The sequence below is a fragment of the Streptomyces lucensis JCM 4490 genome, from assembly GCF_014650035.1.
Lineage (GTDB): Bacteria > Actinomycetota > Actinomycetes > Streptomycetales > Streptomycetaceae > Streptomyces > Streptomyces lucensis.
Genome location: NZ_BMUE01000005.1, coordinates 112,716 through 169,165, shown reverse-complemented (window position 1 = coordinate 169,165; position 56,450 = coordinate 112,716). Strand labels below are relative to the sequence as shown.

The following is a 56,450-nucleotide window of genomic DNA, read 5'->3' as shown; positions in this document are numbered from 1 at the left end:
CCTTGCGGTAGTCGAAGACGACCGGACGGCGGTCGCGGCAGGCCAGCATCAGCGGCTCGAAGGCGGCCTCGTGCACGGGGATGCGCGGCTCCAGGGCGCCGTGCGCCTCGTACGGGTCGACGTCCTCGGGCAGACCGGCGGCGCGCAGCTTCTGCAGGGCGCCGCTGGCGGCGCCGGCCAGCCGGGCCTGCTGCCAGACCTTGGCCGCCAGGCCCAGGGCGGCGGCCTCCTCGGCGTCCAGCGTGATGGGCGGCAGACGGTTGCTGTCCCGGCGCGCGAGGTACCCGACCTCGCCGTCGAGGTTCTCGACGGTCTCGATGACCAGCCCCAGCTCGCGCAGGTCGTCCTTGTCCCGCTCGAACATGCGGTTGAACGAGTCGTCGCTGCCCGCCGTGCCCTTCTCCGGCCTGGCGGCCTCGACGTAGGCCTCGATGGAATCGCGCAGCTCACGCTTGCTGAGCGGCCGCCGGGTCCCCAGCAGGCACAGCGCGAGGTTCATCAGCCGTTCGGCCTTGGCAATGGCCATCGACGCCCTTCGCCTCCCCTATGGTGCTTACGACCGATGACCGTACCGCCCCGCGGTGGCGAGGCAAAAGCCGAGGGCCCATGCCCGGACAGGCATGGGCCCCAGGTGGTCGAGACCGGTCGTGCGACGATCAGACCCCGAGGAGGTCGACCACGAAGATGAGGGTCTCACCGGGCTTGATCGCCGGGGTCGGGCTCTGGTCGCCGTAGGCGAGGTGCGCCGGGATGGTCAGCTGACGGCGGCCGCCCACCTTCATGCCCTGCACGCCCAGGTCCCAGCCCTGGATGACACGGCCCGCGCCCAGCGGGAAGCGGAACGGGGTGCCCCGGTTCCAGCTGGCGTCGAACTCCTCACCGGTGCTGAACGCGACGCCCACGTAGTGGACGGTGACGGTCTGGCCCGCCTGCGCGACCGGGCCGTCGCCCTCCCAGATGTCCTTGATCTCCAGGTCCGCCGGGGGCTCGCCGCCCGGGAAGTCGATCTCGGGCTTCTCGATGCTCACGTCAAAAGCTCCTGCTTGTGTACGACACGAAACGCGGACAGTCTTTCATCCCCACCGCTCCCCCGCCCGCCACGGGCGCGCCGCGCGTCACATCGCGGCGAGGATGTCCACGGTGAACACCAGCGTGGAGTCCTTCTTGACGACCCCGCCGCTCGGCGGGTTGTCGCCGTAGCCCAGCTCCGGGGGCACGACGACCAGCACCCGGCTGCCGACCTTCTTGCCGGTCAGACCCTGTGCCAGGCCCTTGACCGTCTGCTGCATCTGCTGGAGCGCGATCTCGCTCAGCCGCCCGGAGCCGTACGTCTGCCGGTAGGTCTTGCCGCTCTCCCAGACCACGCACTGGAACTGGCACAGCAGCGTCTGGTCGGCCTTGACCTCCTCGCCGTCGCCCTCCAGGACGTAGACCGACGTGAGCTTCCGGGGCGGCGCCGCCTTCTTGTCGACGGTGACCTTGGGCAGCTTGCCGTCGGTGTTGGTGTCCACCGTCGGCAGGGCGTGCTCGCCCTGCGCGACCTTCTGCGCCACCGGCTTGCCCTTGGCGGAGCTCTTGGAGTTGAACGAGTCGATCAGATCGATGACGAACACCAGGGTGTCGGTGCCCTTGATGCCGGCCCGCGGCTCGCCCGACTCGCCGTAGCCCCACTTCGGCGGCACGGCGATCTCGATGCGGCTGCCGGTCTTCTTCCCGGTCAGCGCGTACCGCCAGCCGTCGATGATCGTGCCCTGGGCGAGCTGCAGGAGCAGCGGGCGCTTGCGGTCGTAGGAGTTGTCGAAGACATGGCCGGTGTCCCAGATCTGGCCCAGGTAGTGCGCCTGGATGAACTCGTTCTCCGCGACCGTGCGCCCGCTGCCCGCGATCAGCGTCTTCACCGCGAGGTTCTTCGACGGCTCCCCCGTGCCCTTGGCGACCTTCGGCTTCTCGCCGAACTTCGTGCCGTCCGTGACCGTCGGCAGCGGCCCGTCCACGATCTTCGGCGGAGGCACGCTCGACGCCGAGGGCGACGGCGAGCCACTGGCCTTGCCCGAGTCGGACTTGTCGTCACCGCATCCGGCGAGCGTGACGAGTCCTGCGGGAAGAGCGGCGAGGAGGAGCGAGCGTCGGCGCACGGAAGGCCTCGTAATCGGTCGATCTTGCGGATGGCGTGCGCGCAACTCTACGACGTGAGACGGGCGCCGTACGAGGAACGTACGGCGCCCGCGTTGCGTTCCGGCGACCGCGTGCCGTGACGCACGGCTCACCCGGTTTCCGCTACATTCCGGCGATCAGCTTCTCCACCCGGTCGTCCACCGAACGGAACGGGTCCTTGCACAACACGGTGCGCTGCGCCTGGTCGTTGAGCTTCAGGTGCACCCAGTCGACCGTGAAGTCCCTGCGCTGCTCCTGCGCCCGCCGGATGAAGTCGCCGCGCAGCCGGGCCCGAGTGGTCTGCGGCGGGACCGACTTGCCCTCGAAGATCTTCAGGTCGTTGCAGATCCGGGTGGCCTGCCCCTTCTTCTCCAGCAGGTAGTACAGGCCACGACGGCGGTGGATGTCGTGGTAGGCGAGGTCTATCTGGGCGACCCGCGGGTGCGACATCGTCATGTTGTGCTTGGCCCGGTACCGCTCGATGAGCTTGTACTTCATGACCCAGTCGATCTCGGTGGCGATCCGGTCCAGCTCCTCGGCCTCGATCGCGTCGAGCGTCCGGCCCCACAGCTCCAGGACCTGCGCCACCGTGCCGGTACGGATGCCGCGGCGGTCGCAGAAGTCCACGGCCTTGTCGAAGTACTCGCGCTGCACCTCCAGCGCCGAGGCCTCCCGGCCGCTGGCCAGCCGCACCTTGCGCCGGCCGGTGATGTCGTGGCTGACCTCGCGGATCGCCCGGATCGGGTTCTCCAGCGTGAGGTCCCGCATCACGGTGCCCGCCTCGATCATGCGCAGCACCAGGTCGGTGGCGCCGACCTTCAGCAGCATCGTCGTCTCGGACATGTTCGAGTCACCGACGATGACGTGCAGCCGGCGGTAGCGCTCGGCGTCCGCGTGCGGCTCGTCGCGTGTGTTGATGATCGGCCGGGAACGGGTCGTCGCCGAGGAGACCCCCTCCCAGATGTGCTCCGCGCGCTGGCTGACGCAGTACACCGCGCCGCGCGGCGTCTGCAGCACCTTGCCCGCGCCGCACAGCAACTGCCTCGTCACCAGGAAGGGGATGAGGATGTCCGCGAGCCGGGAGAACTCCCCGTGCCGCGCCACCAGATAGTTCTCGTGGCAGCCGTAGGAGTTGCCCGCCGAGTCGGTGTTGTTCTTGAAGAGGTAGACGTCGCCCGCGATTCCCTCCTCGTGCAGGCGTCGTTCCGCGTCCACCAGGAGTCCTTCGAGAATGCGCTCGCCGGCTTTGTCGTGGGTGACCAGCTCGGTCACGTTGTCACATTCGGGTGTCGCGTATTCCGGATGTGAGCCCACGTCGAGATAGAGCCGGGCGCCGTTTCGCAGAAAGACATTGCTGCTGCGGCCCCATGACACGACACGGCGGAAGAGGTACCGCGCCACCTCGTCAGGAGACAGGCGGCGCTGTCCCCTGAACGTGCACGTGACGCCGTACTCGTTCTCCAGCCCGAAAATGCGGCGGTCCATGAGGGAACATTACGCCCGATCACCCGAGCTGAAACGGGGTTCGGCAGCACGATTTGGATCATTTTCCGATGAAGCCGCAACCACCGCGCCCCGCGCGGTGGCTGACAGGACCCGCCCCGTACCCAGCAGGACCAGCAACGACACCGCCCCCGCCGCACCCGGCAGCGCGAACCCCCACAGCGTCCCGCCGGCCTGCACGACCGGCCCCGCCAGGCCCGTTCCGGCCGAGGCGCCCACGGTGAACGTCGTCACGAGCCAGGAGAACGCCTCGGTGACCGTCCCGGCCGGCGCGTGCCGGTCCACGATGATGAACGCGCAGGCGATGCAGGGTGCCAGGAACACCCCGGACACCACGCTGAGCAGCACCATGGCCACCACGCCCGGCACCAGCATCAGCGGCAGGTAACACGCCGCCAGAAGCGCCACCAGCACGCGCAGTCGCCGCTCGGGCGCTCCCGCCCACACGCGCGCCCCGTAGACCGTGCCGCCGGCCAGCGCGCCGAGCCCGAGCCCGGCCATCAGCCAGCCGTAGACCGCGTCCCCGCCGTGACCGTCCGCGTACGAGACGGAGGCGACCGTGATGGAACCGAGCGCGATGCCGACGAACAGGAACGCGGCCAGCAGCGCCAGCAGCCCCGTCGAGCGCAGGGCGCCGAGCCAGTGCGCCTCGCGCGGGGCCGAGCGCCAGGCGCGCGAGGGCGGCGAGACCACCACGGACAGCGCGCCCAGCACGCCCAGCAGGTTCAGCGCGAGCAGGGCGGCGCGCTCGTCCCACAGCGACACACACAGGGTCACCAGCAGCGGGCCGGCCGTGAACATGATCTCCTGCGCGACCGCGTCCAGCGCGTACGCCGTGTGCACCTGCTCCTCGCGGCGCAGCACGGACGGCCACAGGGCCCGCAGACCGCCCTCCAGCGGCGGGGCGAAGAGACCGGACACCGCGACGGCCGCGTAGGCCGCCGGCAGCGGGTCGGTGCCGCGGACGGCGAAGACCGCCATGGCGAGCGCCGCCAGGACCGCGGCGGGCAGCTGGACGCGCGGCTGGCCGTACAGGTCCACGAGGCGGCCCAGCACCGGCTGGCCGACGGCGTTGGCGACGCCGTACACGGCCGCCAGCACGCCCGCGAGGCTGTAGCTCCCGCCTTCGGCGCGCACGAACAGCACGAGGGCGATCGCGGCGGTGGCGTTGGGCAGCCGGCCCACCAGCGTGCCGGTGAGGAGCCTGAGCGCGTGCGGCGCCCGCAGGATCTCCAGGTATCCCGTCGCCATGTCCTGCCTTCCAGTGGCCCGGCCGATCCGTCACGGCAGCCCGACGTGTTACGTATAACTTGCTCTTCCATACGTACCATGTGCGCTGTTCGCACGTCCAGACGACCGTAGAGGAGCGCGCCCCCGGTGGCACGCAGCAGCACGCGCCCGACCAGCCGTGACGTCGCCCAGGCGGCCGGCGTCTCCCAGGCCGCCGTCTCGCTCGTGCTCGGCGGGAAATGGCGCGGCCGGGTGTCCGAGGCCACCGCCGAGCGGGTCCGCGGGGCCGCCCGGGACCTCGGCTACCGGCCCAACCTTGCCGCCCGCAACCTCCGCCTGGGCCGCACCCGCACCGTCCTCCTGGTCGTACCCGCCCTGACCACCGAGTTCTTCGCCGGCGTCTACACGGGCGCCGCCCGCGTGGCCGCCGAACACGGCTTCGGCGTCGTCCTCTACCCCTCCCCCGAGGGGATCGGCCCGGCCCGCGACCCCTTCGCCTCCGCGCAGGCCGCCCTCGACGGCGTCATCGCCTCCTCCATGGCCGCCGGCGCCCTCACCGCCATCCGCGGCGACCAGCTCCCCCTGGTCATGCTCGACAGCGACCCCGAGGGCAGCCTCGGCGCCGCCACCGTCAACCTCGACATCGCCGACGGCGTCCGCCAGGTCACCGGGCACCTCCTCGGCCTCGGCCACCGCCACTTCCTGCACCTCGCCGCCGACGTCCCCTCCTGGACCTTCGAGATGCGCGCACGGGAACTGAGAGCCCGGGTCACCGCCGAGCCCGGCACCCGGATCCGCACCGCCCGGGCGCCCATCTCCATCGAGGGGGCCCGCACCGCCACCGAGGCCGCCCTCACCGCGCCGGGCCCCCGCCCGACCGCCGTCGTCTGCGACGACGACAAGCTCGCCGCCGGCGCCTACAAGGCCCTGCGCCGCCTCGGCCTGCGCGTCCCCGACGACGTCTCCGTCACGGGCCTCGACGACCTCGCCCTCGCCACCGCCATCGACCCGGAACTGACGACCGTACGACTCGACGCCGAACGCTTCGGGGAACGCGGCATGCACGCCCTCCTCGCCGTCCTGGACGGGCGTGAGCCGGACCGCGCGGACATCCCCGTCGAACTGGTCGTGCGGGGCTCCACGGCGCCGCCGCCGACGGCCTGAACGCCGTGTGCCCCGGCCGGGGACACCGGCCGGGGCACACGGGGGGGGGGACCAGGGGCCCGCCCCTACTCCTCCTCGGACGTCTCCGCCTCCGAGGCCGCACCGTCCGCCTCCAGCAGACGGCCCAGCTGACGGCCGACGATCCGCTTGAACTTGCGCTTCTGCGGCCGCGTACGGTCCAGCACCGCCACCTCCAGGCGCTCGGCGGGAATCGTCCGCTCGCTGCCGTTGGTGTCACGGGACAGCGCCTGCACGGCCAGCCCGAGCGCCTCCGCCAGGGTCATGCCGTCGCGGTGGCGCTGGTCCAGGAACCCGCTGATCTGCTCGGCGTTGCCGCCCACCGCGACCGAGCCGTGCTCGTCCACGATGGAACCGTCGTGCGGCAGCCGGTAGATCTGGTCACCCTCCGGGGTCACCCCCACCTCGGCCACCACCAGCTCCACCTCGTACGGCTTCTCGGCCGCCGATGAGAAGATGGTGCCCAGCGTCTGCGCGTACACGTTCGCCAGACCGCGGGCGGTCACGTCGTCACGGTCGTAGGTGTAGCCGCGCAGGTCGGCGTAGCGCACACCGCCGATCCGCAGGTTCTCGTACTCGTTGTACTTGCCGGCGGCCGCGAAGCCGATCCGGTCGTAGATCTCGCTGAACTTGTGCAGCGCGCGGGACGGGTTCTCGCCGACGAACACGATGCCGTCGGCGTACTGCAGGACGACCAGGCTGCGGCCCCGGGCGATGCCCTTGCGGGCGTACTCCGCCCGGTCGGCCATGGCCTGCTGAGGTGAGACATAGAACGGCGTCGACACCGGTTATCCGTCCCTTTCTGTCATGGTCACTGGATCACCTTGGAAACAACCGGACCGCGCTCAGAGCAGCGCGGCCTTCGGGCCGTCCGGCTCCTCCAGCCGCCGCTGGAGCACCGACCGGGACAGCTCGGACGCCTCGTCCTCCGTCAGCCGGCGGAATCCGTCCTCGGTGATCACGGTGATGATCGGGTAGATCCGGCGGGCGACATCGGGACCACCGGTCGCCGAGTCGTCGTCGGCCGCGTCGTAGAGAGCCTGGACCACCAGCGTGGTGGCCTGCTCCTCGGTGAGATCGCCACGGAACAGCTTCTTCATGGCGCCCCGCGCGAAGATCGAGCCGGAGCCCGTCGCCGCGAAGTTCTGCTCCTCGGAGCGGCCGCCCGTGACGTCGTAGGAGAAGATGCGCCCCTTCTCGCGGTCCAGGTCGTAACCGGCGAAGAGCGGCACCACGGCAAGCCCCTGCATGGCCATGCCGAGGTTGGACCGGATCATCGTCGACAGCCGGTTCGCCTTGCCCTCCAGCGACAGCTGGGCGCCCTCGACCTTCTCGAAGTGCTCCAGCTCCAGCTGGAAGAGCTTGACCATCTCCACGGCCAGACCGGCCGTACCGGCGATGCCCACCGCGGAGTACTCGTCCGCCGGGAACACCTTCTCGATGTCCCGCTGGGCGATGACGTTGCCCATGGTCGCCCGGCGGTCACCGGCGAGCACCACGCCGCCGGGGAAGGTGACGGCCACGATCGTCGTGCCGTGCGGCGCCTCGATCACGCCCTGCGTGGGCGGCAGCTGCCGCTTGCCGGGCAGCAGCTCGGGCTGGTGCTCCGACAGGAAGTCCATGAAGGAGGAGGATCCTGGCGTCAGGAAGGCAGCTGGTAGACGCCCGGTGCCACGAGTATTGGCTTCCACGAGTTTCCTTCCAGGTAGGCGGCGGCCCGGCGGACGGCGTCGGGATCGTCTCCCAACTTGCCGATGGCCGAATTGCAGTTGAAGCACAGTACGCCACGGACCCTACCCGCCCTGGGGCGGTGATCCACATCTGTGGCCGGGACCGTTCAAGCCCTTGCGTAAGCTGCCCGCGGCTCGGACTCCCCGCACCGCGAGCAGCGCTTCGCGTACGCCCCGGCCGCCGGCCGCAGCCCCCGGAGCCGTGGAGCGGAGGCTACTGGCCACCCTTCTGAACGAATGAGCGAACGAAGTCCTCTGCGTTGGCCTCGAGTACGTCGTCGATCTCGTCGAGGACGTCGTCCACGTCGTCGCTGAGCTTCTCGTGCCGTTCCTTGAGGTCCTCCGCGGCCTGCGCGTCCTGCGCCTGCTCCTCGACCTCCTCGGTGGAACGCGTCGCCTTCGCCTGGCCGCCGCCGGTGTCCTTGGTCGCCATAACACTCACCCCGCTCAGTTCGCCTGCCGATCGGTGATGATCAGACCCTACAAGCCGGGTCCGACATCGACCCCGCAGTTTCCACAACGTGCGGGGGCCATCTCGATGATTCCCGGACGGTGGGTTTTCCACCCTGTCCGCCCGGGGCGGTACGGGTACCCGCTGATCGCGCTCAGTTTCCCGAAAGGACCCTGACCAGGTCTTCCGCGGTACGGCAGCGGTCCAGCAGCTCCTTGACGTGATTTCGCGTTCCGCGTAGCGGTTCCAGGGTTGGCACGCGCTGCAGCGAGTCCCGGCCGGGGAGGTCGAAGATGACCGAGTCCCAGCTGGCCGCGGCGACGTCGTCCGCGTACTGCTCCAGGCAGCGGCCGCGGAAATAGGCGCGCGTGTCCTCCGGGGGCTTGGTGCGGGCCCTGTCGACCTCGGACTCGTCCAGCAGCCGTTTGATCCGTCCACGGGCCACCAGGCGGTTGTACAGGCCCTTCTCGGCGCGCACGTCGGCGTACTGGAGGTCCACGAGGTGCAGCCTGGCAGCGTCCCAGTCGAGGCCGTCACGGCGGCGGTAGCCCTCCATGAGCTCGCGCTTGGCGACCCAGTCGAGTTCGCCGGCCAGGCTCATGGGGTCGTTCTCCAGCCGGGTGAGGGTGTCCTCCCAGCGGCTGAGGACGTCCTTGGTCTGGTCGTCGGCGTCGGCGCCGTAGCGCTCCTCGACGTACTTGCGGGCCAGCTCGAAGTACTCCATCTGCAGCTGGACCGCGGTGAGCGTGCGGCCGCTGCGGAGGGTGACCAGGCGCTTGAGGCCGGGGTCGTGGGAGACCTGGTGAAGGGTGCGCACGGGCTGGTCGACGGCCAGGTCGACCGCGATGAAGCCGTCCTCGATCATGGACAGGACCAGGGCGGTCGTGCCCAGTTTGAGGTATGTCGAAATCTCGGAGAGGTTCGCGTCGCCGATGATGACGTGCAGGCGGCGGTACTTCTCGGCGTCGGCGTGGGGTTCGTCGCGGGTGTTGATGATGGGCCGCTTCAGCGTGGTCTCCAGGCCGACCTCGACCTCGAAGTAGTCGGCCCGCTGGCTGAGCTGGAAACCGTGCTCGTGGCCGTCCTGGCCGATGCCGACGCGGCCGGCGCCGGCGAAGACCTGGCGGGAGACGAAGAAGGGCGTGAGGTGGCGCACGATGTCCGAGAAGGGGGTCTCCCGCTTCATCAGGTAGTTCTCGTGCGTGCCGTAGGAGGCGCCCTTGTTGTCGGTGTTGTTCTTGTAGAGGTGGATGGGCTGGGCGCCGGGGAGCTGCGCGGCCCGCTCGGCGGCCTCGGCCATGATGCGTTCGCCGGCCTTGTCCCACAGGACCGCGTCGCGCGGATTGGTCACCTCGGGAGCGCTGTATTCGGGGTGGGCGTGGTCCACGTAGAGACGCGCACCGTTGGTGAGGATCACGTTGGCGAGGCCGATGTCCTCGTCGGTGAGCTGGCTGGAGTCGGCGGCCTCCCGGGCGAGGTCGAAGCCTCGCGCGTCGCGCAGCGGGTTCTCCTCCTCGAAGTCCCAGCGGGCCCGGCGGGCCCGGTGCATCGCCGCCGCGTAGGCGTTGACGATCTGGGACGAGGTGAGCATGGCATTGGCGTTGGGGTGGCCGGGGACGGAGATCCCGTACTCCGTCTCGATGCCCATTACTCGCCGTACGGTCATGCGGCCCTCCTTGCCCGGCGGCACCCTCGGTGGTGGGCGCCGCTCGCGTACCGCTGGCGCTCCGGTGCGTGTGCGGTGCCCGTCCCCGCACTGCGCGACTCGGCGGTAGGAACGAGCCTAGAACGCCTTTGCGCTGGTGGGGAGATCATTTGCGTCATTGCCTGCTCCGGTCGTGGCCTGAAAAACGCAGGCGGCTGCGGGTACCCGCCGAGGGCACCCGCAGCCGCCCTGCTTTTACAGGTACTGACCGGTGTTCGCCACCGTGTCGATGGAGCGTCCGGTGTCCGCGCCCTGCTTTCCGGTGATGAGGGTACGGATGTAAACGATCCGTTCGCCCTTCTTTCCGGAGATCCGGGCCCAGTCGTCGGGGTTGGTGGTGTTGGGCAGGTCCTCGTTCTCCTTGAACTCGTCCACGCAGGCCTGGAGCAGGTGGGAGACGCGGAGGCCCTTCTGGCTCTTTTCCAGGAAGTCCTTGATCGCCATTTTCTTGGCGCGGCCGACGATGTTCTCGATCATCGCGCCGGAGTTGAAGTCCTTGAAATAGAGGACTTCCTTGTCGCCGTTGGCGTAGGTGACTTCCAGGAAGCGGTTCTCCTCGGATTCGGCGTACATCTGCTCGACCGCCGTCTGGATCATGCTCTGGACGGTGGTGGCCCGGTCGCCCTCGTGCTCGCCGAGGTCGTCCGAGTGCAGCGGGAGGCGCTCGGTGAGGTACTTGCCGAAGATGTCCTTGGCCGCTTCCGCGTCCGGGCGCTCGATCTTGATCTTCACGTCGAGCCGGCCGGGGCGCAGGATGGCGGGGTCGATCATGTCCTCGCGGTTGGAGGCGCCGATCACGACCACGTTCTGCAGGCCCTCGACGCCGTCGATCTCGGCGAGCAGCTGGGGGACGATGGTGTTCTCCACGTCCGAGCTGACGCCGGAGCCGCGGGTACGGAAGAGGGACTCCATCTCGTCGAAGAAGACGATCACCGGGGTGCCCTCGGAGGCCTTCTCACGAGCACGCTGGAAGACGAGGCGGATCTGCCGCTCGGTCTCGCCGACGTACTTGTTGAGCAGCTCGGGACCCTTGATGTTGAGGAAGAAGCTCTTGCCGGAGGCCTGTCCGGTGACCTCGGCGACCTTCTTGGCGAGCGAGTTGGCGACGGCCTTGGCGATGAGCGTCTTGCCGCAGCCGGGCGGCCCGTAGAGCAGGACGCCCTTGGGCGGGCGCAGCTCGTGCTCCTTGAAGAGGTCGGGGTAGAGGTACGGCAGCTCGACGGCGTCGCGGATGGCCTCGATCTGGTTGCCGAGGCCGCCGATCTGCTCGTAGCCGATGTCGGGGACCTCTTCGAGGACGAGTTCCTCGACCTCGCTCTTGGGCACGACCTCGTAGACGTAGCCGGAGCGGGGTTCGAGCAGCAGGGCGTCGCCGGCGCGGATGGTGACGTCCAGCAGCGGCTCGGCGAGCCGTACCACCCGCTCCTCGTCGGTGTGCCCGAGCACGAGGGCGCGCTCGCCGTCCTCGAGGATCTCCTTGAGGGTGACGATGTCGCCGACGCGCTCGAACTCCATGGCGTCGACCACGTTGAGTGCTTCGTTGAGCATGACCTCCTGGCCGCGCCTCAGGTCGTCGAGGTCGACACTGGGGCTGACGTTCACCCGGAGCTTGCGGCCGCCGGTGAAGATGTCGGCGGTGCCGTCCTCGTTGGCCTGCAGGAAGACTCCGAAGCCGGCCGGTGGCTGGGCGAGCCGGTCGACCTCCTCCTTGAGGGCCACGATCTGGTCGCGGGCCTCGCGGAGGGTGCTGGCCAGTCGTTCGTTCTGGGCGGACACGCCGGCCAGGTTGGTCTGCAGCTCGACGATCCGCTCTTCGAGAATCCTCGTGTGTCGCGGAGAGTCGGCGAGCTTGCGTCGCAGGACGGCGATCTCCTGCTCAAGGTAGGCGATCTGCCCGGCCGGGTCGTCGGACCCTCGTCCCGGGCGGATGCCGCGGTTCATGTCGTCGTCGTGGGCTGCCACGGTCCTCACCTCCTCCAAGGGGAGCTGGACGCTTCCAGACCCTACCTGGGTGGGTGTCGATTGAAACCCCTAGATCACCAAGACTGTCAAGGTGTGTCGTCGGTCACCCGGTGCGCTCTCCCTCGCACGGAGGGGATACCCACTGAACGTGATTCGGAAGCCGCTTGTTCCAGGCCCGCGACGGTCAAGACCCTTCGTATGTGGCCGGAGTTGTCTGTTCCGGGGCGGTCGTCCGGTTAACGGGCAGGGGTGTGTGCGCTCGCACGTTCCTCACGCAGAGCGACGGTCCAGGCGGTCGGCGTCACGGACGGGGCGGCTGGAAGTGGCCGTCCCGGTGGCCGGGGCTCCCTTCCCCGGTCGAGCGCTCGTACCCGCGGGGGCGGGATGGTAACCCGTTTCCGGCCGAACAAGGCGGGAACCGGGGCGGAGGTAGGGTCGGGGTGTTCAACAGCCGCTGGAACGGACCGGGCTGGCGTGCGCGCCGGCACCTCCGTCCGGCGAACCGACGGCAGGAGAGGTGACCGTGCAGCAGGAGGCCGTGGGCGGGGAGGCGCTGGAGGTCTGGATAGACCAGGACCTGTGTACCGGCGACGGGATCTGTGCCCAGTACGCCCCCGAGGTGTTCGAGCTGGACATCGACGGGCTGGCCTATGTGAAGGGCGCGGACGGCGAGCTGCTGGATGCCGCGGGGGCCACGACGCCGGTGCCGCTGCCGTTGCTGGCGGACGTGGTGGACTCGGCGAAGGAGTGTCCCGGCGAGTGCATCCACGTGCGCCGGGTCCTGGACGGGGCCGAGGTGTACGGGCCGGACGCGGAGTGAGTCCGGTTCAGACGCTGTGGGACCCGGCCGGTGCGGAGCGGATGAACGCGTTGCCGTTCCACCGCCACTCGGCCGGGGTCTTCACGTCGGGGCAGCAACTGGGCACGGAGTCGGTGGAGTAGCCGAGCAGGGTGGCGCTGACCTTGCCCGAGCGGACGGCGAAGCCGGTGACGGTGTGCCGGTTCTTGGGGTCGACGAGGGTGGCGACCACGCGGGGCCTGCCGCCGGCGGCGCGGGTGAGGACGTAGAGGCCGTCGGGCGGGGTGCCCATGGGGGCGTCGCAGTGCACCACGGCGACGGTCTCCGGTCGGCCGTCGCCGTCGAGGTCGCCGGTGGCCTTCTTGGTGACGACGGCCTTCACCGGACCGCACTGCAGCGGGAAGTGCACGCCGGCCGTGCCGGGCGGCTGGACCGCCGCGGGTGCGGACTGGGTACGGGTGCCGGTGGTGGACTGGGCGGCCGTTGCCGATCCGGGCTGTACGACGGAGGAGAGGGCCACGACGCCGGCGACGGCGGTGGCGGTGGCGACCCAGTGGATGGGCCGGGTCTGAGCGTGGGCGAGCTCCGGAACGGCGGATTGCTGCACTAGGAGTGTCTCCTGTGAGGGCTGTGCCGGTGGGGTGGCCAGCATGGTGCCACACGTCACAGTGCGGGGGAACGGCGGGGTCCTGGTTTTCCGCGGCGGCGCGCCCGCGGGCGCGCCGTGCCGCTCGGGCTCGTGAGCCGCGGATTCCCGGTCTGCTGTCAACGCGCGAGCGCCGTGGCCGAGTTCCCGAAGGTGGTCGGGAACTCGGCCACGGCGCTCTCGCGTTGTACGCGTGCGGGGCCGGGCCGGTCAGCGGCCGGCGCCGCCGTCGGCGTTCGGTCCGGCGTAGTCCTCGCCGTAGGCGCCCTTGGCGGGACGGCGGCGGCGCATGGGCGGCTCTACGCCGTCGGCGAGGCGGCGGGCGGTGAGCAGGAAGCCGGTGTGGCCGATCATCCGGTGGTCCGGGCGGACGGCCAGGCCCTCGATGTGCCAGTTGCGGATCATGGTCTCCCAGGCGGTCGGCTCGTTGAAGCAGCCGATCTCCCGGATGGACTCCACGGTCCGGGCGAGCTGGGTGGTGGTGGCGACGTAGCAGCACAGGATACCGCCCGGGACCAGCGCCTTGGAGACGGCCTCCAGGCATTCCCAGGGGGCGAGCATGTCGAGGATGACGCGGTCGACGTCGGTGTCGGACAGGTTGTCCTGGAGGTCGCCGACGGTGAGCCGCCAGGCGGGGTGCGGGCCGCCGAAGTAGCGCTCCACGTTCTGCCGGGCGATGTCGGCGAAGTCCTCGCGGCGCTCGTAGGAGTGCAGCATGCCCTGGTCGCCGATGGCGCGCAGCAGGAAGCTGCTGAGCGAGCCGGAGCCGACGCCGGCCTCGACGACGCGGGCGCCGGGGAAGATGTCGGCGAAGGCGAGGATCTGCCCCGCGTCCTTGGGGTAGACGACGGCTGCCCCGCGGGGCATGGACAGGACGTAGTCGGGGAGCAGGGGGCGCAGCGCGAGGTAGGCGACGTTGCCGGTGGTGCGGACAACGCTGCCCTCGGGAGCGCCGATCAGTTCGTCGTGCGGGAAGGAGCCCTTGTGGGTGTGGAAGTTCTTCCCGGCTTCGAGCGTGAACGTGTAGTGGCGGCCCTTGGGGTCGGTCAGCTGAACCTGGTCCCCGACCTTGAAGGGCCCGCGCCTGCGGGCGGCACCGGTCGGTTCGGACATGTGACCAGCCTACCGGCGTTTGACGGGACCGCCGACCACGTCCGGCGGCGGCCGGACCCGTCCCGGGCGCCCGGCCGCGGTGCCGGGCCCGTCCTAGGCGGTGGGGCGGGCCATGGCCTTCACGAAGGCCCGTTCGACGTCCGCGGCGGACAGGACGCCGTAGATCTCCCCGGTGTCCTCGACGACGAGGTATTCGGTGGCGGGGGTGGCGCGCAGGGTGTCCAGCAGTTCCTCCCCCGCGAGTTCGGCGGAGACGCGCATGCCTTCGGTCAGCTCCTGGGCGAGGCCGCTGACGGCCACCCAGGGGCGGCGGTGCTCGGGTACGCCGACGATCGCGGCCTCGCGGACGAGGGAGAGGGGGTGCCCGTCGGCGTCGACGACGACCAGGGCGCGGGCGCCGGCGGCGTTGGCGCGGCGCAGGGCCTCGGAGAGGGGGGTGTCGGTCTCGACGGGGACGGCTCGCCGGGTGAGGGTGCGGGCCCGCAGTTCGGGGAGGTGTTCGCGCAGGCGGGCCATGCGCAGACTGTTGCCGGCGCCGGTCCAGATGATGGCGGCGAGGATGGCGGCGAGCAGGGCGTCGGTGACGGTGTCCATGCCCCCGGTGTCCTCGCCGCTCCCGCCGAGGGCGCCGGACTGGTTGAGCAGGGGCAGGCCGATCAGGACGCTCACGGCGAGGGCGCGGCCGACCCAGGCGGCGGCGACGGTGCCGGTCATCGGCTTGCCGGAGATCTTCCAGACGACGGCACGGAGCATGCGGCCGCCGTCGAGGGGCAGGCCGGGCAGGAGGTTGAAGATCGCGACGATGAGGTTGGAGACCATGAGGCCGGCGAGCAGCACGCCCGGGACGGTGCCGGGGTCGACGGGTTTCATGGCGAGGTAGAAGGCGCCGGCCAGGACGAGTGACAGCAGGGGGCCGACGAAGGCGAGCACGAATTCGCGCCCCGGGGTCTCGGCCTCCTTCTCGATCTCGGAGACGCCGCCGAAGAACTGCAGCTGGATGCGGCGGACCGGGAGCTTGAAGCGGATCGCGGCGACCGTGTGGGCCAGTTCGTGGACCAGGACGGAGGCGTAGAAGGCGACGGCGAAGAAGAGGGAGACCAGGTAGCGGGCGGCGCCGAGTTCGGGCAGCACGCGGTCGAGCTGGCCGCCGAACACCCAGGTGATCAGGGCTGCGACGAGGAACCAGCTGGGTGCCACGTAGACGGGGACGCCGAAGGGGCGGCCCATGAGGATGCCTCCGCCGGGTTCCTTGGGGCGGGGCTGGGGCGGCTCACCCTTGGCGATGCCGGAGTGGGCGAGGGTGCGGTGCTCGGGCCGGCCGGGGTGCGGGTGGGGGGCTTGTCCTTCGGTCTCCGGGACGCCCGCCGCGCCCGCGGTGCCGGCGGTGTCGGGCTCCGGTCGCGCCGGAGCGGCCGGGCGCTGTTCGTCGTGCTCCGGGGTCCGGTCCGCGCGGGCCGGGTCCCGAGCGGGGGGTGGCGGCGCGTCGGGACGCGCGTCACCGGGTCCGGGCTGGTCGGTGGGTCCGGTCGCCGGGGCCGTAGGACCTGCGGGGTGCTCGGCCGGCTCCTCGTTGCCGGACCGCGGCTGCCCGCTGCCGCCGCTCACGTCCACGGTGTCCCCTCGTTCGAAGCGTCCCTCCGCGCCTGCCGGGCGGAAGGGTCTCTGGTCGATGGTATGCGGCCTGGACGGCACGCTGCCCCCGGCACCCCTTGTGTTTGCCCGCTGTGGCGCGGTCGACGCGGGCGGGACGGGGTGACTGTCGGTGGCGGGCCGTAAGGTCTGGGGCATGGACAGCAGCATGGAGGAGGCGGGCTCCCTGCCGGGCGGCGCGGACGCCCCGCGGGACGCGGCCGAGCCGACGGGCCCCACCGTCCCGGCACAGCCCGGGCCGGCGTCGGCGGCGGCGTCCGGCGGGGCCGCCGTTACGGCCGAGGGCGTGGCGGCGGGCGCCGATGCCGGCGGCGCCGGGCGTGCGGCCGCCGCGCCCACGTCACTGTCCCCGTCGCGGGCCAGTGACTTCATGCAGTGCCCGTTGCTGTACCGCTTCCGGGTGATCGACCGGCTGCCCGAGAAGCCGAGCGAGGCCGCGACCCGCGGGACCCTGGTGCACGCGGTGCTGGAGCGGCTGTTCGACGCGCCGGCCGGGGAGCGGACCGCACCGCGCGCCAGGGCGCTGGTCCCGGGGCAGTGGGACCGGTTGCGGCAGACCCGGCCGGAGGTGACCGAGCTGTTCGCCGACGACCCGGGCGGTGAGCGGCTGGCCGGCTGGCTGCAGGAGGCCGAGCGGCTGGTGGAGCGCTGGTTCACGCTGGAGGACCCGACGCGGCTGGAGCCGGCCGAGCGGGAGCTTTTCGTGGAGGCCGAGCTGGATTCCGGGCTGCGGCTGCGCGGGATCATCGACAGGGTGGACGTGGCGCCGACCGGTGAGGTGCGGATCGTCGACTACAAGACGGGCAAGGCGCCCCGGCCGGAGTACGCCGAGGGCGCGCTGTTCCAGATGAAGTTCTACGCCCTGGTGGTGTGGCGGCTGAAGCGGGTGGTGCCGCGGCGGCTGCAGCTGGTCTATCTCGGCAGCGGGGACGTGCTGACCTACGATCCCGTCCTCGCCGACCTGGAGCGGGTGGAGCGCAAGCTGCTGGCGCTGTGGCAGGCGATCCGGGAGGCGACGGAGAGCGGCGACTGGCGGCCGCGGCCGACGAAGCTGTGCGGCTGGTGCGACCACCGGGCGCACTGCCCGGAGTTCGGCGGCACTCCCCCGCCCTATCCGCTGAGCGTGAGGGCGGCCGGTTCCGGTGACGGCGCCCAGGGCAGAATGGGGCCGGACTAGCGAAGGAGTGTCACGTGGCCATCCGCGTCCTACTGGTCGACGACCAGCCGCTGCTGCGTACCGGTTTCCGGATGATCCTGGAGGCCGAGCAGGATCTCGCGGTCGTCGGCGAGGCCGGTGACGGCCTGCAGGCCCTCGACCAGGTCCGTGCGCTGCAGCCGGACGTCGTGCTGATGGACATCCGCATGCCCCGCATGGACGGCGTGGAGGCGACCCGGCAGATCACCGGTCCGGGCCGGGACGGCCCGGCGAAGGTGCTGGTGCTGACCACGTTCGACCTGGACGAGTACGTGGTGGAGGCGCTGCGGGCCGGTGCCAGTGGCTTCCTGCTCAAGGACGCGCCCGCCAACGAGCTGGTGCAGGCGATCCGGGTCGTCGCGGGCGGGGAGGCCATGCTGGCGCCGAGCATCACGCGCCGCCTGCTGGACAAGTACGCCACGCACCTGCCGTCGGGTGAGGAGCCCGTGCCGCACACCCTGCACACCCTCACGGACCGGGAGGTGGAGGTGCTGAAGCTGGTGGCGCGGGGGCTGTCCAACGCCGAGATCGCGGCCGACCTGTTCGTCAGTGAGACGACCGTGAAGACCCATGTGGGGCACGTGCTCACCAAGTTGGGTCTGCGCGACCGGGTGCAGGCCGCGGTGTACGCGTACGAGAGCGGCCTGGTGCGTCCCGGCGCGCAGTAGCGGGTACGGCGAAGGGCGCCCCTGCCGTTCGGTCAGGGGCGCCCTTCGCGTCGTCCGGCCGTCAGCCCTTGCTGAGTTCCCAGAACCGGAACACGGTCGAGGCGTCCAGGCAGTACTCGAGGCCGTAGACGCCGTCCCGGGCGACGGCGTACTGCTTGGCCTGCCACACCGGCAGGACGGGCAGTTCGGCGGCGACGATGTCCTGGAGCTTGCCGAAGTCCTTGTCGGTGGCGGCGCGGTCGCTCTGCGCGGCCGTGTCGGGGATCAGCGTTCCGGTGATGGTGCGGTTGCTGTAGTTGTTGCTGAGCACGTTGCCCTTGCCGAAGAAGGGCGCCGTGAAGTTGTCGGCGTCCGGGTAGTCGGGCACCCAGCCCTTGACGTAGACGCCGTACTTGCCCTTGGCGATGTCCTTCTCGTACTGGTCGAAGGCGACGGACTTGACGTCGGCGTCGAACAGCCCGCTGGCGTTGAGCTGCCCGGCGATGGCCTTCAGCTCCTCGTCGGTGGCGGGGCCGTAACGGGACGGCGTGGACCACAGGGTGAGCTTGACCTTGCCGGTGATGCCGTCGGCGCGCAGCGCGGCGGCGGCCTTGGCGCGATTGGGGCGGGCGCCGTAGGTGTCGAAGAAGGCGGTGTTGTGGCCCGCGATGCCCGCCGGGATGATCGAGTACAGCGGGGTGGCGGTGCCCTGGTAGATGTCCCTGATGAGGGCGTCGCGGTCGATGAGGTGGGCCATGGCCTTGCGGACGCCGAGCTTGCCCGCGACCGGGTCCTTCACGTTGAAGACCAGGTGCTGGACCTCGGCGCTGTTGCCGTCGACGACGTCGACGCCCTTGCTGCCGTCCTGCTTGTCGAGGTCGGCGATGTCCGCGGCGGTCAGGCCCCGGTAGGCGATGTCGACGTCGCCGTCGAGGAGGGCCTGCTTCAGGGCGGTGCGGTCGCCGTGGAAGAACTTCACGGTGACGCCGGAGTTGCTGACCTCGGCGGTGCCCTTGTAGTTGCCGTTGACGGAGAAGACCGCCTGGTCCTTGTCGAAGGAGTCCAGCGTGTAGGGGCCGGAGCCCACGGCCTTGTGGTCGGTACGCAGGCCGTCGGCGTCGTACTGCCGGTGGTCGACGATGGAGCCGGCGCCGGAGGCTATCTTGCTGGGGAAGGTGGCGTCCGGGACCTTGAGGTGGAAGACGACCGTCCTGGCGTCCGGGGTCTCGACCCTGCCCAGCATGGGGAACATGATGGCGGGGCCCGCGGGATCGTCGATCTTCATGGTGCGGTCGAACGAGAACTTGACGTCCTCGGAGGTGAGGTCGTCACCGTTGCTGAACTTCAGGCCGTCCTTCAGCCGGCACTTGTACACCATGGCCCGGGTGTCGGTGAAGGTGCACTGCTCAGCCAGTTCGGGTTCCGGTTCGGCCGCGCCCTTGGGGAAGCTGAGCAGCGACTGGAAGACGTTGTTGAACAACACCCAGGAGCCGGGGTCGTAGCCGGACGCCGGGTCCGTGGCGAGGACGTCGTCGGACATCCCCATCACCACGGCTGAGCCGGTACCCCCGGAATCGCCGGTCTCCGAGCCGCAGCCGGTCAACAGGCCGGAGGCCAGCCCCACCACGACGGGCAGGACTGGCCACTGGTTGCGCATGTTCACTTGCTTGTGCCTTGTCGTCGGTTCGTCGTCCCGGGGCCACCGTCCTGGTCCCGGATGTCCGGGGCGGGCCGTCCCCGGCCCCGGACGGAGGAGAGACGTCAGCCGCTCGCACCGCGGCTGAGCTCCCACAGCTGGAGGCTCGAGGAGGAGTTGAGGGCATAGGCGACGCCCTTGACGTCGGTGCGGGCTGCGACGTACTGCTTGCCCTGCCACAGCGGAAGGACGGGGACGTCGTCGGCGACGATGTCCTGGATGTCCGTCAGGGTGTTGGAGGCGCCGAGCCGGTCGGCCTCGCGGCGGGACTCCGGGATCAGGTCGCGCTGCACCATGCCGTTGGAGTACGGCGAGCCGAGGAAGTTGTCCTTGTCGAGGAAGGGCGCGAGGAAGTTGTCGGCGTCGGGGAAGTCCGGGAACCAGCCCATGCCGTAGACGTCGTACTCGCCCTTCTTCTCGGCGGGCCGGAAGGTGTCCCAGGGGTGGCCCTTGATGGAGACGTCGAACAGGCCGCTGTTGTTCAGCTGACGCTGCAGGATCTCGAACTCCTGCTTGGTGGCCGAACCGTAGTGGTCGGTGGTGTAGTGCAGGGTCAGCTTCACCGGGGTGGTGATGCCGGCCTTGGCGAGCAGGCTCTTCGCCTTCGCGGCGCTGGGGTTGCCGTACTTGTTGAAGAACGAGTTGGAGTGGCCGGTGATGGTGGCGGGGACGAGCGAGTACAGCGGCTCGGCCTGGGTGCCGTAGACCTTGGAGACGAGTTCGCCGCGGTTGACGACCTGGGCCATGGCCTGGCGTACGGCCTTGGACTTCACGCTGGGCGCCTCGGTGTCGAAGGCCAGGTAGCGGATCTCGAGGCCCGGCATGTCGACCAGGTCGACGTCGCCGTCGCTGACGGCGTCCAGCTTCTTGATCTGCGCGGGCGTCATGGTGCGGGTCATGACGTCGATGTCACCCTTGTCGATCGCGGTGCCCATGGCGTCCGCGTCCTCGAAGGAGCGCAGTTCGACCTGGTCGTTGTTCACCGTCACGTAGCCCTTGTAGGAGGGGTTCTTCGTGAAGGTGGCGCTGACGATCGCGTTGTCCTCGACGTCGGCGTCGAAGGTGTAGGGGCCGGAGCCGTCGACGTCGAAGCCGTCGCGGAGCTTGTCCTTCTCGTAGTCCTTCGGGTTGACGATGCCCGCGACCGGGGTGGACAGCTTGTACGGGAAGGTGGCGTCGGCCGTCTTGAGGTGGAAGATGACCTCGTGCTCGCCCTGCGTCTCGATCGTGTCGATGGTGTTCAGCAGGGCGGAGACGCCGCTGTCGGAGTCGATGCGCAGCGCACGCTCGATGGAGTACTTGACGTCCGACGCGGTCACCGGGTCGCCGCTCGCGAACTGCAGGCCGGAGCGCAGCTTGCAGGCGTAGCGCTCGTTGCCGCTGTCGGTGAAGGTGCAGCTCTCGGCGGCGTCCGGGACGGGGTCGCCCTCACCCTTGGGCTGGCTCATCAGGGTCTGCACGGTCTGGCGCAGGATGTTCCAGGTGCCGACGTCGTAGGCGTAGGCCGGGTCGAGGGGGGCGGGGGCGTCCGTGGTTGCGGTGAACCGGTCGGTGGTGCCGACGACGATGGCGTCGCCGCCGTGGCTCCCGCTCTCGGTCGTGCCGCAGGCGGCGAGGACCGGGGTGAGCAGGCCGGCGACCGCCGGCAGCACCAGAGTCTTGCGGTTCATGCGGGTGTTTCTCCAGAGCTGTTCGTGTCCGTGTACCCGGCATGCATGGGTGGTGCGGCGGATCACGGGGGTGTGCGGCGATGTTCTCGCGATGAGATTAGTCCGCGGGCGCACGGGGGTTCGCGGCCGCGTGAGTTGAGATCCCATCACGCAGTGGAACCGGGTGCGGACACACCGAAAACCCGACAGCGGCAGGATTAGTGCAGCATCCCACCAATCGGGACACAAGCACCTGCCGATTCCGGACCACCGGGCCGGATCAGCACAGCCTGCCAACGTTGTCGAGAGCGCCTGGAGTGGGGAACCTCACACACGCAACTGTGTGGGCAGTCAGTGGAATTCGGCCGCCGCCCGACTCCGTTATTCCGCTCGGACGTACTTCCCTGGAATTCTGGCCAACGTGGCCAATGGTCTTCGCACGCTGGGTGAAGGGCTAGCGCATATCCGTCATCAGGTCCCGCAGAAATGGCAGATCCACCTCTTCCAGGGAGGTGACCACGGTGCGTCCCACGGCCGGGGTGATCGGGGCGACGGAGGGTACGGCGACCACCCGGCAGCCCGCTGCCTCGGCGGCGGCGACGCCGGTCGCGGTGTCCTCGACGACGGCGCACCTGGCCGGGTCCGCGCCGAGCCGTGCGGCGGCGAACAGGTAGGGGTCGGGGAAGGGCTTGGTGCGTGAGATCTCGTCGCCGGCGACGGACAGCTGGAAGTGGTGGGCGCCGAGCACGGCCAGCACGCGGTCGATGATGCGCCGGTGGGACGCGGAGACCAGGGCCGTGGGGATCGCGTGCTCGTGGAGTTCGGCGAGCAGCCGGGCGGCGCCCGGCATCAGCGGCAGGGCGTGGCCGATGCGGTCCTCGAAGCCCTCGTTGAGCAGCACGGCGAGTTCGGCGAGGGTGATGTCGGCGCCGGTGGCCTCGATGAGGAAGCCGGCGCTGCGGGTCATGGGGCCGCCGACCACGACGTGCCGCCAGGACTCGTCCAGGGGGTGGCCGAGGGAGGCGAAGACCTCCACCTCGACGTCCCACCAGAAGCCCTCGGTGTCGACCAGGGTGCCGTCCATGTCGAGGAGCACCGCCTGCAGGGCGGACCCTTCGGCCGTACGGGTTCCGAGCGCGGGGACCGTGCTGGTCATCCTGGCGCACCTCCTTGAGGGACGACCAGGCCGGTTCCGCGCGGGGAACCGGCCTGCAGTGGACCGACCAGTGTACGACTTCGCCGTCCGAAACGCCTGGCCGTACCGGCGCCCAGCCATCTGACGCGCCCCTGGGGGCGCGCCCCCAGGGGCGCGGGGAACCGCGCGACCGGCCCACCACCCACCCGCACCCGCGACACCCGCCGCATACGCGCCCCGGCCACCCCGGAAAACCGTCGCACGCAGCGCACAGCACGACACACCCCCAGGGGCGCGGGGAACTGCGCGACCAGCCCACCACCCACCCGCCCCGCGAAACCCGCGACCCGACGCCGCGTGGGCGCCCCGCCGACCCCCCGGGAGGGCTCAGCGGGCGTTGAAGTACTTGGCCTCCGGGTGGTGGATCACGATGGCGTCCGTGGACTGCTCGGGGTGCAGCTGGAACTCCTCGGACAGCTGGACGCCGATCCGGTCGGGCCTCAGCAGCTCGGCGATCTTGGCGCGGTCCTCCAGGTCGGGGCAGGCGCCGTAGCCGAGGGAGAAGCGGGCGCCCCGGTACTTGAGGGCGAACATGTCCTCGATGGCGGCCGGGTCCTCGCCGGCGAAGCCCAGTTCGGCGCGGACGCGGGCGTGCCAGTACTCGGCGAGGGCCTCGGCCAGCTGGACGGACAGACCGTGCAGTTCGAGGTAGTCGCGGTAGGCGTTGGCCTCGAAGAGCTTGGCGGTCTCCGCGCCGATGCGGGAGCCGACGGTGACGACCTGGAGGCCGACGACGTCCGTCTCGCCCGACTCCTCCGGACGGAAGAAGTCGGCGAGGCAAAGGCGGCGGCCGCGGCGCTGGCGCGGGAAGGTGAAGCGGGTGCGCTCGTTGCCCCGCTCGTCCAGGATGATGAGGTCGTCGTCCTTGGACACGCAGGGGAAGTAGCCGTAGACGACAGCCGCTTCGAGCAGGTTCTCGGTCTGGAGCCGGTCGAGGAGGCCGCGCAGCCGGGGGCGGCCCTCGGTCTCGGCCAGTTCCTCGTACGTCGGCCCCTCGCCGGTGCGGGCCTGCTTGAGCCCCCACTGGCCCTTGAACAGCGCGCCCTCGTCCAGCCAGCTCGCGTACTCCTTGAGCTGGATGCCCTTGATGACGCGGGTGTCCCAGAAGGGCGGGGTGGGCACGGGGTTGTCGGTGGCGACGTCGGAGCGGACGTGGCCCTCCTGCGGGCGCTCCTCGATCTCGACGGCGGCGGCGCGCACCCGGCGCTGCCTGAGTTCGGGCAGCTTGGCGCCGGGCACGCCCCGCTTGACGCCGATGAGGGCGTCCATCAGGCGCAGGCCCTCGAAGGCGTCGCGGGCGTAGCGGACCTCGCCCTGGTAGATCTCGTGCAGGTCCTGCTCGACGTAGGCGCGGGTCAGGGCGGCGCCGCCGAGGATGACCGGGAAGCGGGCGGCGAGGTTGCGCTGGTTCAGCTCCTCCAGGTTCTCCTTCATGATCACCGTGGACTTCACCAGCAGCCCGGACATGCCGATGACGTCGGCCCGGTGCTCCTCGGCGGCGTCCAGGATCGCGGAGACCGGCTGCTTGATACCGAGGTTGACGACGTTGTAGCCGTTGTTGGACAGGATGATGTCGACGAGGTTCTTGCCGATGTCGTGCACGTCGCCGCGCACGGTGGCCAGCACGATGGTGCCCTTGCCCTCGGAGTCCGACTTCTCCATGTGCGGTTCGAGGTGGGCCACCGCCGCCTTCATGACCTCGGCGGACTGCAGGACGAACGGCAGCTGCATCTGGCCGGAGCCGAACAGGTCGCCGACGACCTTCATGCCGTCCAGCAGGGTCTCGTTGACGATGTCGAGTGCCGGGCGGTCCTGAAGCGCCTCGTCCAGGTCCGCCTCCAGGCCGTTGCGCTCGCCGTCGATGATGCGGCGCTTGAGGCGCTCCTCCAGCGGCAGCGCGGCCAGCTCCTCGGCCTTGCCGGCCTTCAGGGACTTCGCCGTGGCGCCCTCGAAGAGCCGCATGAGCTTCTGCAGGGGGTCGTAGCCCTCGGAACGGCGGTCGTGGATCAGGTCGAGGGCCGTGGCGACCTCTTCCTCGCTGAAGCGGGCGATCGGCAGGATCTTCGAGGCGTGCACGATCGCCGAGTCCAGGCCCGCCTTGACGCACTCGTCGAGGAAGACGGAGTTCAGCAGGATGCGGGCGGCCGGGTTCAGGCCGAAGGAGATGTTGGACAGGCCCAGGGTGGTCTGCACGGCCGGGTGCCGCTTCTTCAGCTCGCGGATCGCCTCGATGGTGGCGATGCCGTCCTTGCGGGACTCCTCCTGGCCGGTACAGATGGTGAAGGTCAGGGTGTCGATGAGGATGTCCTCCTCGTGGATGCCCCAGTTCCCGGTGAGGTCGGCGATCAGCCGCTCGGCGATCTCGACCTTCTTCTCGGGTGTGCGGGCCTGGCCCTCCTCGTCGATGGTCAGCGCGATCAGGGCGGCGCCGTGCTCCCTGGCGAGCCGGGTGACCTTGGCGAACCGGGAGTCCGGGCCGTCGCCGTCCTCGTAGTTCACGGAGTTGATCACCGCGCGGCCGCCGAGCTTCTCCAGGCCGGCCCGGATGACGTCGACCTCGGTGGAGTCGAGCACGATCGGGAGGGTGGAGGCGGTGGCGAAGCGGCCGGCCAGTTCCTCCATGTCGGCGACGCCGTCGCGGCCGACGTAGTCGACGCAGAGGTCGAGCATGTGCGCGCCCTCGCGGATCTGGTCCCGGGCCATCTCCACGCAGTCGTCCCAGCGGCCCTCCAGCATGGCCTCGCGGAACTTCTTGGAGCCGTTGGCGTTGGTGCGTTCACCGATGGCCAGGTAGGCGGTGTCCTGGCGGAAGGGGACCGACTGGTAGAGGGAGGCGGCGCCCGCCTCGGGCTGCGGGCGGCGCTCGGGCGGGGTGAGGCCGTGGACCCGCTCGACGACCTGGCGCAGGTGCTCGGGGGTGGTGCCGCAGCAGCCGCCGATCAGGGAGAGGCCGTAGTCCCGGACGAAGTTCTCCTGGGCGTCGGCCAAACCCTCGGGGCCGAGCGGGAAGTGCGCGCCGTCCTTGGTGAGGACGGGCAGGCCCGCGTTGGGCATGCACAGCAGCGGGATGCGGGAGTGCCGGGTGAGGTAGCGCAGGTGCTCGCTCATCTCGGCCGGGCCGGTCGAGCAGTTCAGGCCGATCATGTCGATGCCGAGCGGTTCCAGCGCGGTGAGCGCGGCGCCGATCTCGGAGCCGAGCAGCATGGTGCCGGTGGTCTCGAACGCCATGGACACCAGCAGCGGGACGTCGGCGCCGAGCGCCTCCATGGCCCGGCGGGCGCCGAGCACGGACGCCTTGGTCTGCAGCAGGTCCTGCGTGGTCTCCACGATCAGCGCGTCCGCGCCGCCCGCGAGCAGGCCCTCGGCGTTGGCCTGGAAGCCGTCACGGAGGGTGGGGTAGGGCACGTGGCCGAGGGTGGGCAGCTTGGTGCCGGGGCCGATGGAGCCGAGGACCCAGCGGGGCCGGCCGTCGGAGGCGGTGAACCCGTCGGCCACCTCGCGGGCGATGCGGGCGCCGGCCTCGGACAGCTCGTGCACGCGGTCGGCGATGTCGTACTCGGCCATGGCCGAGTGGTTGGCCCCGAAGGTGTTCGTCTCGACGCAGTCGACGCCCACGGCGAAGTACGCCTCGTGGACGGAGCGGACGATGTCGGGGCGGGTGAGGTTGAGGATCTCGTTGCAGCCCTCTAGGTTCTCGAAGTCCTCGAGGGTCGGCTCCTGGGCCTGGAGCATGGTGCCCATGGCTCCGTCGGCGACGACCACACGGGTGGCGAGCGCCTCTCGGAGCGCGGACGCGCGGGTCCGGCTGTCGGCGGAAGGGGACGTTGGCGACGAGGCCATGAAGGGGCTCCCTGGGATGCGACGGCTGTCGGCTATGCGGTTTCCCCGGACCAGGTGGGGAGGCCGCACGGCGTCAGGGTAACCGGGAGTCCGCCCGGATGGGCACCGGCGTCCACGAGGCGGACGCCGCCGCCCGCACGCCGTGCCGCGCTCCCGTGTGACACAACTGGTGTCGTCCGACTATTGGCGGGGAGTCGACAACGACCGGTAGTGTTCGACATTGCCGAACAGTGTCTAGTGGGCTGTTCGCCAGTGGTCGAAGAAGACGGAGGCAGTACGGCGATGGCACGGAACATCCAGTCGCTCGAACGGGCGGCGGCGATGCTGCGGCTGCTCGCGGGCGGCGAGCGACGGCTCGGCCTCTCGGACATCGCCTCCTCCCTGGGCCTCGCCAAGGGCACCGCCCACGGCATCCTGCGCACCCTCCAGCAGGAGGGGTTCGTCGAACAGGACGACGCCTCGGGGCGCTACCAGCTGGGCGCGGAGCTGCTGCGGCTCGGCACCACGTACCTGGACGTGCACGAACTGCGGGCACGGGCCCTGGTGTGGACCGACGACCTGGCCCGTTCCAGCGGCGAGAGCGTGTACCTGGGCGTCCTGCACCAGCAGGGCGTCCTGATCGTGCACCACGTCTTCCGGCCGGACGACAGCCGGCAGGTCCTGGAGATAGGGGCCATGCAGCCCCTGCACTCCACGGCGCTCGGCAAGGTGCTGTCGGCCTACGACCCGGTGGCGCACAGCGAGGCCATGGAGGCCGACAGGAAGCCCTTCACGGACCGCACCGTGTGCGAGCCGGAGGACTTCGAGCACCTTCTCGACGTCACGCGCGCGCGTGGGTACGCGGCGGACGTGGAGGAGACCTGGGAGGGCGTGGCCTCCGTCGCCGCCCCCATCCACGACCGGCGCCGCATGCCCGTGGGCGCGGTCGGCATCACGGGCGCGGTGGAGCGGCTGTGCCGCGACGGTGAACTGCGCCCCGAACTGATCGCCGCGGTGCGGGACTGCGCCCGCGCGGTGTCCCGGGACCTGGGCGCCGGGCGGTTCTGAACGGGCGGGCAATCCGCCTCTGACCAGCGGTGATTCACCGGTTGACGACCGGGACGCGAGCGGCGTTCCGGTTCTCGCCATACCCTGAAATGGACATATCGGGCGAGAGGATACGTCCATGGAGGTAAGAGCGATAAGCGTCGGCGATCAATAACGATCCTGTTTTCGATAACAGAACCCTTGACGCATGCGTAACGCCGCAGCAAGACTCCCGTCCATCGGTCGGCATTGTCGAACACCTACCGGCAATACGCGTTAGAGTGTGACAACGCCAAGGGCCAGCTCATCGCTCTCACCCCCGAGGGCGCCAGACCCCCGGAGGGACCCGGGGTTCGGCTACCCCTGGACGAAGGACAAAGGAGTCGCGGGTGTCCAGCTCCGACATCTTCATCGGCGAGACCATCGGTACCGCCATACTCATCCTGCTCGGCGGCGGCGTCTGCGCCGCTGTGACCCTGAAGGCCTCCAAGGCCCGTAACGCCGGCTGGCTGGCCATCACCTTCGGGTGGGGCTTCGCCGTGCTGACGGCCGTCTACACCTCGGCGCCGCTGTCCGGCGCCCACCTGAACCCGGCCGTGACGCTCGCGCTCGCGATCAAGGACAAGGACTTCAGCAACCTGCCCACCTACATCGGCGGCCAGCTCCTGGGCGCCATGATCGGCGCCACGCTGGTCTGGGTGGCCTACTACGGCCAGTTCCACGCGCACCTCACCGACAAGGAGATCGTCGGCGGCCCGGGTGCGCAGGCCACCACGGCCAAGGCCGTCGAGGCACAGGAGCAGGGCGCCGGCCCGGTCCTGGGCGTCTTCTCCACCGGTCCGGAGATCCGGAACGCTGTGCAGAACCTCGCGACGGAGATCATCGGCACCATCGTGCTGGTGCTCGCCGTCCTCACGCAGGGCCTGAACGACAAGGGCAACGGCCTGGGCCCCCTGGGCGCCCTGATCACCGCGCTCGTGGTCGTCTCCATCGGCCTCTCCCTCGGCGGCCCCACGGGCTACGCGATCAACCCGGCCCGTGACCTGGGCCCGCGCATCGTGCACGCCCTGCTGCCCCTGCCCAACAAGGGCGGTTCCGACTGGAGCTACGCCTGGATCCCGGTGGTCGGTCCGCTGATCGGCGCCGCGATCGCCGCAGGCATCTACAACGTCGCCTTCGCTTAAGAAGCAGCCTTCGCGCACCGAGTCTTCGAGCACGCGCCGTAAGCACAGCCCCATCACCACGGAATCCTTCAGGAGCACACAGTGACCGACGCCCACACCACAGGCCCGTTCATCGCGGCCATCGACCAGGGCACCACTTCCTCGCGCTGCATCGTCTTCGACCGCGACGGCCGGATCGTCGCCGTCGACCAGAAGGAGCACGAGCAGATCTTCCCGAAGCCGGGCTGGGTCGAGCACAACGCCAACGAGATCTGGACCAACGTCCAGGAGGTCGTCGCGGGAGCCGTCGCGAAGGCCGGCATCACCCGGGACGACATCAAGGCCATCGGCATCACCAACCAGCGCGAGACCACCGTGCTGTGGGACAAGAACACCGGTGAGCCCGTCTACAACGCCATCGTCTGGCAGGACACCCGCACCGACGCCCTGTGCCGGGAACTGGGCCGCAACGTCGGCCAGGACCGGTTCCGCCGCGAGACCGGTCTGCCGCTGGCCTCGTACTTCGCCGGTCCGAAGGCCCGCTGGCTGCTCGACAACGTCGACGGCCTCCAGGAGCGCGCCGAGGCGGGCGACATCCTCTTCGGCACCATGGACACCTGGGTCATCTGGAACCTGACCGGCGGTGTCAACGGCGGCAAGCACTACACCGACGTCACCAACGCCTCCCGCACCCTTCTCATGAACCTGCACACGATGCAGTGGGACGACAAGATCGCCGAGTCCATCGGCGTCCCGCTGGCGATGCTGCCCGAGATCCGCTCCTCCGCCGAGGTCTACGGCGAGATCCAGGGCGGCAAGCTCGGCGAGCTGCTCGGCGGCATCCCGGTGGCCTCCGCGCTCGGCGACCAGCAGGCGGCCCTGTTCGGCCAGTGCTGCTTCTCCGAGGGCGAGACCAAGTCCACCTACGGCACCGGCACCTTCATGGTGATGAACACCGGTGACAAGATCATCAACTCCTACGCCGGTCTGCTGACCACGGTCGGTTACAAGATCGGCGACCAGCCGACGGTCTTCGCCCTCGAGGGCTCGATCGCCGTCACCGGCTCCCTGGTCCAGTGGATGCGCGACCAGATGGGCCTGATCTCCACCGCCGCCGAGATCGAGACGCTCGCGCTCTCGGTCGAGGACAACGGCGGCGCCTACTTCGTGCCGGCCTTCTCCGGTCTGTTCGCCCCGCACTGGCGTTCCGACGCCCGCGGTGTGATCGCCGGCCTGACCCGGTACGTGACCAAGGCGCACCTGGCCCGTGCCGTCCTGGAGGCCACCGCCTGGCAGACGCGGGAGATCGCCGACGCCATGGTCAAGGACTCCGGCGACGAGCTGGTGACCCTCAAGGTCGACGGCGGCATGACCGCGAACAACCTGCTGATGCAGACGCTCTCCGACGTCCTCGACGCACCCGTGGTGCGCCCGATGGTCGCCGAGACGACCTGCCTCGGCGCCGCCTACGCCGCCGGCCTCGCCGTCGGCTTCTGGTCCAGCACCGACGAACTGCGCGCCAACTGGCGCCGGGCCGCCGAGTGGACCCCCCGCATGGACGCGGAGACCCGCGACCGTGAGTACAAGAACTGGCTCAAGGCCGTCGAGCGGACCATGGGCTGGCTCGACGACGAGAGCTGAGCGGATTCCCAACCGGCTCAGACAGCTCTGACGAGGAGTAAGTACCCGAAATGACCAGTCAGTCCACCCTGCAGACCGTGCCTGCCCTCGGGACGCACCCGGCCTCCGGCTCCACCCCGAGCCGGGCCGAGACCAGGGAGCAGCTCTCCAAGGCGTCGTACGACCTTCTTGTGATCGGCGGCGGCATCCTGGGCATCTCCACCGCCTGGCACGCCGCGCAGTCCGGGCTCAGGGTGGCGCTGGTCGACGCCGGCGACTTCGCCGGCGCCACCTCCTCCGCCTCCTCCAAGCTGCTCCACGGCGGTCTGCGCTACCTGCAGACCGGCGCGGTGAAGCTGGTGGCGGAGAACCACTTCGAGCGCCGTGCGGTCTCCCGTCAGGTGGCCCCCCACCTGGCGAACCCGCTCACCTTCTACCTCCCCGTGTACAAGGGCGGGCCGCACGGCGCGGCGAAGCTCGGCGCGGGCGTCTTCGCCTACTCCGCGCTCTCCGCGTTCGGTGACGGCGTGGGCCACCTGCTCTCCCCCGCCAAGGCGGCGCAGGACGTGCCCGAGCTGCGCACCGAGAACCTCAAGGCCGTGGCCGTGTACGGCGACGACCAGATGAACGACGCGCGCATGGCGCTGATGACGGTCCGCGCGGCCGTCGAGGCGGGCGCGGTCGTCCTCAACCACGCCGAGGTCTCCGGCCTGCGTTTCACCAAGGGCCGGGTCACCGGCGCCGAACTGCGCGACCGGCTCTCCGGCGAGGAGTTCGGGGTCAACGCCCGCCTGGTGCTGAACGCCACCGGTCCCTGGGTCGACCACCTGCGCCGCATGGAGGACCCGGACGCCGCGCCGTCCATCCGCCTGTCGAAGGGCGCGCACCTGGTCCTGAAGCGCACCTCCCCGTGGAAGGCGGCGCTCGCGACCCCGATCGACAAGTACCGCATCACCTTCGCCCTCCCCTGGGAGGACATGCTGCTGCTCGGCACCACCGACGAGGAGTTCGAGGGCGACCCGGCGGACGTGTCCGTCAACGACAACGACATAGCCCAGATACTGGACGAGGCCGCGTTCTCCGTCCGGGACCAGCAGCTCAAGCGGGAACTGATCACCTACGCGTTCGCCGGCCTGCGCGTGCTGCCCGGCGGCCCCGGCGACACCGCCAAGGCCAAGCGCGAGACCGTCGTCACCGAGGGCAAGGGCGGCATGCTGTCCGTCGCGGGCGGCAAGTGGACCACGTTCCGGCACATCGGCCGTACGGTGATGCAGAAGCTGGAGTCGCTGCCGGGCCACCCGCTCGGTGACGACTTCGAGCCGATCTCCTCGCTGCCGAAGAAGCTGCCGCTGCCGGGCATCGCCAACCCGCGCGCGGTCGCCCACCGTCTGCTGACCGACCGCCCGGCGCCCGGCCCGCGGATGGCCGCCGACACCGCCAGGCACCTGGCCACGCACTACGGCTCGCTGGCGTTCGACATCGCCCGTCTGGCGAACGAGGACGCGGCCCTGGCCGAGCGGGTCCACCCCGACGCCCCGGAGATCTGGGCGCAGGTGGTCTGGGCACGTGACCACGAGTGGGCCGAGACGACGGACGACGTGCTGCGCCGCCGGACGACGCTGACCATCCGGGGCCTGGCCACGGACGAGGTCCGCGCCAAGGTGCAGGACCTGCTCGACAAGAAGTAGCCCGCGCGGCGGCCGGCCTCCCCTGACCAGGACCGGCACCGCCGACGCGCCGGACCCCGCCGCACCGGGTCCGGACCCCGGGAGGGGCGGTTCCACTCCGGTGGAGCCGCCCCTTCCGCCTGTCGGGGGCCGGACCGGGGACGGGCGCCCGGGACTTCCGGCGGGCCCGGGGGTGTTCCGGGCCGGCCGGCGGGGCAGTGATCCGGGCATCCCCGTCCCAGGGGGCTGCGGGCCCACCCGCCGGACGCCGTAAGGTTGGTGGGTCAAGCGAGGGCACGTCGGAAGGAGGCACTGGGTGATCGAGCTGGAGGGGGTTCCCGAGCTGATCGACCCAGTCATGGTGGCCGCGTTCGAGGGCTGGAACGATGCCGGTGACGCCGCCTCCACGGCGGTCGCGCACCTGGAACGCGAGTTCAAGGGCGAGGTCTTCGCGGCGCTGGACGCCGAGGACTACTACGACTTCCAGGTCAACCGCCCCACGGTGTTCATGGACGGCGGGGTGCGCAAGATCACCTGGCCGACGACGAGGCTGTCGGTGGTCCGGGTCGGCGGTGACAAGCCGCGCGACCTCGTGCTGGTCCGCGGGATCGAACCGTCCATGCGCTGGCGGTCGTTCTGCAACGAGCTGCTCGGCTTCGCGCACGAGCTGGGCGTGGAGCTGGTGGTCGTCCTGGGCGCCCTGCTCGGGGACACCCCGCACACGCGTCCGGTGCCGGTCAGCGGGGTCACGTCCGACCGTGACCTGGCCGGCCGGATGGACCTGGAGGAGACCAAGTACGAGGGCCCGACGGGCATCGTCGGCGTTCTGCAGGAGGCGTGCACCCATGCCGGGGTCCCGGCGGTGTCGCTGTGGGCGGCCGTGCCGCACTACGTATCGCAGCCGCCCAACCCGAAGGCCACCCTGGCGCTGCTGAACCGCCTGGAGGATCTGCTGGACCTGCGCATCCCGCAGGGCGAGCTGCCCGAGGACGCGCGGGCCTGGCAGGTGGGCGTGGACCAGCTGGCCGCCGAGGACAGCGAGGTCGCCGAGTACGTCCAGACGCTGGAGGAGGCCCGGGACACCGCCGAGCTGCCGGAGGCTTCGGGCGAGGCGATCGCCCGCGAGTTCGAGCGGTACCTGCGGCGCCGGGACGTCGGCCCGCCGGGCGGGCACGCCACGGCGGACGGCGGGGACGGCGGCCCCTACCGCCGGGACGCCCCGGGCGGCAGGTCGCGGCCGAAGCCGCCCAAGCCGGACGCCTCCGGCGGTCCGGAGGGCGACGACGGCGAGGGCACCCCGGAGGACTGAGGGTCCCTCGCGGCACGGAAGAAGGGGCGGTTCCCGCAGCGGGGACCGCCCCTTCGGTCTGTCCTGGAGAGCTACGCCCGGCGGCGCTAGAGAGCCACGCCCAGCAGCGCGTCCACGGCCCGCGTGACCAGGCCCGGCGCGGCGGTGTCCGTGCCACCCTCCGCGTCCTGGCGCGCCGCCCAGCGGTCGACGGCGGCGAGTGCGGCCGGCGCGTCCAGGTCGTTCGCCAGCGCCTCGCGGATCTCCTCCACGAGCGTGTCCGCGGACGGCCCGTCGGGCCGGGAGACGGCCGCGCGCCAGCGGCCGAGCCGGGCGACGGCGTCCTGAAGGACCTGGTCGGTCCACTCCCAGTCGGCACGGTAGTGGTGGGCGAGCAGCGTCAGGCGGACGGCGGCGGGGTCGACGCCGTCGCGGCGCAGCCGCGAGACGAAGACCAGGTTGCCCTTGGACTTGGACATCTTCTCGCCGTGCAGGGCGACCATGCCCGCGTGCACGTACGCCTTGGCCATGGGGAACTCGCCGGTGAGCACCTGGGCGTGCGAGGCGCCCATCTCGTGGTGCGGGAAGGCCAGGTCGGAGCCGCCGCCCTGGACGTCGAAGCCCATGCCGAGGTGGTCCAGGGCGATGGCCACGCACTCGATGTGCCAGCCGGGCCGGCCCCGGCCGAGGGTGCCGCCGTCCCAGCTGGGCTCGCCCTCGCGGGCCGCCATCCACAGCATCGGGTCCAGCGGGTTCTTCTTGCCCGGGCGGTCCGGGTCGCCGCCGCGCTCGGCGGACAGCAGCCGCATGGCGGCCGCGTCGAGGTTCGAGACCTGACCGAAGTGCGGGTCGGCCTCGACCGAGAAGTAGACGTCGCCCTCCAGCTCGTAGGCGGCGCCGAGTTCGCGCAGTCGTTCCACGAGCGGGACGATGCCGGGTATCGCCTCGACGGCGCCTATGTAGTGCCGGGGCGGGAGCATCCGCAGGGCGGTCATGTCCTCGCGGAAGAGGGCCGTCTCCTTCTCGGCGAGGGCGACCCAGTCGACGCCGTCCCGCTCCGCGCGCTCCAGCAGCGGGTCGTCGACGTCGGTGACGTTCTGGACGTAGTGGACCTGCCGCTTGGTGTCGAGCCACACGCGCTGAACGAGGTCGAACGCGTTGTAGGTCGCCGCGTGACCCATGTGGGTCGCGTCGTACGGCGTGATGCCGCAGACGTAGATACGGGCGACGGGACCGGGGTCGAGGGTGACGAGGCCGCCGGTCGCGGTGTCGTGGATCCTCAGGTCGCGGCCCTGACCAGGCAGGGCGGGGACCTCGGAAGCGGGCCAGGCATGCATGTACATGAGCCTAACCCGGCCACGGGCCGCCCGGACGAACGGGATCGCGCCCGTGGCCGGTAAGGCGTTCTTGTGTTTCCGGCCGCTGTGTGCTCACGCGGGCGGCGCGCTCACACCGGCGGCCAGGGGATGGCGGGCCACCGGCCGCCCGGCTCCGGGTGCAGGCCGGATGCGAGCAGCGCGTCGACCCGCGCGCGCGTGGCGTCGATCTCGGCCGCCGTGAGGAGCGCGGTCAGCCGTTCCCCCAGAGCTCCGCCGAGGGCTTCGCGCAGCCCTTCGAGGACGTCGAGGGCCTCGGGCGTGAGCGGTTCCCCGGCCCAACCCCACAGCAGTGTGCGCAGCTTGTCGTCGACGTTGAAGGTGACGCCGTGGTCGATGCCGTAGAGCCGCCCGCCGGCGGTGGGCAGCAGGTGGCCGCCCTTGCGGTCGGCGTTGTTGATCACCGCGTCGAGCACGGCCAGCCGGCGCAGCCGCTCGTCGTCGGCGTGCACGAGGAGCGCGGTGCGCCCCTCGCCGACCTCGGCGAACCCGATGGCCTTCCAGCCCGGCCCCGGCTCCTCGCCGTCCACCAGGGCGAGCAGCTCCGCCTCGGCCCCGGCGTCGATCCACAGCTGGCACATGCCCTCGCCGTAGGGCCCGTCACGGAGCACGGTCGGCGGGACGAGCCCCCAGCCGGCGGCCTCGGAGACCTCGTAGGCGGCCACCTCCCGGCCCGCGAGGGTGCCGTCGGGGAAATCCCACAGGGGACGCTCGCCGGCGACCGGCTTGTACACGCAGGCGGCTTCCCGGCCGTCGTGGGCGACCGTGCAGAACAGCGCCGCGTTGGACGCCTCGCGGATCCGGCCGCGCACGCTCAGCTCGCCCCGGGCGAGCAGTTCGGCGGCGGCCGCGTCGGCCGTCGCGTCGGCGGCCGTCAGGCCCCGCGGCGGTATCCGTTCTGGCGCGGACATACGTGTCCTTCCGGATCGAGCGGGAGGCTGCACAGCGGGCACGGCGGCCGCCCGGCGTTGACGACGTCGAGGGCGCGCTTGGCGAAGGCCCGGGCCTGCGCGCCGGTCAGCCGGACCCGCAGCATCGGGGGCCCGTTCTCCTCGTCCTGGAGCAGCCGCTCCTCGGCCTCGGCGAGGTCCTCCTCGGTGTCGGCGTCCAGCTCGACGAGGGCCTGGGCCTCGACGATCATGCGCTCGTCCTCGCCGTCCCAGGCCAGGGCCATGGTGCCGACCCGGAACTCCTCCTCGATGGGTGTCTGGAGCGGGCCGGTGTCGGAAACCTCCGAGGGCGTCATGGCGGGGACGGCGGCACTGCCGCCACTGCGCCGTACGACCTCGTCGAGCAGCTCGTCCATGCGCTCGGCGAGCGCGGCGACCTGGGTCTTCTCCAGGACCACGCTGGTCACCCGGGGGCCTGCGGTGGCCTGGAGGAAGAACGTACGGCGCCCGGGCAGTCCGACCGTGCCGGCCACGAAGCGGTCCGGCTGGTCGTAGAGGAACACCTGACGGGACACGTCCTGTCTCCATTGGATTCGAGAGTTTCAGCGGTACGGGCCATGCGGACACGTCGACTGGTGGACCGCTTCACCCTACTGCGGGCGGCGATCACGGTGCGCCCGCACCACCCCCGACCGGTGCGTCGCCCTCGCCCGGGTCCTCGCGCGGGGCGAGCGAGGCGAAGTCCCCGGTGTCGCCGAGGCGGACGACGAACGGCCGCAGGCGCGTGTAACGGATGGCGGTGATGGAACACGGTTCGACGGCGATCCGCTGGAAGAGGTCGAGATGCAGCCCGAGGGCGTCCGCGACGAGGGACTTGATGATGTCACCGTGGGAGCACATGAGGTAGACGGCGTCGGCGCCGTGCTCGCGCTCCACGCGCGCGTTCCACTCGCGTACGGCCTCGGCGGCGCGGGTCTGCATGGCCCGCATGGACTCGCCGCCCGGGAAGGCGGCGGCCGACGGGTGGGCCTGGACGATCTCCATCAACGGCTCGTCCTTCAGTTCGGCGAGCTTGCGGCCCGTCCAGTCGCCGTAGTCGCACTCGCCGATCCGGTCGTCGGTGTGGACGCGCAGCTCCGGGCGGGCCTCCAGCAGCGGGCGCACGGTCTCCTGGCAGCGCTGGAGCGGGCTGACGACGGCCTCGCACAGGGGCAGTCCCGCGAGCCGGCCGGGCAGCGCGGCGGCCTGCGCGGCGCCGCGCTCGTCGAGGGCGACGCCCGGTGTCCGCCCGGCGAGCAGGCCGGAGGTGTTGGCTGTGGAACGTCCGTGCCTTACGAGGATGAGCGTGGGCATGCGGCAAGGGTAGGTGCTCACCGGCGTGCGGCGGTGGGCGGGCGGAAGGGAGGATGCTCCGCGTGATCGTGGACTGCGCCATCTACCGGCACGGGCTCCGTACCGAGGGCCCGGAGGACCTGTCCGACGCGCTCGACGAGGCCCGGGCGGCGGGCGGCTTCGCGTGGATCGGGCTGCACGAGCCCTCGGAGCGGGAGTTCGACCTGGTCACCAGGGAGTTCGGGCTGCATCCGCTGGCCGTGGAGGACGCGCTCAAGGCACATCAGCGGCCCAAGCTGGAGGTGTACGACGACTCGCTGTTCCTGGTGCTCAAGCCGGTGGTGTACGAGCCGGCCGGCGACACCGTCTCGACCGGCGAGATCATGATCTTCATCGGGGACTGCTTCGTGGTGACCGTCCGCCACGGCGAGGGCTCGCCGCTGGCGTCGGTGCGGCGCCGGCTGGAGCAGGAGCCCGAGATGCTGGACAAGGGTCCGACCTCGGTGCTGTACGCGATCTCCGACGCGGTCGTCGACCACTACCTGGAGGTGGCGACGGAGCTGCAGACCGATCTGGAGGAGCTGGAGGCGGAGGTGTTCCAGCCGGACACCGGCGGCTCGCGCAACACCGCGTCGCGCATCTACACCTTCAAGCGCCAGGTGCTGGAGTTCCGCCGGGCCACCGGGCCGCTGACGCTGCCGATGACGCGGCTGGCCGGCCCAGGCGCGCTCGGCGGCGGGGTGCCGTTCGTCGACGACAAGGCGCGACCCTTCTTCCGCGACGTGAGCGACCACCTCGCGCGCGTGAACGAGTCCGTGGAGGCCCTGGACCGGCTGGTGTCGGACATCCTGTCGGCCCACCTCGCGCAGATGAGCGTGCGGCAGAACGACGACATGCGGAAGATCTCCGCGTGGGCGGCGATGGCGGCGGTCCCCACGATGCTCGCGGGGATCTACGGCATGAACTTCGACCACATGCCGGAGCTGCACTGGCTGTGGTCGTACCCGGCGGTGATCGCGGCGATGGCGGTTCTGGAAGTACTGCTCTACCGCCTGTTCAAGCGGCGCGGCTGGATGTGACCGCCTAGACGAACTCGGGGGCCGTCGTGGCGGGTCCGCCGAGGGCGTTGCGGCGTGCGGGCATGCTGAGGCTGACCATGCGGCGCCAGCCGGCGAGGCGTTCACCGGCGTACACGGCGTGGATGCCGGCGGCGAGCAGTGCCGATCTGGCCTTCGGCCAGCCGAGGATGCGGCCCATGCGGGCCGTCACCGCCAGGCTGACGTCCCGGTGGACGCGGATCTCGGCGAGCGCGCACGCGCGCAGGGTGCGCTGGATCAGCCGGCCGTGCCCGGCGGCGGCGAGGCGGAGCAGCTCCTCGTGGGTGTAGGCGAGGTGGTTGTCCTCGTCGTCCGAGATCCGGCGGACGGCCCTGCCGAGTTCGGGGTGGCCGGCGAAGTGCCTGAGGAGCAGCCGCATCTGCTCGGCGGCACGCTGTTCGGTGACCCTGCTGTGCGCGAGGTAGACGATGATGTCGTGCTCGGTGAGCGGTTCGTCGCGGCGGAGCCTGTCGTGGGCGAGGCCGATGCCGAGGCGTTCCAGGAGCATGGTGTAGTCGGTCTCCGGCGGGACGGGGACCGGGGTGAGCCCGCGCTTCCGCAGCAGCGCGGTGAAGATGCGGCCGTGCTTGTCCTCGTCCGCTCCGTGGCGGGCGATCTTGGGCGCGAGCGCGCGTTCGCCCGGCGGCACCAGCGCGGCGATGCGTGCGTTCTCCCAACCGCCCTGGGACTCCCCGGCGGCGGCGATGGAGCAGAAGAGCCGGAAGGCCTCGTCGTCGTCGATGATCTCCTGGAACAGACTCCTGGCCGAAAGCATGGCGGACACCTCTCTGCTCGACCCCGCGCAGAACGAGTCAAATGCGGGCACAAGGGAGCCGCAACAAGGGTGTCGGCCGATTCGGCCGGAAGAAGGAGCACCGGGGTCGTAACCGCGCGGCACCGGGCGCGTTGTTCCCGGTGACGGCCGTGGCGGGGAAGACCCCCGAGCCCCCACCACGGCCGCGGAAACGTCCTCCTGGAATGCGCTTACGCCTAGGCGAGCCCGGCGCGCTCCAGTGCCTCGGTGCCCGCCCGCAGGGAGGCGATCCGCTCGTCGAGCGTGAAGCCGGCGGGGGCGAGGCTGAGGGTGGTGACCCCGGCGGCGGCGTAGGCCTTCATCCGGTCGGCGATGCGGTCGACGGATCCCAGCAGCGCGGTCTTGTCGATGAGGTCCTGCGGGACCGCGGCGGCGGCGCCCTGCTTGTCCCCGGACAGGTACTTCTGCTGGATCTCGGCGGCCTCCTTCGCGTATCCCATGCGCTGCGCGAGCTGGTTGTAGAAGTTCTGCTTGGCGCTGCCCATCCCGCCGACGTACAGCGCGGTGTAGGGGCGGAAGGTGTCCGCGAGGCGGGCCACGTCCTTGTCCTCGCCGACGGCGAGCGGCAGGGTCGGGCACACGTCGAAGCCGTCGAGGGTCTTGCCGGCCTTCTCCCGGCCCGCGCGCAGGTACTTGAGGGTGGTGTCCTCCAGGTGTTCGGCGGCCGGGAAGATCAGCAGGGCGCCGTCGGCGATCTCGCCGGTCTGCTCGAGGTTCCTGGGGCCGATCGCGGCGATGTACAGCGGGATGTGCTCGCGCTGGGGGTGCACGGTGAGCTTGATCGGCTTGCCCGGGCCGCCGGGCAGCGGCAGCGTCCAGTGCTCGCCCTCGTACGTCAGCCGCTCCCGGGTCATCGCGCGGCGCACGATCTCCACGTACTCGCGGGTGCGGGCCAGCGGCTTGTCGAACTTGACGCCGTACCAGCCCTCGGAGACCTGCGGACCGGAGACGCCGAGGCCGAGCCGGAAGCGGCCGCCGGACAGCGAGTCCAGCGTGGCCGCGGTCATCGCGGTCATCGCGGGCTGGCGGGCCGGGATCTGGAAGATGGCCGAGCCGACGTCGATGCGCTCGGTCTGCGCCGCGACCCAGCTGAGCACCGTGGCCGCGTCGGAGCCGTACGCCTCGGCGGCCCAGCACACGGAGTAGCCCAGCCGGTCGGCCTCCTGGGCCACGGCCAGATTGTCCCCGTCCATTCCGGCACCCCAGTAGCCGAGGTTGATCCCGAGCTGCATGCGCGATTCCCCTTACCGATGAGTAACGTCCGTTGGCGGTGACCTTAGCGCGGGGCGGCGCGGGGCGGCAGACGCCGTTGTCCACAGGCAACCCACCGCACCTGGTCCGGCCAGTAATCTCGCCCGCATGGAGCAGAGGCATCTCGGCCGTACCGGCCTGCGCGTGTCCAGGATCGGACTCGGCACCCTCACCTGGGGCCGGGACACCGACGAGCACGACGCCGCGGACATGCTGAAGGCGTTCTGGGAGGCCGGCGGAACCCTCGTCGACACCGCGGACGTGTACGGCGACGGAGGGGCGGAGTACCTGCTCGGGCAGCTCGTCGAGGGCCTGGTGCCGCGCCGGGACCTGGTCATCTCCACGAAGGCGGGCAGCGTGCCCGACCCCGACCGCCGCTTCGACGGCTCCCGCGGCCATCTGCTCGCCGCGCTCGACGCGTCCCTGGCCCGGCTGGGCACGGACTACGTCGACCTGTGGCAGATCCACGCCTACGATCCCGGAACCCCGCTGGAGGAGTCGCTCCAGGCCCTCGACCTGGCGGTGAGCAGCGGACGTGCCCGCTACGCGGGCGTCTCCAACTTCTGCGGCTGGCAGCTCGCGAAGGCGGCGACCTGGCAGCTCGCCGCCCCGGGTTCCCGCACCCGGCTGGCCGGCACGCAGATGGAGTACTCGCTGCTCCAGCGGGGCGTGGAGCGCGAGGTGCTGCCCGCCGCGCTCGACCTCGGGGTCGGCCTGCTGCCCTCCTCCCCGCTCGGCCGGGGCGTGCTGACCGGCAAGTACCGGCACGCCACTCCCGCCGACTCGCGCGGTGCCTCCGAGCACCTGGCACCGTTCGTCGAGCCCTACCTGGACGACACGGCGACGCGCATCGTGGACGCGGTGACGACGGCCGCCGACGGGCTCGCGGTCACCCCGCTCCAGGTGGCCCTCGCCTGGGTCCGGGACCGGCCGGGCGTGGCCGCGCCGATCGTCGGCGCGCGCACCGCGCAGCAGCTCACGGCGGCGTTGTCAGTGGAGGCCCTTAGTCTTCCTGACGAGATCTGCCGGGCGCTCGACGACGTGTCGGCGCCGGTGCACCGCTATCCCGATCACGACTGGAGCACGCTGTGAGCACGGAGCCGGAGACCACGGAGGAAGCCGGGCCGGGGACGCCGGACACCCCGGAGGCCGCGGGAGCACGGCCGTCCGGCGAAGAAGGCCGTGCGGGCGACGACGGCACGGCGCGGGCGGCGCGGGGCGCCGAGGACGGCGGCGGTGCGGCGCAGGCCGCCGAGGAGTCGGGGGGCGCGCACGGCGGCGGTACGGCACGGGAGGCGGCGGCCGGGACCGGGGATGCCGAGGACACGGGCGGTGACGGCGGTCCGGCAAGCGCTGCCGCGAAGACCGTGGGCGACGACGACGGCGACGACGGTGACGGTGACGGTGCGGCGCGGGGCGCTGCGGCGGGCGAGGGGGATGCGGCCGGTCCGTCCGAGGCGGAGGCCGAGCTGGCCGCGCAGCGGGTCGAGCGGGAGCGGATCGAACGCCGCAAGGCCGAGCGGAAGGGCCCGATCGCGAGCGGTGCCAAGCTCAGCGGCACGGCCGCCGACCTGCTGGCCGCGGTACGGGCCGTGGAGAGCGGTGCTAAGCCGGCGGCGACGGTCTTCGCCGAGCCCGCGCCGGCCCCGCGCCGCCCGGCCCCGGAGCCCGCACGGCGCCCGCGGCCGGTCCAGGCCCCCGCCGGGCCCGGCGGACCCGCGGCGCACACCGTGGAGGCGGTGCGTCGGGTGCTGGTCGAGGGCGGCGCGCCCGAGGCCCTGGCCCTCCAGGTGGCCGTGTCCCTGGGCGAGGGCGCCGACAGCGCGCTCAGGGACGATCCGTGGCAGTTGCTCCGGGTCGGCGGCGTGCGGCCCGAACAGGCCGACGGCTTCGCGCGGGCGCTGCTCGGCGCCGCCTGCGGGCCGGACGACGAGCGGCGGGGCCGGGCCATGACGGTCCGGCTGCTGGAGCAGGCCGCCGTGGCGGGGCACACCGCGCTCGAACTGCCGGCGCTCACCGCGGCACTGGGGCGGCAGGGCGTGCCCGACCCGGACGCGGCGGTGCAGAGCGCGCTCGCGGAGGGCGAGGCCCTGGTGTTCCAGGACGCGCTGGACGAGACCGGCGCCCCTGCCGCCCGGGAGGCCGCCGAGAACACCGGGGACACAGGGGACACCGGGGACACCGGGGACACCGGGGACACCGAGGAGGACGGGGACGCCGAGCGGCCGGTCCGGGTCCTGGTGGGCCTGGAGCGGTACGCGCTCGCGGAGGAGAGCCTCGCCGACGGCCTGGCCCGGCTGGTGAGCTCGCTGTCCGAAGGGGCCGGGCAGGCCTGGGAGGCGGCCGCGCGGGAGCTGTCGGGCGGTGCTGCCGAGCTGGCCCGGGCGGTCGCCGGGCACGGCCTGGTGCTGCACACCGGCGGGGAGGCGGCCCGCGCCGAACCGGCCGCGCTGCTCGCCGCCGCGCGCGCCGCCGGGCTGCGCGCCTTCGCCGCCTGCCACACGCCCGACGGACGGCACCGCCTCGCGGCACTGCTCGGCGGCGGGCAGCCGGCGGAGACCGCGGAGCACGGTGTGGGCACGGTCGCCGGTCTCCTGTCCGGCGCCGAGGGCCCCGGGCGGGACGCGGACGGGGCCCTGGACCTCGATCTGCTGATCGTGCTGGACGCGCCCCAGCTGGACGTGGAGAGCGCCGCGATGCTGGCCGAGTCGCTTCCCGACGGAGCCCGGCTGGTGTTCAGCGGTGACCCGGCGGTGCTGTGGTCGGCCGGGCCGGGCCGCGTCTTCGCGGACCTCCTCGCCGCCCGCGTCTGCCCCCGGACCGCTTCCCGCGTGCCCGATCCAGGGCCGATCGGCGAGCTGGTCTCCGGTGTCGCCGTCGGTGAGCTGAACCAGGTGGACGCACCGGGCAAGGAGATCGTCATCGTCCCGGTGCGGGATGCGGGCGAGGCCGTGCACCGCACGGCGCAGCTGGTCGCGGACTCGGTGCCGCGGGCGATCGGCATCCCGGCCGAGCAGACCGTGGTGATCACCCCGGGTCACGGCGGTGCCGCGGGCACCCGCGCCCTGAACGCCACCCTGAAGGAGCGCCTCAACCCCGGCCCCGGCCGCTTCGGCGGCTTCGACCCCGGAGACCGGATCGCCTACTCCCCCGCGCCCGGCCGGTCGGTGCCGGGGACGGTGGTGCGGGCCGACGCGGACGGCTTGCACCTGACCTGCGCCGGCGTTCCCGTCGTCGTGCCGCAGGAGCGGGTGGAGGGCTGTGTGCGGCACGGCTGGGCGCTGACCGCGCACCAGGCGGTGGGCGCCCGCTGGCCCGCGGCGGTCGTGGTGCTGCCCGGCGACGCCCCGCAGGCGCTCAGCAGGCCCTGGGTGTACACCGCGTTCGGGCGGGCGGAACGGCACCTGTCCGTGGTCCACGGGGTGGAGCAGGCGCTGCCGAGGGCGGTCGCCGAGATCGCGGCCAAGCCCCGCACGACACGGCTGCAGACGCTGCTGCGGGCCCAGGTGGCCACGGCGGCCGGCTGACGGTAGCGGTGCCGTGCCGCCCCCGGGCCTACGGCACCGCTCCCCGCCTCACTTCTCGCTGTTCAGCGGCTCCAGGTCCTCGTCATCGGCCTCGTCGGCGGCCTCGTCGTCTTCCTCGACGAATTCGAGGTCGTCCTCCTCGTCGGGCCCGTCGAGCCCACCGGGCTCGTCGGCGTCGTCCTCGTCGAACATCGCGCTGACGTCGAAGCGGCACACCACCTGCTGCGGATCGGCGTGCTCGAACGGCGCCTCCAGCCACTCCCCGGGCTCGGAGGCCTCGTCCGACGCGGTGACCCAGAGCGTGGAGTCGCCCTCCTCCAGGCCGAACTCCTTGTGCCGGGAGGCGATCTCGTCCGGTTCGAACTCGCCGAAGAGGATGCCGAGCGCCCCGGGGACCGTCTCGGCGGCGCCGTCGCCCGCGCCCGAGACGTCCTCGTACTCCGCCGTCTCGACCCGCTGGGCCTGGGCCCGCAGGCGCTGGGGTTCCGCCACGGTGTAGTCGCGGCGGATCAGCACGCTGACCGCGTGCGGCTCCTCGGGTCCCGCGTACGGCGGCAGCGTGTCCTCCGCACCGGGGATCTCGAAGGGCGTGACCTCGTCGTAGCGGTCGTAGAGCAGCTCGTCGTACGCCTCGGCGGCCGCGGCCAGCTGGTTGAACGCCTCGTAGACGGCCTGGTCGTCCTCCCCCGTCCTGCGTTCTACCGCCGCCAGGTGACGGTCGAGCGCGGTCTTGACCGCCTCGGCGGCGGCGCGTACCTCGGCAGCGGTGGGCTGCGCAGCATCAGACATAGTGCAGACGCTATCCGTACCGGGCACCAGCCCGCACAATAGATGCGATGCCGGAATACGAATTTGTCGACGTGTACGTGCCTCGCGGGGTGTCCCGCAAGGAGGCGACGCGTCTGCTGACGGACCATGCCGAGTACGGACACTGGGAGTTGGACCGACTGAGCCTGCTGCGCGACGGCAGCCGCAGGGTGCGGTTGCGCCGGCGGATCATCCGCCAGGTGCGTGCCACGTGGTGACGCGGGCCGTGTGAACGGAACGGGCCCCGCCGGCATGGCAGGGCCCGTTCCGTTGCCGCCGGGCGGTGGCGCCGTTACGCCGCGGCCCGCGCCTTGCGGTAGAGGACGGCGCCGGCGAGGAGCGCGCCCGCGCCGGCCGGCAGCACGAGTCCCAGCGGCACGTCGCTGCCCGTGTGGGCGAGCTCGCCGGCGGCGACGGGCCGGGCCGGGCCGCCGTCGTGTGCCGTGACCCGGGTGGAGCCGTGGGTCGAGTCGTGGGTCGCGGGGCCGCCCTTGGCGGGCGGGGTACCGGTCCCGGGATGACCCGGAGTGCCCGGGTGACCGGGAGTGCCCGGGTGACCGGGAGTGCCCGGGTGACCCGGCTGTCCTGGATGCCCCGGTTCACCCGGCGGGTTGCCGTGTCCGTCGCCCGGCGGCCGGCCGTGGTGACCGCCGCCGTTGGCGCAGTCGTCGCCCACGGCGGCGTTCCCGGCGCCGATGACGTTCACGCTGTTGCCGCAGACGTTCACCGGGACGTCGACCGGCACCTGCACCGTGTTGCCGGAGCCGACGCCCGGCGAGCCGCCGGTGTGGCCGCCCGCGTGCGAGCCGCCGGAACCGGTGTGGCCGCCCGTGCCGCCGTGCCCCCCGGAACCTCCGTCGTCATTGGCGCACTTGTTGCCGGCCGCCGGGTTGAGCAGACCGACGACGTTCACGGTGTTGCCGCAGACGTTCACCGGGACGTGCACCGGCGCCTGCACCGTGTTGCCGGACAGTACGCCGGGCGAGCCGGCGGCGGCGCCGTGAGCGCCGGCGTCCGCGTGGGCGTAGCCGCTCGCGGCGGCGATCACGCCGGTGGCCGCGGCCATGGTCAACAGACCCTTGCGGGTTCCTTGTCGCATGCTGAGTTCCCCCCTGCCTTCGTGGCCGGCCCCGGAGCGCATGGCGCGCACTCCGGGGCCGGCGGCTCGTATGAGAAGCCCCCCTCAGGGAGCCGGCGTCACTTGTTGACGCAGCTGTTGCCGAAGGTGGGGTTCAGGAGCCCGATCACGTTGACCGTGTTGCCGCACACGTTCACCGGCACGTGCACGGGCACCTGGACGACGTTGCCGGAAGCCACACCCGGGGAGTGCACGGCGGCACCCTGGGCACCCGAGTCGGCGACGGCGAGGCCCGCTCCCGCGAGAACCAGCCCACCGGTGGCAGCCGCAGCAGCGACGACCTTCTTGATCATTCTTCCTCCTTGTTGGCAAAGCGATCACAACTAGCTGATCGCATCACCTGTAACGAGGAGGAACTGATGTAGCTACGAGCTTATGGTCGCATTCACCCTTCTCAGTCGATCTCGCACGATTGCCCGATTACCCGTGGGCGGGGCGCGTCACGACGCGTCGATGAAGCGGTCGAGCACCCGCACGCCGAACCGCAGCCCGTCGACCGGCACCCGCTCGTCGACCCCGTGGAACATGCCGGCGAAGTCCAGCTCCGGCGGCAGCCTGAGCGGCGCGAAGCCGAAGCCGCGGATGCCGAGGTCGTCGAAGGACTTGGCGTCGGTGCCGCCGGAGAGCATGTAGGGGACGGCCTTGGCGGTGGGGTCCTCGGCCAGCAGCGCCGACTGCATGGCCGCCACCAGCGCCCCGTCGAAGCCGGTCTCCAGCGCCTTGTCTGAATGCACGTCCTCGCGGCGGACGTTCGGTCCGAGCAGCCGGTCGAGGTCGCTCAGGAACTCCTCCTCGTGCCCCGGCAGGAACCGTCCGTCGATGTGCGCGGTGGCCTCACCGGGGATGACGTTCACCTTGTAGCCCGCGGTCAGCTGGGTGGGGTTGGCGGTGTTGCGCAGGGTCGCGCCGATCAGTTTGGCGATGCCGCCGAGCTTGGCGAGGGTGGTCTCCATGTCCTCCGCGTCCAGCTCGACGCCGAGCGCGTCGCCCAGTTCGTCGAGGAAGGCCCGGGTGGTCTTGGTGACCCGCACCGGGAACGTGTGCCGCCCGACCCGGGCGACGGCCTCCGAGAGCTCGGTGATGGCGTTGTCGCGGTGGATCATCGACCCGTGCCCGGCGGTGCCGGCCACGGTCAGCTTCATCCAGTGCATGCCCTTCTCGGCCGTCTGGATCAGGTAGAGCCGCCGGTGCTCGTTGACGGTGAAGGAGAAGCCGCCGACCTCGCTGATCGCCTCGGTGACGCCCTCGAACAGCTCGGGATGGTTGTCGACGAGGTGGCGGGCGCCGTACGTGCCGCCCGCCTCCTCGTCGGCGAGGAAGGCGACCACGATGTCCCGCGGGGGCCGCCGTCCGCTGCGCAGCCGGTCGCGCACCACCGCGAGGGTCATGGCGTCCATGTCCTTCATGTCGACGGCTCCGCGCCCCCACACGCACCCGTCGGCGACCTCGCCGGAGAAGGGGTGGTGGGTCCAGTCGACCGCGTTGGCGGGCACGACGTCGAGGTGGCCGTGGATCAGCAGCGCGGGCCGGGACGGGTCCTCCCCCTCGATGCGGGCCACCGTCGAGGCCCGGCCCGGGTGCGACTCGAAGATCTTCGGCTCCAGCCCGACCTCGGCCAGCTTCCCGGCGACCCACTCGGCGGCCTTGCGCTCACCGGGCCCGGAGTGGTCGCCGTAGTTGCTGGTGTCGAACCGGATCAGCTCGCGGCAGAGGTCCACGACCTCGTCCTCGCCGGTGACGCTCCTGGCCGTGTCCGTCTCGCTCACGCTGCTTCCTCCCGCTCGCACTGCTGGTGGTGTTCCTCATCCTCTCTCCGGCCCGGCCCCGTGCCCAAGAGCGGTCCCGGCCCGTCACCGGCCGTTCACGCGACACCGACCCGGGGACAGGGGCTGATCAGGACACCGCCGAAAGCCTGGTAATGTTTCCTTCGTCGCCGCGAGGAGAGCCCGCCAGGGGAGACCCCGCACGACAGACACCTTGTCCGGGTGGCGGAATGGCAGACGCGCTAGCTTGAGGTGCTAGTGCCCTTTATCGGGCGTGGGGGTTCAAGTCCCCCCTCGGACACCAGTGAGGCCCCCGCTCCTGCGGGGGCCTTTCGCGTGCCCGGGGACGCGCACCCCGGCGGTCCGGACGGGATCCGGGCCGTCAGCGCGGTGCGCCCGGGCGCAGGGGCCGGGCCGTGAGGGTGCCGTCCGCGCTCTGCTCGACGCGGGTGCCCAGGTCCCGGCCGCAGCGGTCGAGGGCGGTGCGCAGCCACGCGGTGTCCTCGGCCGACGCGTGCTCCAGCCGCATCCGGCGCGCCCGCAGGGGCACCATCCGCAGGCCGGTCAGCCGGCCGGTGCCGGGTTCGACGGACACCAGGTACAGCAGGCGCAGGTCGTCCCGGTAGCGCTCGTGGCCGCCGATGCCCTCGTAGTCGTCGACGAGGTCACCGCAGCCGTACAGGACGAGTCTCTCCCGGTACACCTCCAGCGGTCGCGGGTGGTGGGAGGAGTGGCCGTGGACGATGTCCACGCCGGCGTCGACCAGCGCGTGCGCGAAGCGGACCTGGGCGCGGGAGACGCCGTATCCCCAGTTGGAGCCCCAGTGGACGGAGGCGACCGCGATGTCACCGGGCCGTCGGGCCGACCGCAGCAGGCCGCCGAGGGCGGCCGCGGCCTCGGCGGTCGGGGCGTCGACCAGGGCCACCCCCGGCCGCTCGGCGGTGGCGGCCCAGGTCTCGGGGATTCCGCTGGAGGGCATGCCGAAGGAGAGGACCAGGACCCGTCCGCCACTGCGCAGCGGGACGGTGGCCGGCCGCCAGGCCGCCGCCTCGGTCCGGCCCGCCCCGGCGGTGCGCAGCCCGGCCCCCGCCAGGGAGTCGAGCGTCTCCTCGAGGGCGAGCGGCCCGAAGTCGAGGACGTGGTTGTTGGCGAGGGCGCAGACGTCGGGGCGGGCCGCGGCGAGGCAGGGCAGGTTGGCCGGATGCATGCGGTAGTGGACGGCTTTGCCGGGCGCGAAGTCCCCGTCCCCCGTGACGGCGGTCTCCAGGTTGACCACCCGCACGTCGGGCGCGGCGCGGTCCAGCACCGGCAGCGCCTCGCCCCAGGGCCAGACGGGGTCCACCGGGCGGGGCACCGGGCCGGCCGCCGCCTCCGCGAGGGCGACGTAGTCCCGGGCGTCGCGCACGTAGTCCTCCCGCAGGCCCGGGTCGCCGGGGTGCGCCAGGATCTGGTCCACGCCCCGGCCGAGCATGACGTCGCCGGCGAGGAACAGCGTGACGGGCCCCTCGCTCATGGTCCTTCGCCTACACGTGCGCGGGTGCCATGTGGTCGGTGAACCAGTCGCGGGCGAGTTCGGTGACCTGCTCCAGCGTGCCGGGCTCCTCGAACAGGTGCGTGGCGCCCGGGACGACCTCCAGGCGGTGCTCGCAGTGCAGCCGGGCGGCCGCCTCGCGGTTCAGGTCGAGGACCAGCGGGTCGGCGCCGCCGACGATGAGCAGCGTGGGCGCGGTCACGTCGGGCAGCCGTGGTCCGGCGAGATCGGGGCGGCCGCCGCGGGAGACGACCGCCGCGGGGCGTGCCGAGGGTTCGGCCGCGGCCCACAGTGCGGCGGCCGCGCCGGTGCTGGCGCCGAAGTAGCCGACGGCGAGCCCCTCGGTGTCGGGCTGCTCGCGCAGCCAGTCGGTGACGCCGGACAGCCGTGCGGCCAGCAGGCCGATGTCGAAGACGTTGGCGCGGTCCCCTTCCTCCTCCTCGGTGAGCAGGTCGAAGAGCAGGGTGCCGAGCCCGGACCGGTTGAGCCCTTCGGCCACGAACCGGTTGCGCGGGCTGTGCCGCCCGCTGCCGCTGCCGTGGGCGAAGGCGACGACCCCGGTCGCTCCGGCGGGAAGGGTGAGCCGCCCGTGCAGCCGTACGGCCCCGGCGCTCATCGAGACCTCGCGGTCCTCGGCGCCGGTGCCCGCGGTGTGCGCGTGGCGCCCGGCCGCCTGCCGCAGGCAGGCGGTGACCTCCTCGTCCTCGGTCTGGGTGAAGTCGCCGTAGAACTGGCCGATGGCGAAGAAGTCGGCGGGGGTGTCCAGGCAGACCAGTTCGTCGGCGTCACCGCCCAGTCGCCGTTCGAAGTCCCGGGGTGCCACGGGGACCGCCAGCACGATGCGCGCCGCACCGCGCGCCCGGGCGATCCGGCAGGCCGCTCGCGCGGTGGACCCGGTGGCCACCCCGTCGTCGACCACCACGGCGGTCCGGCCCGCCACGCCGACGGGCGCGTGCTCGCCGCGGTAGCGTGCGGCGCGCCGCCGGAGCACCTCGCGTTCGTGGGCCTCGACCCGGTCGAGGTCGGCCTGGCCGGCGCCCGTCGCGCGCACGACCTCCTGGTTGATCACCCGTACGCCGTCCTCGCCGATCGCGCCCATTCCCAGTTCCGGCCGGCCGGGTGCGCCCAGCTTGCGCACCATGCACACGTCCAGCGGCGCGTCCAGGGCCTCGGCGACCCGCGCGGCGACCGGCACCCCGCCCCGGGGCAGTCCGAGGACCACGACGTCCTGGCCCCTCAGGTACTCCAGCCGGGCGCCCAACTGCCGTCCCGCCGTGGTCCGGTCGGCGAAGAGCATGTGCCGCTCCGTCACTCCTGGGGCTCCCAGAGACCGGCGGGAGCCGGCTCCTCGGGCACTCCCATGGCCTTGATGTCGCCCTGGGCGGCCCGCATCAGCAGGTGGCCCATGGCGACCAGGGCGCGGCCGGCGGCGAGTTCGTCGCCGATCTCGGGGACTTCCCGGTCCTGCGGGCTGCGGTGCGCCTCCGCGCGGCTCTCCAGGATGTTGTCACCGGTGTCCAGGACGATCCGGGCCGTGGTCTCCGGGTCGTGTTCGGACAGGTAGAGGTTCAGCCGCCATTCCTTGACGGACGGAGGACGGCTGCTCACGGGTCGAGTCATCGTCCGCCTCTCCTCACTGCGTTGCGAGGCCGCGGGGCGCGGTGGCGCGTCCCCTTCCACTGTGCACCGGACGGGCGGCGGGCGCCTCCCCGGGTGCGGGCAGAATGAGGGCCATGACCACGCGCTCCTGCCCCTGCGGGCTTGCCCAGTCCTACGACGCCTGCTGTGGGCGCTTCCACACGGGCGCGGCCGCCGCGCCCACGGCCGAGGCGCTGATGCGGTCGCGGTACAGCGCGTTCGTGAAGGGGGACGCGGGGTACCTGCTGCGGACGTGGCATCCGCGGACCCGGCCGGAGCGGCTGGACCTCGATCCCGGGACGAGGTGGACCGGGCTGGAGGTCCTGGGCACCACCGGGGGTTCCGCCTTCCACGCAACGGGGACGGTGACCTTCCGTGCCTCCTACCGGGGCGGCTCGCTGGTGGAGCGGAGCCGGTTCGAGCGGGTGGACGGGGCGTGGGTGTACGTGGACGGGGACTTCCCCGGGGAAGCCGGGTGACACGGGGCGGGTGACACGGGGCGGGTGCCGAGGACGACGCGGGGCGGGTGAGGGCGGCCGCGGCGCGGCCGGTCAGGGCGCGAGGATGTCGAGTTCGCGCAGGGCGCCGACCGTGATCTGCCGGGTCAGCTCCTCCGCGCGGACGGCGTCGCCCGCCCTGACCGCCTCCGCCACCTGCACGTGCAGCGTCACGGCGGCCGGATCGGGGTCCTCGAACATGACCTCGTGATGGGTGCGGCCGGTGAGGACCTCGGCGACGACGTCGCCGAGGCGGGCGAACATCTCGTTGCCGGAGGCGTTGAGGACGACGCGGTGGAAGGCGACGTCGTGGACCAGGTACTGGTCGAGCCGGTGGCCGCGTGAGTTGGCCACCATCCCCAGTGCGCACTCGGTGAGTTCGGCGCACTGCCGTGCCGTGGCGTTGGTCGCGGCGAGGCCCGCCGCGACCGGTTCGACGGCGGAGCGCAGGACGGTCAGGGACCGCAGCTGGTGCGGGCGGTCGGCGCCGGCGAGGCGCCAGCGGATGACCTGCGGGTCGTAGACGTTCCACTCGGCCTTCGGCCGTACCGTCACGCCCACCCTGCGGCGGGACTCGACCAGGTGCATGGATTCGAGGACGCGGACCGCCTCCCGCATCACGGAGCGCGACACCTCGAAGTGCTGTGCCAGCTCGTCGGTGCGCAGAACACTGCCCGGCGGGTACTCGCCCGCCGTGATCGCGGGGCCGAGGGAGTCGAGAACGCGGCCGTGCAGCCCGCGGCCCGGTGTGGTCATGCACTCAGCGTACGGCGTGGATCACCGGCACAAAAAGTCAGACTTATACATCACAGACTCTTGAATTCATCGTACCTAATGGGTTTCAGTGTGGCGACGCCGATGTGGCGTCGGATGTCGAGGAAGACAGCGAGGCAGTGATGCGTACCCCCCAGGTCGTCGTCGTGATGGGCGTCGCGGGGACGGGCAAGACCACCATCGGTCCCCTGCTCGCCGCGCGGCTGGGCGTTCCGTACGCCGAGGGCGACGACTTCCACCCGAAGGCCAGCATCGACAAGATGTCGGCCGGGATCCCGCTCCAGGACGCCGACCGGTGGCCGTGGCTCGACGCCATCGGTCACTGGGCGCACGGGCGGGCCGGGCTCGGCGGGGTGGTCAGCAGCTCGGCGCTGAAGCGGTCGTACCGCGACCGGCTCAGGAGCGTCGCTCCCGAGGTCGTGTTCGTGCACCTCACGGGCGAGCGGAAGCTGATCGAGGACCGGATGGCGCAGCGGCGGGGGCACTTCATGCCGACCGCGCTGCTGGACTCCCAGTTCGCGACGCTGCAGCCCCTGCAGCCGGACGAGGCGGGCGTCTCCGTGGACGTAGGCGGCAGCCCCCAGGAGATCGCCGAACGCGCCGCGCGGGCGCTGGAAGCGCTTCCCCCGGCATCCGAGTAACACCTCACCCCCGTCCCCAGTCACCACAAGGAAACACCCGTGACCAGACTCAGCGTCGAGATGCTGGCAGCGGACGCCCCTCCGCCGATCACCTCCGCCGGCCACGCCCAGCTGGGCATAGCCGTCCTGGTGGGCATCGCCGTGATCGTCCTGCTCATCACCAAGTTCAAGCTCCATGCCTTCCTGGCCCTGATCATCGGGTCGCTGGCGCTCGGGGCGGCCGCCGGCGCGCCGCTCGACAAGGCGATCACCAGCTTCACCGCGGGGCTCGGCAGCACGGTGGCCGGCGTGGGTGTCCTGATCGCGCTCGGGGCGATCCTGGGCAAGCTGCTCGCCGACTCCGGCGGCGCCGACCAGATCGTCGACACGATCCTCGCCAAGGCCGGGGGACGCTCCATGCCCTGGGCGATGGTGCTCATCGCCTCGGTGATCGGCCTGCCGCTGTTCTTCGAGGTCGGCATCGTGCTGCTGATCCCGGTCGTGCTGATGGTCGCCAAGCGCGGCAACTACTCGCTGATGCGCATCGGCATCCCGGCGCTGGCAGGTCTGTCCGTGATGCACGGCCTGATCCCGCCGCACCCCGGCCCGCTGGTCGCCATCGACGCGGTCAAGGCCAACCTGGGCGTGACCCTGGCGCTCGGCATCCTGGTCGCCATCCCCACGGTGATCATCGCCGGTCCGGTGTTCTCCAAGGTCGCGGCCCGCTGGGTGGACGTCCCGGCGCCCGACCGGATGCTGCCCCAGCGCGCCTCGGACGAGCTGGAGCGCCGTCCTGGCTTCGGCGCCACGCTCGCCACCGTGCTGCTGCCGGTGGTGCTGATGCTGGCCAAGGCGCTGGTGGACATCGTCGTCGACGACACCGCGAGCACCACGCAGCGGGCCCTCGACCTCGTCGGCTCCCCCCTGATCGCCCTGCTCGCCGCGGTGATCGTCGGCTTCTTCACGCTCGGCCGGCCCGCCGGATTCAGCAAGGAGCGGCTGCAGCAGACGGTCGAGAAGGGCCTCATGCCCATCGCCGGCATCCTGCTGATCGTCGGCGCGGGTGGCGGCTTCAAGCAGACGCTGATCGACTCGGGGGTGGGCCAGATGATCCTGGACGTCTCCAAGGACTGGTCGATCCCGGCGCTGCTGCTGGGCTGGCTGATCGCCGTCGCGATCCGGCTGGCGACCGGCTCGGCGACGGTGGCGACGGTCTCGGCGGCCGGTCTGGTCGCGCCGCTCGCGGCCGACATGTCGACCACCCACGCGGCCCTGCTGGTCCTGGCCATCGGCGCCGGCTCGCTCTTCTTCAGCCATGTCAACGACGCCGGCTTCTGGCTGGTGAAGGAGTACTTCGGGCTGAGCGTCGGGCAGACCGTCAAGACCTGGTCGGTGATGGAGACGATCATCTCCGTGGTCGCCGGCGGACTGGTGCTGCTGCTGTCCCTCGTGATCTAGCGGCGGTACGCATGCGACGGCTCACCCGCTCACCGGTGTCCTGGGACCGCACGGTCCGCGGCGGACACTCGGGCGGGTGAGCCGTTTCCGGTCTCCCGGGTCCTGCCGAACGGTCGCGCCGGTCCACCAGCCCCTGCCGGGCGGTCGCGCCGGTCCACCGGGCCCTGCCGGGCGGTAGCGGGGGCCGTCAGGGGCGCCACAGCGGGTGTTCCCGCCGCGCCCACTCGCTCGTCACGGTGCCCGTCCGCAGCCCCCGTCTCGCCTCCGGGTCGCCCAGGGCCATGCCGATGTGACCCGCGAGGACGACGCCGATCGTCAGGGCCAGCCAGTCGTGCACGAAGGTCGCCGAGGTGCGCCACACCAGCGGGGTGAGGCGCGTGAACCACATCATCAGGCCCGTGCCGAGCATGACCAGCGTCGCCCCGGCGATCCAGGACGCGTAGATCTTCTGACCGGCGTTGAACTTGCCGGCCGGGCGCGAGGCGCGCCGTTTGTCGCGGCGCAGTGCGGCGCGCAGCCAGAGGCGGTCGTGCGGGCCGAAGCGGTTGACGAAGCGCAGGTCGGTGCGGAAGGCGCGGGAGGCCAGGCCGAGCAGCACGGGCGTCGGCAGGGCGAGGCCCGCCCACTCGTGGACGCGGACGACCAGCTCGCGGCGGCCGACCAGGACGGCCAGCTGGGGGATGTAGAGGACGGCCGCCGTCACCACGCACACCCCCATCAGCGCGGCGGTCGTGCGGTGCACCCAGCGTTCGGCCGCGGTGAAGCGGCGGACGCGGGCGCTCGGCGGGGCCGGGGTCTCAGCTCGTAGGCTCATCGGTGCGTCCGTTCGAGCCGCCCACCCAGGCGTCGACGTCGTAGCCGAGGTCCTCCCAGTAGCCGGGCCTGACCCGGTCGGTGACCGTGATGCCGGAGAGCCACTTGGCCGACTTGTAGAAGTACATCGGGGCGACGTAGAGGCGGACGGGGCCGCCGTGGTCGTGGGTGATGTCCTTGTCCTGCATGCGCAGGGCGACCAGGACGTCCGGGCGGCGGGCCTGCTCCAGGGTGAGGCTCTCGGTGTAGGTGCCGTCGAAGCAGGTGAAGCGCAGGGCCCTGGCGGAGGAGCGGACGCCGGCCGCGTCGAGCAGGTGGGAGAGCCGTACGCCCTCGAAGGGGGTGCCCGGCACGCGCCAGCCGGTGACGCACTGGACGTCCTTGACCAGCCGGGTCCGCGGCAGGGCGCGCAGTTCGGCCAGGGTGTAGCTGCGCGGGTGGTCGACGAGGCCGTCGACGGTGAGGCGGTAGTCGGCGGCGCCGCGGTGCGGTACGGAGGCTGCGACGGAGTAGTAGCGGAAGCCGCCGCCGTTGGGCAGCAGACCGGTCAGGCCGGTGGGGTCCTTGCCGGCGATGCCGCCGAGGAAGCCTTCGAGGCCGCGCTGCAGCGGGGGCGCGGCGACCACGCCGAGCGCGCCGAGGCCGAGGGTGCCGAGGAAGACGCGGCGGCCGATCGGCCTGCCGTCGTTCGGTTCCTCGGTCTGTTCGGGATTCACGTTCTCATTCGAGCACTCGGGGCCCGGCGGGGCCAGGGAGTCGGGTCGCTGGTCAGACTTCCGTAATCACTTCTCGTGTACGTGTGCCAGGGCCGTTCTTCTCAGCTCGGCCGCCGCCGGTCCGTGTCTCAGTGCCCGAGCGCGCCGGCGCGGGCGGCATGGAAGGCCGCCAGGGGGTCGGGATGCGCGTACGCCCAGGGCGCCGGGGTGGCGTGTTCGCCGATGCGCTGGAACAGGGCCGCCGCCTCGGCCGGGCGGCCGGCGCAGGACAGGGCGAAGGCGAGGTGGTTGAGGTCGAGGTGGCGGCGGGGGTGGTCGTCGTGCTCCCACTCCAGCCACCAGTCGAAGCAGGCGCGCAGGATCCGGCGGGCGCGGGGTCCGCGCCAGTGCCCGGAGGCGGCCGGGTCGGCCGGGGCCAGGCCGGTGGCGGCGAGGACCCGATAGCGCTCGGCGTACGCGACGACCGGCAGCACGGCCAGCGGGGAGTCGGCGGGGGCCTGGGCGGCGACGTGCTCGGCGAGGTCGTAGACCTCGTGCGCCTCGGCGCGGCCGCCCGCGGGCCGTTCGGCGAGGCGGGCGATCAGCAGGTGGTGGGCGTGGTGGTGCTCGGGGTGGCGGCGGCGCAGCTCGGCGAAGGCGCCGAGCACCTCGCACTCCGGGCCGAGCGCGCGGGCCAGCAGAAGCCTGCCGAGCCAGGGGGTCGGGTCGGCCGGGGACAGCGCGGCGGCCGTGTCGCAGGCCTCGCGGGCCGGGGCGGGGTCCGCCCTGGACCGCAGGGCGCGCTGGACGAGAGCCAGGGCGTACAGCGCGGCGGCGTCGGCGGACCCGGGCTCGGCCCGTAACCAGTCGTGCGCCCAGGCGGCGGCGTACGGTTCCCGGGCCAGCACGGTGAGGCGGTGGCCGCGCCGGTCCCAGTCGTCGCCGGTGTGCAGCAGCAGGGAGCGGGCGGCCTGGCGCCGGCCCTGGGCCAGAGCGGCCCGCGCGGCGCGCACTTCCTCGTCGTCGAGGGCGGCGTCGAAGGCACCGGAGTCGTCCGGGGCGGTGCCGCCGGACGGGTCCGGGAGGGCCCGGCGAGCGCCGAGCAGGGGCGGGAGTGGAGGCACCGCGGACTTCCTGTTTCTCGGGCTGCCATCGACCGATCACGCACAGCAAACCCTCAGCCAAGGGTCACGTCAAGCGGAACAGGCATGTTACCGCCTTCAACTACCTTGCGGAAAGGGGAAGTTGGGAAGAGGCGACGCAGGTCGCCGGTGGGCGCCCACGGTCGCCGGGCGGAGCGGTGTGGCGTACACCATGG

The 56,450-nt window shown here is 71.8% G+C and carries 50 protein-coding genes, 1 tRNA gene and 1 pseudogene (1 of these 52 only partly in view); 17 read left to right on the top strand and 35 right to left on the bottom strand.

Translation table 11 applies throughout. The features are described from left to right. The 5 genes from IE177_RS13950 to IE177_RS13930 form a co-directional block, all read right to left on the bottom strand. Nucleotides 1-526 carry the 5' portion of a helix-turn-helix transcriptional regulator gene (locus tag IE177_RS13950; RefSeq protein WP_190015634.1) on the bottom strand. It extends 452 nt beyond the left edge of the window, so the window shows 526 of its 978 coding nt (coding positions 1-526); the start codon lies at nt 524-526; the stop codon falls past the left edge of the window. A 130-nt stretch (nt 527-656) separates the two neighbouring features. Beyond that, nucleotides 657-1,028 carry an FKBP-type peptidyl-prolyl cis-trans isomerase gene (locus IE177_RS13945; RefSeq protein WP_190015633.1) on the bottom strand — a complete coding sequence of 124 codons (372 nt, stop codon included), beginning with the start codon at nt 1,026-1,028 and terminating at the stop codon, nt 657-659. A gap of 87 nt (nt 1,029-1,115) precedes the next feature. After that, nucleotides 1,116-2,135, bottom strand: a complete 1,020-nt coding sequence (locus IE177_RS13940; protein WP_190015632.1) for an FKBP-type peptidyl-prolyl cis-trans isomerase — start codon at nt 2,133-2,135, stop codon at nt 1,116-1,118. Nucleotides 2,136-2,277: 142 nt separating this feature from the next. Beyond that, the gene (gene pafA / locus IE177_RS13935) at nt 2,278-3,639 is read right to left on the bottom strand and encodes a Pup--protein ligase (RefSeq protein WP_190015631.1); all 1,362 of its coding nucleotides are present in this window, start codon (nt 3,637-3,639) and stop codon (nt 2,278-2,280) included. A 9-nt stretch (nt 3,640-3,648) separates the two neighbouring features. Next, nucleotides 3,649-4,908 carry an MFS transporter gene (locus IE177_RS13930; RefSeq protein WP_190015630.1) on the bottom strand — a complete coding sequence of 420 codons (1,260 nt, stop codon included), beginning with the start codon at nt 4,906-4,908 and terminating at the stop codon, nt 3,649-3,651. Between the two features lie 126 nt (nt 4,909-5,034). Between IE177_RS13930 and IE177_RS13925 the strand changes: the two genes are divergently transcribed. Further along, entirely contained in the window at nt 5,035-6,051 is a 1,017-nt protein-coding gene (locus IE177_RS13925) for a LacI family DNA-binding transcriptional regulator (RefSeq protein WP_190015629.1), read from the top strand. Nucleotides 6,052-6,116: 65 nt separating this feature from the next. On the opposite strand, the gene prcA is transcribed toward IE177_RS13925, so the two are convergent. The 6 genes and pseudogenes from prcA to arc all read right to left on the bottom strand — a co-directional run bounded on the left by prcA (nt 6,117) and on the right by arc (nt 11,917). After that, a complete protein-coding gene (prcA, locus tag IE177_RS13920) occupies nt 6,117-6,854 on the bottom strand; it encodes a proteasome subunit alpha (protein WP_190015628.1) in 738 nt (245 codons plus the stop codon). A gap of 60 nt (nt 6,855-6,914) precedes the next feature. After that, on the bottom strand, nt 6,915-7,760 hold the full coding sequence (gene prcB, locus IE177_RS13915) for a proteasome subunit beta (protein ID WP_190015627.1): 846 nt from the start codon (nt 7,758-7,760) through the stop codon (nt 6,915-6,917). Next, nucleotides 7,712-7,900 (bottom strand): annotated as a pseudogene (locus IE177_RS13910) (endonuclease domain-containing protein); the annotation flags it as partial. The pseudogene IE177_RS13910 and the gene prcB, both read right to left, overlap by 49 nt. A gap of 113 nt (nt 7,901-8,013) precedes the next feature. Further along, nucleotides 8,014-8,232, bottom strand: coding sequence for a ubiquitin-like protein Pup (locus tag IE177_RS13905; protein ID WP_190015626.1), 219 nt, complete (start codon nt 8,230-8,232; stop codon nt 8,014-8,016). Nucleotides 8,233-8,404: 172 nt separating this feature from the next. After that, nucleotides 8,405-9,916, bottom strand: coding sequence for a depupylase/deamidase Dop (gene dop / locus IE177_RS13900; protein ID WP_373305085.1), 1,512 nt, complete (start codon nt 9,914-9,916; stop codon nt 8,405-8,407). Nucleotides 9,917-10,150: 234 nt separating this feature from the next. Continuing rightward, on the bottom strand, nt 10,151-11,917 hold the full coding sequence (gene arc, locus IE177_RS13895) for a proteasome ATPase (protein WP_190015625.1): 1,767 nt from the start codon (nt 11,915-11,917) through the stop codon (nt 10,151-10,153). A gap of 517 nt (nt 11,918-12,434) precedes the next feature. On the opposite strand from arc, the gene IE177_RS13890 reads away from it, so the two are divergent. Continuing rightward, entirely contained in the window at nt 12,435-12,737 is a 303-nt protein-coding gene (locus IE177_RS13890) for a ferredoxin (protein ID WP_190015624.1), read from the top strand. A gap of 7 nt (nt 12,738-12,744) precedes the next feature. Here the strand turns inward: IE177_RS13890 and IE177_RS13885 are convergent, their stop codons facing one another. The 3 genes from IE177_RS13885 to IE177_RS13875 all read right to left on the bottom strand — a co-directional run bounded on the left by IE177_RS13885 (nt 12,745) and on the right by IE177_RS13875 (nt 16,086). Continuing rightward, entirely contained in the window at nt 12,745-13,323 is a 579-nt protein-coding gene (locus tag IE177_RS13885; protein ID WP_190015623.1) for a hypothetical protein, read from the bottom strand. A gap of 249 nt (nt 13,324-13,572) precedes the next feature. Next, nucleotides 13,573-14,475, bottom strand: coding sequence for a tRNA (adenine-N1)-methyltransferase (locus tag IE177_RS13880; protein WP_190015622.1), 903 nt, complete (start codon nt 14,473-14,475; stop codon nt 13,573-13,575). A 93-nt stretch (nt 14,476-14,568) separates the two neighbouring features. Beyond that, nucleotides 14,569-16,086 (bottom strand): site-2 protease family protein, encoded by a 1,518-nt coding sequence (locus IE177_RS13875; RefSeq protein ID WP_190015621.1) that lies wholly within the window; start codon nt 16,084-16,086, stop codon nt 14,569-14,571. A 175-nt stretch (nt 16,087-16,261) separates the two neighbouring features. On the opposite strand from IE177_RS13875, the gene IE177_RS13870 reads away from it, so the two are divergent. Both IE177_RS13870 and IE177_RS13865 read left to right on the top strand, forming a co-directional pair. After that, nucleotides 16,262-17,302, top strand: a complete 1,041-nt coding sequence (locus IE177_RS13870; RefSeq protein ID WP_190015620.1) for a RecB family exonuclease — start codon at nt 16,262-16,264, stop codon at nt 17,300-17,302. Nucleotides 17,303-17,316: 14 nt separating this feature from the next. Next, a complete protein-coding gene (locus tag IE177_RS13865) occupies nt 17,317-17,988 on the top strand; it encodes a response regulator (protein WP_190015619.1) in 672 nt (223 codons plus the stop codon). 61 nt (nt 17,989-18,049) lie between these two features. On the opposite strand, the gene IE177_RS13860 is transcribed toward IE177_RS13865, so the two are convergent. The 4 genes from IE177_RS13860 to metH form a co-directional block, all read right to left on the bottom strand. Then, complete coding sequence (locus IE177_RS13860) at nt 18,050-19,630, bottom strand: ABC transporter substrate-binding protein (RefSeq protein WP_190015618.1); 1,581 nt, start codon at nt 19,628-19,630, stop codon at nt 18,050-18,052. Nucleotides 19,631-19,728: 98 nt separating this feature from the next. Next, entirely contained in the window at nt 19,729-21,333 is a 1,605-nt protein-coding gene (locus tag IE177_RS13855; RefSeq protein ID WP_190015617.1) for an ABC transporter substrate-binding protein, read from the bottom strand. Between the two features lie 433 nt (nt 21,334-21,766). Continuing rightward, on the bottom strand, nt 21,767-22,468 hold the full coding sequence (locus IE177_RS13850) for an HAD family hydrolase (protein ID WP_190015616.1): 702 nt from the start codon (nt 22,466-22,468) through the stop codon (nt 21,767-21,769). A gap of 366 nt (nt 22,469-22,834) precedes the next feature. Continuing rightward, nucleotides 22,835-26,347, bottom strand: coding sequence for a methionine synthase (metH, locus tag IE177_RS13845; protein ID WP_190015615.1), 3,513 nt, complete (start codon nt 26,345-26,347; stop codon nt 22,835-22,837). A gap of 282 nt (nt 26,348-26,629) precedes the next feature. Here metH and IE177_RS13840 point away from each other — a divergent pair, with 282 nt between their 5' ends. The 5 genes from IE177_RS13840 to IE177_RS13820 all read left to right on the top strand — a co-directional run bounded on the left by IE177_RS13840 (nt 26,630) and on the right by IE177_RS13820 (nt 33,132). After that, a complete protein-coding gene (locus IE177_RS13840) occupies nt 26,630-27,394 on the top strand; it encodes an IclR family transcriptional regulator (RefSeq protein WP_190015614.1) in 765 nt (254 codons plus the stop codon). A 368-nt stretch (nt 27,395-27,762) separates the two neighbouring features. After that, entirely contained in the window at nt 27,763-28,557 is a 795-nt protein-coding gene (locus tag IE177_RS13835) for an MIP/aquaporin family protein (RefSeq protein WP_190015613.1), read from the top strand. A gap of 81 nt (nt 28,558-28,638) precedes the next feature. Then, nucleotides 28,639-30,177, top strand: coding sequence for a glycerol kinase GlpK (glpK, locus tag IE177_RS13830; protein WP_190015612.1), 1,539 nt, complete (start codon nt 28,639-28,641; stop codon nt 30,175-30,177). A 50-nt stretch (nt 30,178-30,227) separates the two neighbouring features. Further along, entirely contained in the window at nt 30,228-31,844 is a 1,617-nt protein-coding gene (locus IE177_RS13825) for a glycerol-3-phosphate dehydrogenase/oxidase (RefSeq protein WP_190015611.1), read from the top strand. A gap of 295 nt (nt 31,845-32,139) precedes the next feature. Next, a complete protein-coding gene (locus IE177_RS13820) occupies nt 32,140-33,132 on the top strand; it encodes a PAC2 family protein (RefSeq protein WP_190015610.1) in 993 nt (330 codons plus the stop codon). 86 nt (nt 33,133-33,218) lie between these two features. On the opposite strand, the gene mshC is transcribed toward IE177_RS13820, so the two are convergent. The 4 genes from mshC to IE177_RS13800 all read right to left on the bottom strand — a co-directional run bounded on the left by mshC (nt 33,219) and on the right by IE177_RS13800 (nt 36,730). Further along, the gene (mshC, locus tag IE177_RS13815; RefSeq protein WP_190015609.1) at nt 33,219-34,448 is read right to left on the bottom strand and encodes a cysteine--1-D-myo-inosityl 2-amino-2-deoxy-alpha-D-glucopyranoside ligase; all 1,230 of its coding nucleotides are present in this window, start codon (nt 34,446-34,448) and stop codon (nt 33,219-33,221) included. A gap of 110 nt (nt 34,449-34,558) precedes the next feature. Next, nucleotides 34,559-35,398 (bottom strand): SCO1664 family protein, encoded by an 840-nt coding sequence (locus tag IE177_RS13810; RefSeq protein ID WP_190015608.1) that lies wholly within the window; start codon nt 35,396-35,398, stop codon nt 34,559-34,561. Beyond that, nucleotides 35,362-35,952 (bottom strand): DUF3090 domain-containing protein, encoded by a 591-nt coding sequence (locus IE177_RS13805; RefSeq protein WP_190015607.1) that lies wholly within the window; start codon nt 35,950-35,952, stop codon nt 35,362-35,364. Before IE177_RS13805 ends, IE177_RS13810 begins: the two co-directional genes overlap by 37 nt. A 91-nt stretch (nt 35,953-36,043) precedes the next feature. After that, nucleotides 36,044-36,730: a histidine phosphatase family protein gene (locus IE177_RS13800; protein ID WP_190015606.1), complete on the bottom strand. Its 687-nt coding sequence runs from the start codon at nt 36,728-36,730 to the stop codon at nt 36,044-36,046. 62 nt (nt 36,731-36,792) lie between these two features. Here IE177_RS13800 and corA point away from each other — a divergent pair, with 62 nt between their 5' ends. Then, complete coding sequence (gene corA, locus IE177_RS13795; protein ID WP_190015605.1) at nt 36,793-37,788, top strand: magnesium/cobalt transporter CorA; 996 nt, start codon at nt 36,793-36,795, stop codon at nt 37,786-37,788. A 4-nt stretch (nt 37,789-37,792) separates the two neighbouring features. On the opposite strand, the gene IE177_RS13790 is transcribed toward corA, so the two are convergent. Together IE177_RS13790 and IE177_RS13785 are read right to left on the bottom strand one after the other, a co-directional pair. Continuing rightward, nucleotides 37,793-38,581 carry a ferritin-like domain-containing protein gene (locus IE177_RS13790; RefSeq protein WP_190015604.1) on the bottom strand — a complete coding sequence of 263 codons (789 nt, stop codon included), beginning with the start codon at nt 38,579-38,581 and terminating at the stop codon, nt 37,793-37,795. A 215-nt stretch (nt 38,582-38,796) separates the two neighbouring features. Continuing rightward, a complete protein-coding gene (locus IE177_RS13785; RefSeq protein ID WP_190015603.1) occupies nt 38,797-39,852 on the bottom strand; it encodes an LLM class F420-dependent oxidoreductase in 1,056 nt (351 codons plus the stop codon). A 127-nt stretch (nt 39,853-39,979) separates the two neighbouring features. Here IE177_RS13785 and IE177_RS13780 point away from each other — a divergent pair, with 127 nt between their 5' ends. Together IE177_RS13780 and IE177_RS13775 are read left to right on the top strand one after the other, a co-directional pair. Continuing rightward, nucleotides 39,980-40,963 carry an aldo/keto reductase gene (locus tag IE177_RS13780; protein ID WP_190015602.1) on the top strand — a complete coding sequence of 328 codons (984 nt, stop codon included), beginning with the start codon at nt 39,980-39,982 and terminating at the stop codon, nt 40,961-40,963. After that, complete coding sequence (locus IE177_RS13775) at nt 40,960-43,398, top strand: helix-hairpin-helix domain-containing protein (protein ID WP_190015601.1); 2,439 nt, start codon at nt 40,960-40,962, stop codon at nt 43,396-43,398. The genes IE177_RS13780 and IE177_RS13775 overlap by 4 nt, the downstream gene beginning before the upstream one ends. A 48-nt stretch (nt 43,399-43,446) precedes the next feature. Here the strand turns inward: IE177_RS13775 and IE177_RS13770 are convergent, their stop codons facing one another. Beyond that, the gene (locus IE177_RS13770) at nt 43,447-44,187 is read right to left on the bottom strand and encodes a hypothetical protein (protein WP_190015600.1); all 741 of its coding nucleotides are present in this window, start codon (nt 44,185-44,187) and stop codon (nt 43,447-43,449) included. A 47-nt stretch (nt 44,188-44,234) separates the two neighbouring features. Between IE177_RS13770 and IE177_RS13765 the strand changes: the two genes are divergently transcribed. After that, nucleotides 44,235-44,423, top strand: coding sequence for a DUF5703 family protein (locus tag IE177_RS13765; protein WP_014671721.1), 189 nt, complete (start codon nt 44,235-44,237; stop codon nt 44,421-44,423). A 74-nt stretch (nt 44,424-44,497) separates the two neighbouring features. On the opposite strand, the gene IE177_RS35570 is transcribed toward IE177_RS13765, so the two are convergent. The 3 genes from IE177_RS35570 to IE177_RS13750 all read right to left on the bottom strand — a co-directional run bounded on the left by IE177_RS35570 (nt 44,498) and on the right by IE177_RS13750 (nt 47,109). Next, a complete protein-coding gene (locus tag IE177_RS35570) occupies nt 44,498-45,304 on the bottom strand; it encodes a chaplin (RefSeq protein ID WP_190015599.1) in 807 nt (268 codons plus the stop codon). 98 nt (nt 45,305-45,402) lie between these two features. Continuing rightward, on the bottom strand, nt 45,403-45,636 hold the full coding sequence (gene chpH, locus IE177_RS13755) for a chaplin ChpH (protein WP_190015598.1): 234 nt from the start codon (nt 45,634-45,636) through the stop codon (nt 45,403-45,405). 147 nt (nt 45,637-45,783) lie between these two features. Then, on the bottom strand, nt 45,784-47,109 hold the full coding sequence (locus IE177_RS13750) for a M20/M25/M40 family metallo-hydrolase (RefSeq protein ID WP_190015597.1): 1,326 nt from the start codon (nt 47,107-47,109) through the stop codon (nt 45,784-45,786). Nucleotides 47,110-47,322: 213 nt separating this feature from the next. On the opposite strand from IE177_RS13750, the gene IE177_RS13745 reads away from it, so the two are divergent. Continuing rightward, nucleotides 47,323-47,410: transfer RNA gene (locus IE177_RS13745), tRNA-Leu, on the top strand. 78 nt (nt 47,411-47,488) lie between these two features. On the opposite strand, the gene IE177_RS13740 is transcribed toward IE177_RS13745, so the two are convergent. Genes IE177_RS13740 through IE177_RS13730 form a run of 3 tightly spaced genes read right to left on the bottom strand, consistent with a single transcriptional unit; the run spans nt 47,489 to nt 50,257 of the window. After that, on the bottom strand, nt 47,489-48,619 hold the full coding sequence (locus tag IE177_RS13740) for a CapA family protein (RefSeq protein ID WP_190015596.1): 1,131 nt from the start codon (nt 48,617-48,619) through the stop codon (nt 47,489-47,491). A 10-nt stretch (nt 48,620-48,629) separates the two neighbouring features. Beyond that, entirely contained in the window at nt 48,630-49,934 is a 1,305-nt protein-coding gene (locus tag IE177_RS13735; RefSeq protein WP_190015854.1) for a phosphoribosyltransferase family protein, read from the bottom strand. An 11-nt stretch (nt 49,935-49,945) separates the two neighbouring features. Continuing rightward, nucleotides 49,946-50,257 (bottom strand): dsRBD fold-containing protein, encoded by a 312-nt coding sequence (locus tag IE177_RS13730; protein ID WP_190015595.1) that lies wholly within the window; start codon nt 50,255-50,257, stop codon nt 49,946-49,948. Between the two features lie 113 nt (nt 50,258-50,370). Here IE177_RS13730 and IE177_RS13725 point away from each other — a divergent pair, with 113 nt between their 5' ends. After that, nucleotides 50,371-50,754, top strand: a complete 384-nt coding sequence (locus IE177_RS13725; protein WP_190015594.1) for a YchJ family protein — start codon at nt 50,371-50,373, stop codon at nt 50,752-50,754. Nucleotides 50,755-50,826: 72 nt separating this feature from the next. Here IE177_RS13725 and IE177_RS13720 read toward each other — a convergent pair whose 3' ends face one another. Beyond that, entirely contained in the window at nt 50,827-51,528 is a 702-nt protein-coding gene (locus tag IE177_RS13720) for a FadR/GntR family transcriptional regulator (RefSeq protein ID WP_190015593.1), read from the bottom strand. 140 nt (nt 51,529-51,668) lie between these two features. Here IE177_RS13720 and IE177_RS13715 point away from each other — a divergent pair, with 140 nt between their 5' ends. Both IE177_RS13715 and IE177_RS13710 read left to right on the top strand, forming a co-directional pair. Further along, the gene (locus IE177_RS13715; protein WP_190015592.1) at nt 51,669-52,187 is read left to right on the top strand and encodes a gluconokinase; all 519 of its coding nucleotides are present in this window, start codon (nt 51,669-51,671) and stop codon (nt 52,185-52,187) included. Nucleotides 52,188-52,226: 39 nt separating this feature from the next. Beyond that, nucleotides 52,227-53,624, top strand: a complete 1,398-nt coding sequence (locus tag IE177_RS13710) for a GntP family permease (RefSeq protein ID WP_190015591.1) — start codon at nt 52,227-52,229, stop codon at nt 53,622-53,624. 187 nt (nt 53,625-53,811) lie between these two features. On the opposite strand, the gene IE177_RS13705 is transcribed toward IE177_RS13710, so the two are convergent. From IE177_RS13705 to IE177_RS13695, 3 genes are all read right to left on the bottom strand, one after another. Continuing rightward, nucleotides 53,812-54,438, bottom strand: a complete 627-nt coding sequence (locus IE177_RS13705) for a cytochrome b/b6 domain-containing protein (protein WP_190015590.1) — start codon at nt 54,436-54,438, stop codon at nt 53,812-53,814. Beyond that, on the bottom strand, nt 54,422-55,153 hold the full coding sequence (locus IE177_RS13700; RefSeq protein WP_190015589.1) for a molybdopterin-dependent oxidoreductase: 732 nt from the start codon (nt 55,151-55,153) through the stop codon (nt 54,422-54,424). The genes IE177_RS13705 and IE177_RS13700 overlap by 17 nt, the downstream gene beginning before the upstream one ends. Nucleotides 55,154-55,281: 128 nt before the next feature. Then, on the bottom strand, nt 55,282-56,256 hold the full coding sequence (locus IE177_RS13695; protein WP_190015588.1) for an amino acid adenylation domain-containing protein: 975 nt from the start codon (nt 56,254-56,256) through the stop codon (nt 55,282-55,284). Nucleotides 56,257-56,450: the final 194 nt, after the last annotated feature.

Excerpts from the sequence above, each read along its gene's own strand:
- IE177_RS13735 (WP_190015854.1), bottom strand. The coding sequence starts at position 49,934 with ATGCTCTTCGCCGACCGGACCACGGCGGGACGGCAGTTGGGCGCCCGG.
- IE177_RS13725 (WP_190015594.1), top strand. The coding sequence starts at position 50,371 with ATGACCACGCGCTCCTGCCCCTGCGGGCTTGCCCAGTCCTACGACGCC.
- IE177_RS13780 (WP_190015602.1), top strand. The coding sequence starts at position 39,980 with ATGGAGCAGAGGCATCTCGGCCGTACCGGCCTGCGCGTGTCCAGGATC.
- mshC (WP_190015609.1), bottom strand. The coding sequence starts at position 34,448 with ATGCATGCCTGGCCCGCTTCCGAGGTCCCCGCCCTGCCTGGTCAGGGC.
- IE177_RS13765 (WP_014671721.1), top strand. The coding sequence starts at position 44,235 with ATGCCGGAATACGAATTTGTCGACGTGTACGTGCCTCGCGGGGTGTCC.
- IE177_RS13740 (WP_190015596.1), bottom strand. The coding sequence starts at position 48,619 with ATGAGCGAGGGGCCCGTCACGCTGTTCCTCGCCGGCGACGTCATGCTC.
- IE177_RS13840 (WP_190015614.1), top strand. The coding sequence starts at position 26,630 with ATGGCACGGAACATCCAGTCGCTCGAACGGGCGGCGGCGATGCTGCGG.
- IE177_RS13850 (WP_190015616.1), bottom strand. The coding sequence starts at position 22,468 with ATGACCAGCACGGTCCCCGCGCTCGGAACCCGTACGGCCGAAGGGTCC.
- IE177_RS13790 (WP_190015604.1), bottom strand. The coding sequence starts at position 38,581 with ATGCTTTCGGCCAGGAGTCTGTTCCAGGAGATCATCGACGACGACGAG.
- IE177_RS13770 (WP_190015600.1), bottom strand. The coding sequence starts at position 44,187 with ATGTCTGATGCTGCGCAGCCCACCGCTGCCGAGGTACGCGCCGCCGCC.
- IE177_RS13730 (WP_190015595.1), bottom strand. The coding sequence starts at position 50,257 with ATGACTCGACCCGTGAGCAGCCGTCCTCCGTCCGTCAAGGAATGGCGG.
- metH (WP_190015615.1), bottom strand. The coding sequence starts at position 26,347 with ATGGCCTCGTCGCCAACGTCCCCTTCCGCCGACAGCCGGACCCGCGCG.
- IE177_RS13810 (WP_190015608.1), bottom strand. The coding sequence starts at position 35,398 with ATGTCCGCGCCAGAACGGATACCGCCGCGGGGCCTGACGGCCGCCGAC.
- IE177_RS13800 (WP_190015606.1), bottom strand. The coding sequence starts at position 36,730 with ATGCCCACGCTCATCCTCGTAAGGCACGGACGTTCCACAGCCAACACC.
- IE177_RS13825 (WP_190015611.1), top strand. The coding sequence starts at position 30,228 with ATGACCAGTCAGTCCACCCTGCAGACCGTGCCTGCCCTCGGGACGCAC.
- IE177_RS35570 (WP_190015599.1), bottom strand. The coding sequence starts at position 45,304 with ATGCGACAAGGAACCCGCAAGGGTCTGTTGACCATGGCCGCGGCCACC.
- IE177_RS13785 (WP_190015603.1), bottom strand. The coding sequence starts at position 39,852 with ATGCAGCTCGGGATCAACCTCGGCTACTGGGGTGCCGGAATGGACGGG.
- IE177_RS13705 (WP_190015590.1), bottom strand. The coding sequence starts at position 54,438 with ATGAGCCTACGAGCTGAGACCCCGGCCCCGCCGAGCGCCCGCGTCCGC.
- IE177_RS13905 (WP_190015626.1), bottom strand. The coding sequence starts at position 8,232 with ATGGCGACCAAGGACACCGGCGGCGGCCAGGCGAAGGCGACGCGTTCC.
- IE177_RS13720 (WP_190015593.1), bottom strand. The coding sequence starts at position 51,528 with ATGACCACACCGGGCCGCGGGCTGCACGGCCGCGTTCTCGACTCCCTC.
- IE177_RS13870 (WP_190015620.1), top strand. The coding sequence starts at position 16,262 with ATGGACAGCAGCATGGAGGAGGCGGGCTCCCTGCCGGGCGGCGCGGAC.
- IE177_RS13715 (WP_190015592.1), top strand. The coding sequence starts at position 51,669 with ATGCGTACCCCCCAGGTCGTCGTCGTGATGGGCGTCGCGGGGACGGGC.
- IE177_RS13880 (WP_190015622.1), bottom strand. The coding sequence starts at position 14,475 with ATGTCCGAACCGACCGGTGCCGCCCGCAGGCGCGGGCCCTTCAAGGTC.
- dop (WP_373305085.1), bottom strand. The coding sequence starts at position 9,916 with ATGACCGTACGGCGAGTAATGGGCATCGAGACGGAGTACGGGATCTCC.
- IE177_RS13855 (WP_190015617.1), bottom strand. The coding sequence starts at position 21,333 with ATGAACCGCAAGACTCTGGTGCTGCCGGCGGTCGCCGGCCTGCTCACC.
- IE177_RS13930 (WP_190015630.1), bottom strand. The coding sequence starts at position 4,908 with ATGGCGACGGGATACCTGGAGATCCTGCGGGCGCCGCACGCGCTCAGG.
- chpH (WP_190015598.1), bottom strand. The coding sequence starts at position 45,636 with ATGATCAAGAAGGTCGTCGCTGCTGCGGCTGCCACCGGTGGGCTGGTT.
- pafA (WP_190015631.1), bottom strand. The coding sequence starts at position 3,639 with ATGGACCGCCGCATTTTCGGGCTGGAGAACGAGTACGGCGTCACGTGC.